Consider the following 55089-nt stretch of genomic DNA (forward strand, 5'->3'; position numbering starts at 1 on the left):
CTCCATGTCCACCTCCGTTCGGCCGGCGGTCCACCGGGTAGGCTTATGAAAAGCGCTTCAATCAATGGGTATTTCCTCTTCTGACCGGGTCGGACCGATTCCGCTCCGCCGCCCTCCGGGCGGCTTTCCAAATATATTAGATATTCATTAGTATACTCCTTCCCCCAAGTGTCAAGGCACGCTTCTCTTAAGCCTCCATCCCCCGCGGAAACGGGTCTATTTCCCGTGCCCTCGTCCCCTCGCACCCAGCTCATAACGCATCGTTCAGGACACCCGGGGCCGGACGGGTCGGTCGCCGCGAGCTCTCCTCACCCAGGCACCATCTCCAGGAGAGACCTCGGGGAGGCGAGCGGGACCGTTACCCTCCGGCCCCCGAGAAGATGCTGCGGAAAAGCGGCCGGTGGGATCTCCGTCCAGCCCGGGGCCGGACGGGTCGGTCGCCGCGAGCTCTCCTCTTCCCCGCATCTTGCATCCGGAGAGGTGCGGGGAGGCGAGCGGGACCGCTACCCTCCGGCCCCTCTCTTTATTAAGGGAGGGAATAAAAAAGGGAGGGGCGGAGCCCCTCCCTTTTGGTCCTCCAGTCTATTACATCATCCCCGGCGGCATGCCGCCCGCACCGGCCTTCTCCTCCTCCGGCTTCTCCGCAACCACCGCCTCGGTGGTCAGCAGGAGCCCGGCGATGGAGGCCGCGTTCTGCAGCGCCGAACGGGTCACCTTGGCGGGGTCGATGATCCCCTCCTTCATCATGTCCACGTACTCGCCGGTCAGGGCGTTGAAGCCGTGGCCCTTGGGGAGGGTCTTCACCTTCTCCACCACCACGGAACCCTCGGCGCCCGCGTTGTTGGCGATCTGCCGCAGGGGCTCCTCCAGGGCGCGCTTGACGATCTCCGCGCCCACCTTCTCGTCGCCCTCCAGCTCATCGGTCTTGATGGCCTCAATGGCGTTGACCAGGATCACGCCGCCGCCGGGAACGATACCCTCCTCCACGGCGGCCTTGGTCGCCGAGAGGGCATCCTCGATGCGGTGCTTCTTCTCCTTGAGCTCCACCTCGGTGGCGGCACCGACCTTGATCACCGCCACGCCGCCGGAGAGCTTGGCCAGGCGCTCCTGCAGCTTCTCGCGGTCGAACTCCGAGTCCGACTTCTCGATCTCCGCCTTGATCTGGTTGATGCGTCCCTTGATGGCCTCAGGGTCGCCTTGGCCCTCGACGATGATGGTGTCCTCCTTGGTCACCTTCACCTGGCGGGCCCTGCCCAGCATGTCCAGGGTGACGTTCTCCAGCTTGATGCCCAGCTCCTCGCTGATGCTCTGGCCGCCGGTGACGATGGCGATGTCCTGCAGCATGGCCTTGCGCCGGTCGCCGAAACCGGGGGCCTTTACGGCCACGGACTGGAAGGTGCCGCGTATCTTGTTCACCACCAGGGTGGCCAGGGCCTCTCCCTCCACGTCCTCGGCGATGACCAGGAGCGGCTTACCGGCCTGCATGACTTTCTCCAGCACCGGCAGCAGGTCGGCTATGGCGCTGATCTTCTGGTTGGCGATGAGGATGTAGGGGTCGTCCAGGACGGCCTCCATGCGCTCCGGGTCGGTGACCATGTAGGGGGAGAGGTATCCCTTGTCGAACTGCATGCCCTCCACGACCTCGAAGCTCATGCCGAAGGTCTGGGACTCCTCCACGGTGATCACGCCGTCCTTGCCCACCTTGTCCATGGCGTCGGCGATGATCTGGCCCACCTCCTCGGAATCGGCGGAGATGGCCGCCACCCGGGAGATCTCGTCCTTGGTCTCCACTTCCTTGGCCATGTCCTTGATGGCGTTAACCACCATGTCCACGGCCTTGTCAATGCCCCTCTTCAGGGCCATGGGGTTGGCGCCGGCGGCCACGTTGCGCAAGCCCTCGCGTACCATGGCCTGGGCCAGCACGGTGGCTGTGGTGGTCCCGTCGCCGGCCACGTCGTTGGTCTTGGTGGCCACTTCCTTGGCCAACTGCACGCCGCAGTTCTCCCAGACGTCCTCGACCTCGATCTCGCGAGCGATGGTCACCCCGTCATTGGTGATCACCGGGGCTCCGAACTTCTTCTCCAGGACCACGTTGCGTCCCTTGGGCCCCAGGGTCACCTTGACCGTGTTGGCCAGCTTGTTGACGCCTTCCTCGAGCAAGCGGCGCGCTTCCTCGTCGTACCTTATTTCCTTGGCCATCTCTATCCACTCCTCCTTTAGGGATTGTCAAGGTTTCCTCGCGGCCTTACTTCTCCACCACGGCGAGGATGTCGCGTTCGCTGAGGATGAGGTATTCCTCACCCTCGATCTTCACCTCCGTCCCCCCGTACTTGGAGTAGATGATGGTGTCGCCCACCTTCACCTCCAGGGGGACGTACTTGCCGTCCTCCCAGCGACCCGGTCCGACGGCGATGACCTCTCCTTCCTGGGGCTTCTCCTTGGCGGTGTCGGGTATCACCAGGCCGGACTTGGTGCGCTCCTCGCTCTCGCCCGGCTTCACCAGCACCCGATCACCCAGCGGCTTCAGCTTCATCTACACATCCCTCCTATCCTCTTTTCTCCAACCCGACCCTGCCTTGCCTTCCGGGACAGGTCGAAACCCTCGCTGGCACTCCCGGGAATAGAGTGTTATCACTCGGAGTCTTGAACTGTTAGCACTCTACTCTCGAGAGTGCTAAAGAGAGGATAATATAAAGGCGAGGCGAAATCAAGGGGTTTGAAATCACATTTTTAACCGATCCCTGCGAGAACGGAGGAAAGGGGCAAGGGTTCCACCCCTTCCACGGGAGGTTGGGGACAGGGAAATCATCCCCGGAATCACGCGCAGGCCGGGTACTTCCCTGAAGGGTCCCGAAAGGGAGGGGCATCCCTTCCGTCTTCCTTCATGCCTCCTGTGTCTCGGGAAGGGGAAGTGAGGCCGCGGCGTCCACGTCAAGGGGTACGACGTCGCCTTCCTCGAGCATCAGCCATCCCAGATAGGCCACCATGGCCGCGTTGTCCGCACACAGGTAGCCCGGCGGATAATAGAGCTCCGCCCCTTTTTCCCCAAGGGCCTCCCCGAGCTTGGAACGCAGGTAACGGTTGGCGGCCACGCCCCCGGCCAGGGCCACCTTCCTGACCCCTGTCTCCTCCACCGCCCGCACGATCTTGTGTACCTGGACCTCCACCACCGCGGCTTGGAAGGAGGCGGCCACGTCCTCCACGCACACCTCCTTCCCCTCCTCCCGCATCCTGCGCACGTAGTTGATGACCGCCGTCTTCAGCCCCGAGAGCGAGAAATTATAAGTACCGTCGTGAAGGAGGGCGCGGGGAAAGGGGACGGCCTGCGGGTTGCCTTTCCCCGAGAGGCGGTCGATCTCCGGGCCCCCCGGATAGCCCAGCCCGAGGAACCTGGCGATCTTGTCGTAGGCCTCTCCGGCCGCGTCGTCCAGTGTCTCCCCCAGTACCCGGTAACGCCGGTGTGCCGGCATGTGCACCAGGAGGGTGTGCCCACCGGAGACGACGAAAGAGAGGAGAGGTGGCTCAAGCTCCGGGAAATGCATGAAGTTGGCGTAGATATGCGCCTCCAGGTGGTTCACAGCCAGGAGGGGCAGGCCAAGGGCGAAGCATATGGCCTTGGCCGCGGTGAGCCCCACCAGGAGGGAACCGATAAGCCCCGGCCCCCGGGTGACCGCCACCCCTTCCAGGTCCCGGTAGCCGATCCCCGCCTGGGAGAGTGCCTCACGGATGACCGGCAGGAGGGCCTCAAGGTGGGCCCTCCCGGCCACCTCCGGTACCACGCCACCGTACTTGCGGTGCAGACGGGCCTGGGAGGAAGTGACAAGGGAAAGCATCCGGCCCCCGCGTTCCACGACCGCCGCCGAGGTCTCGTCGCAGGAGGTCTCTATGCCTAGGATAAACCCCGTGCCCATCCTAGACCGCTCCGTACCTTCTCTCCAGTTCTTCTAGTCTTTTCCTGTACTCAGGAGAGGTTATGTCCTCCGTCCACATGATGAGCGCGTCCTCCAGGTTGTCCAGGTAATACTGCCTCCGCTCCCCCATGACCTGGAAGCCGAACCGGGTGTAGAGCTCTATGGCGGGACGGTTGGACTTGCGCACCTCCAGGGTCAGGAAACGCGCGCCCATCCTCTCCGCCCTGCGGACCAGCTCCAGAAGCAGCCTGGCCCCTATACCCCTGCGGCGAAGGTCCTCGCGGACGGCGAGGGTCATGACGTGCGCTTCATCGAGGATGAGCAGCGCTCCCCCGTAACCCGCCAGCTCCCCGCCGCTGCGGGCCACCAGATAACACCCTTCCCATTTCTCCATCTCCCGCCGGTACATCTCCTCCGTCCAGGGAGCGGAGAAGGCCCTTCTCTCCAATTCCATGACCTCGGGAAGGTCCTCCGGCGACATGCGCCTTATGACCAGCTCGGGAAGGCGCGTATCCTCAGGCATAGCTCACCTTCCCCACTTCCGGCCGCCTGAGGTAAAGTGGCTTGAGGGAGAGGTGATCCTCCAACTCGCCCCGCATATGGAGTTGCCGGCACAGCCACACAAACCCCGCCGGGTCCGGCCCCCGCCTCTCCGCACGGCGCGCTTCCGGGGGCCAGATGTCCGGGTAGGCGTCCACTCCGCTCCCCACCAGGAGGAGTTCCCCGGCGAGCCCGGACGTCCATTCCCGCAGCAGGCGGGCCGTCTCCTCTGGAGCGCATACCAGGGGGCCCTCAAGCCTCTGCGGGAAGCCAAAAACGCCGTTTCCCTCCATCATGAAGAGGGCCACGTAAAGCTCACCCCTCCGGGCATCCAAAGCCACCGCCACCCTCTCCGCCCCTTCCGGCCCCACGGCGACCGCCGCCAGGCTGTCCGGAGCCACAAGGGGTATCCCCAGCACCTCGGCCAGCGCTTTGGCGGCCATCACTCCCATGCGGATCCCGGTGAAGGACCCTGGCCCTTTGCCCACCCCCACAAGACCCAGGTCATGCGGCCCGATCCCCGCCCGGCGCAGCAGCTCGCCGGCGGCGACGAAGAGCCGCTTCGACCGCTCCCCTCCCTCCCAGGAATTGTGGAACAACCCTCCCGGGCCTTCGAGAGCCAACAACCCTTGCGGCCCGGCGAGCTCCACGGCCAGAAGCCAGGATCGCTTATCCTCCATGGGCGTCCTCCCCAAGCGCTCCCAACCTCTCCATCCATGTCCCTCCCCCGGGGAAGAGGCGGATGACTCTCTCGTTGTCTTCTCCTCCGTAGGACAGGTTCACTTCCAGGTATTCGTGCCCGAACAGCTCCCTGGCCCGCTCTCCCCACTCCACGGCCACCACCCCTTCACCCTCCAGGAGCTCCTCCACGCCGAGTTCGCTTAGGTCCCGCGCGCCCCGCAGCCGGTAAGCGTCGAGATGATGGAGTGGGAGGCGGCCCTGGTATTCCCTGTGCAAGGTGAAGGTGGGGCTGATCACCCTCTCCCTCACCCCCAGGCCCTCGGCGAGGCCCTTGACGAAGGTGGTCTTTCCGCTCCCCAGCTCGCCGACAAGGAGGATGACGTCTCCAGGCCGGAGGAGTCGCGCCAGGCGGGAGGCCAGCTCCCGGGTCTCCCCCTCGCCTCGCGTGAGGAAGGTCCACGGTGAGCCCGCGGTTTCCCGATTTTCATACATGACGCCGGTCCGACCCATGCCCCTCTAGAAGAGGCCCATTTGCTCCGGCTGTTCGTCCGAGGCCGCCGGGAGGGTCTCCTCCACGGGCTCCTCACCGGCCGCCCAACGCACCCTCTCCGCGTCCAAGTGTTCCTTCAGCCTCTGGAAATCCTCCACCAGGACGGTCTTGAGGGGAGGCTTGTGCAGGGCGGCGGCGGGATGGAAGAGGGGCACGTAGGCCAGCCCACCCTTGCGGATGAGCCTGCCGTGGAGCTGGGATATGCCCGAAGCGGTGCGCAGGAGAGTCTTCGTGGCGTGGTTGCCCAGCGTGCAGATGATGCGGGGCCTGATTATCTCTATCTGCTTGAAGAGGTAGGGGGTGCAGGCGGAAAGCTCCTCGGGCAGCGGGTCTCGGTTCTCCGGGGGGCGGCACTTCAGGGTATTGGCGATGTATACCTGGGAACGCTGCAGACCTATGGATCGCAGCAGCTGGTCCAGGAACTGGCCCGCTGGGCCCACGAAGGGAATCCCCTGGCGATCCTCGTGGAAACCGGGCGCCTCGCCGACGAACATGATCTCCGCTTCCGGGTTCCCGCTCCCCAGCACCAGGTTGGTGCGCGTCCTCCCCAGGGGACAGGCCATGCAGTCTCTAATGGCCTCGAAGAGCTCCTCCAGGGTCTTCGCCTCTCTCCAGTCCCCCATTTCCACCTCCCGACCGTTGGTCAAGGGTCATAGCGCCTCGTCATGCCCGGCGGGCACGGTGTGCGTCCGTCATCCGGGGCCACATATATTCAATAACCCGCGGCCCTCTTTTTACAACCCCGGCTGGCGCGCATGGCCCCGGAACGGCTAAGGTCCATGGATGCCGAGACTACGGTGCGCCATTCGGAGCCACCGTTTCCGAGAAGGCAACGCCCTTATCACATGACGCAAGTTTCACTCTACAACACCCCTCTTTCTCGAGCCTTTTATGGACACGAGCGGGGGGCCTTGGATGTCCCGATCCAGTAGCACTGCCCGCTTGCCGCAGCCGAAGGAGTGGCGCCACCTTTGGGAAACTTGGGAAATATACATCCGTCCGTGCCGCGCTCCTGCGCTATTTCTCGCTACCCCGGCAGGCCCCATCGGAGGAAGGAGGCACGACGTTGCTCATATATTCTGGTTCCCTCCCCGCCGGAGAGACTGAAAAGACCGCACTCCCGACTGGGGCCCGCAGCCCTACGGCCTACAGGAGGAGCAGCTGGTGGCGGTACAGGAGGAACATCCGGAAGAGGAGGCCGAGGAACGGAAATCGCCGGAAGACGCGGAGCCGCTCTTGAACCCGAAGGAGGAGAAGAGCTTCTTTATTTCCCTGCTCCCGCAGCGGGAACAACACTCGGCCGCATCGGACATGCTGCGGGCGAAATATTCGAAGGTCTCGCCACAATCACCGCACTTGTACTCGTAGAAGGGCATGACCATCACCTTCCTTTCGACTTCATTCTAATCTCCCGGACCTCTCGGGACAATGACCCGTTCCGGGACTCTCTTCCCTTCCGCCAGACGGTGCATGACATCGTTCAGCATGAGAGATCGCGTTCAGCATGAGAGATCGCCTTCTTGCTCTTCCGTCTCTCTTGTTTTGTCAGGACGATAGGGTGGTCTATCGACCTTTTTCTGCCCGAAAACGCATACCGATACGATACATGGTCACCATGACCTTCATCGTCTCCCGGGCCGTATGTCGCCCCGCTTCTTTCAGGTCGAACCTTGGAAAGTCACTCCCCGCGTCCTCCCGACCCGCCTATCGGTCCCGCCAGGGTGAGAGAGCAACCCATCAAATCTTCTCCAAAACCCGAGCTCCTGCCCCATAGAGCAACGCCATCCTGCATCTTTCCCTTGTCTTGCCGGGATGGCATGAGGAAGTTCTGTCCCATCATCCTTTGAGGGGCCCGTGATATGGATGCAGCACCTCTCGGGACTCACCGCCCATTAGCCCACACGTTGCCGGACGGATGCGATATCATCTCCCGGGTTCGGATTGAATACCGGAATTCCACCCATTGACCACGTCGATCCTTCTACCCTTGAACGTACGCGGGGGTTAGTCCTACGGCGCGTAGCCCATACGAACCGAGGTTCTCTTGAAGAAGGCAACGGAGACTTCGGCTCACTTTTGCTCCCCGGAGGAAGGGGCTCTGAGGCCAAAAAGAAAGCCCTGAAGGATGGGGGCATGGGATAACCGAACAACTTGGAAATTCTGTTTGGTCCATAGGTCGTCACGCGAAGCACGGACTGCAACATATAGGGAGGTGGGGATGTGCTGCGAGGACTGCGGCCTTGCGGGGGGCTTAGGAAAGGCAAAAGTCCGGAGGCCCAACGTAACCATCGTCAGCAGGTATGAAAAAGGGCTCAGGGGCATGTTAGTCGACGCCGGCGAGACCGTGTACCTGGTCGAGTCTCTGTCCGAGCGCATGGGTTATGGCATCTCGCGCCTGGTGATGGGGGCAAGCGCAAGCACTCCGCTCACTACACCCGGGGGCTCATACACAGACTGACGGCACTTACTGGTAAAGAGCCCGAGTCCGGTGATTTCCTGCGTCTCATAGCCTCCAATTGCGCCGTGCCGGGGTTGGGGAGGATCATCCGGTTGGACTTCAACCCCGGTGAGGGTGCGGCACCGGAGATGAGAGACGTGTACAACCTTCCCATGGTCCGAGGCCAGGCGGAGGTATTCCTCGGGGCGGCAACCGGTAAGAGCCCGCATCTGGAGGGTTGTCCCAAGGTTGACGGACCCGGCATGGAGGTGCGCCTCTCCGGTGGGGCTTCGACCTTCAAGAAGGGTCTCCATCCTCCCCCCACGGTCCCGGCGCAGACCGCATGAGGCCGGGCGGAAACGACGCAGGCCCGTGCGAGCGCTTGTCCTCGAGGCGGGTGAAGTATATTTTTATGCTCGAACCGTGTTCCGGAGGCAGAGCGGGCTCGCGAACACACAGGGATCCGGGCGCCCCGGCCCTCGCCCTCTGGGAGGAAAGGGTAAGAGGTGCGCGTTCGTTTTCCCTGAACCTTTTTCGAATGCAGGGATTGCCCGCCTCGCGCCGCGGTTCGGTCAAGAACCCTGCGTTTCATGAACGCCCCGAGGAAGGGGATAGGGATATGCCGGGCTGGAGATGGACAAGGGGATAAGGGTCATCGGGGGGAAGGAGGAGAGGAGGGTCTGGCCCTTTCTCCTCCTCGCGGCCACCGCTTTCCTCTTCTTCCGCCATCTCCTCCTCCTGCAGAAGGTCCCCTGGATCTCGGACATCAGGAACTATTACCTGCCCAACTGGGAATACCTCTCCAGGCTCCTGCGCAGCGGCCACTTCACCTTCTGGTGCCCCGGCATCTACTGCGGGTTCCCCCTCTTCGCCGACAGCGAGATGGGCATCTTCTATCCCCCTGGTACGTTGTTCATGCTCCTCCCCACCACGGCCGGATTCAATTATTTCCTGGTCCTCCACTACCTCCTGGGCGGGTGTTTCCTGTACCTCTACTGCCGCCTCCTCCGGCTGGGCCGTCCCGCTTCCTGTTTCGCTGCCGGCCCTTTCATGCTCTCGGGTTTCTTTCTCGCCCACCTTGTGCATCCCAACGTGGTGGCCACCACGGCTTGGGTGCCGCTCTTCCTCTACCTTTTGGAAAAAGCCCTCCGGGAGGACCGGCTATCTTTCCACCTCTTCGCCGGGGGAGTCCTGGGAATCCAGTTCCTGAGCGGGTTCCTCATGATACCCCTGATCGAGATCCTCCTTTCTTTCTTTTACCTCCTTTCCCACCCCGAGGTCTCATCCCGGCACTCCCGCCTGAAGGCCTTGGCTCCCTGGGCCGGTTCCGTCGCCCTGGGCCTCGGACTGGGGATGGCGCAGAACCTCCCCAGCTATCACCTGGTGAACAACTCTTACCGGGCGGGCGGCCTCTCCTCCTCCCTTTCCAACGTGGGCAACCTTCCCGTACTCCAGCTGGCGGGCGCCTTCTTCCCGCGGGCCTTCGGAAGGGGCCTGGCCCAGAGCGGTTATCTCGGGGCCTGGACCTTCGAGGAGACCTATATCTATATAGGGATTCTTCCTCTCCTCTTCGCTCCCGCGGCCCTGATGAGGCCCCGCCGCTGGCCGGCCACCTTCCTCTTTTGGGCGGGGGCGGCCTCGTTGCTTCTGAGCCTCGGCAACCAGGGGTTGCTATGGCCCATCCTGCGCCACCTCCCGGGCTTTCACGTGCTCAAGGGCCCGGGCCGCTTTTTCCTGGTGACCAACCTCTGCCTCCTTATCCTGGGGGCCATGGGCTTCGACCGCTGGAGGGAGGGGGAGCTGGAGTCGCGCCGGCAACGTAGCCTGCGCAAGGGCTGGCTCGTCTTCGCGGTCGTATCCGGGGCCATCCTCGCCGTCCTCGTGACCCTCTACCGCACCGACTTCCTGCATTTCCGCGACTTCGCCGCTGCGGTCAGCGGCCCGCTCCTCTCTGGCGTCAAGATCCCCGCCTCCCAGGTCCTGGAAGGTTTGGCCGTCTATTTCTCCTCCCCCCACACGGAAGTCGCCATCCCTCTCGGCCTCCTGGCGTTCTTCGCCTTTTTGATGGCTTATCCGAGAAGGAGTCAGGTATCCAGGAGGACGGTGACCGCACTGGTGGTCGTCCTGGCCGTGCTGGACGTCTTCTATGTCGCCGGCCTGGTCCTCAAGCCGGTCCCCCGCAACCGCGCCGAGTACAGACCGCTGGTGGTGGAAGTCCTGGAGGAGGAGAGCGCCGGGGGCAGGGCGGCCTTGCTGGGGGAGCCGGGAGTGAAGCGGGGCGAGTTCGCCCTGGCCCCCAACCAGCTCCTCCCCTACGGGGTGGAGGACGCCTTCGGCTTCTCCACCATCCCCCCCGCCAGGTTGGACCGCCTTCTGGGGCTCCTCCAGACGGAACCCCGGGAGGGGGCCCTGGCCCTGACCGGCGTGAAGGTGCTCTTCTCCAACCTGGTGAGGGTGCGGGGAACGGCATACGACCTGGGATTCCCCTTCACCTTCCCCGCCTGGGCGGGAGGGGTAATTTACCAGGTGGATACCACGGTCAAGGGAAGGGAGCTCCGGCTGCTGCTGGACGGGCCCATTGTGGACCTGGAATCCCGGGGTACCGTCTGCCTGAAGATCCAGGCCCGCCGGGGAGGACGACTCCAGGACCTGCCCCTCCTGATACTGGAAAAGGACACCGGGGAGGAGGAGTACTTCCTCTCCGTGATGTACGACCAGGGACCGGTGGGCTTCCAGAGGGTTAGGTTCCGCTCCCCGGGTTACGGGGACGGGCGAGAGGCCCTGGAGATAAGGGTCCCCCTGCGACTGCACCAGACCGACCGCCTCACGGTCTTCGCCCTCTGCTCGGACGGTTTGCGGGGAAGCCGCCTTGCCGCCCTCAGCCTGGTGGACGAGGACGGCAGGGCCGTGCCCCTCTCGCCATGGACCCCACTTTACTCCGACGGGAGGTACGCCGCCTACCGAATGGACGAATACGCCCCTCCCGCCTTCGCCGCCCAAGAGGTGAGGTGGGTGGACGACTGGAAGGCCGCCGTGGACCTGGCCTACGGCGAGGGATACCGCGAGGGGGAGGTTATCCTCTGCAGCCCCGAGGTGGACCCCGAGACCAGGAGGAGGATAGAGGACATCTCCGAGACGGAAGAAGGGACGTTGGTCGAGGTCCTGCGGAGAGACGGTGACGAGCTGCTCCTCCGCACTTCGGGAGCCGGGGATTCGGTTTTGGTGCTCAACCAGGATTACCTGCCCGGCTGGAAGGCAGAAATCGACGGGGAGGAACGCCCCCTCTTCTCCGCCTTCGGGTTCCTGACCGCCCTCTATCTCCCGGCGGGGGAGCATGTCGTCTCCCTGCGCTACCGGGCGCCGGGACTTCTCGCCGGTGGGACGATCAGCCTCCTTTCGCTGGCCGCCCTCATCGTCCTCCTGGCCCTCTCCCTGCGCTCGGAGCGGGCCCGTGAGCGAAGGAAGGAGGGACCTGAAGCCGCTTTCCCGGCGCCGGACATCGGGGGCATAAGCGCCTTCTTCCCCTGTTACAACGATTCCGCCACCATCGGGGAGGTGGTGGAGAAAGCCCTCGTTGTGCTGCGGGAACTGACCGACGACTACGAGGTCATAATCGTGGACGACGGGAGCTCCGACGCATCCGGCGCGGTCATCGATTCCATAGCCGCCGCCCACCAAGAGGTGAGGGTGGTACGGCATGACCGCAACCGCGGCTACGGCGCCGCGCTGCGCAGCGGCATAAAGACTTCTTCCAAAAAATGGATATTCTACACCGACAGCGATGGGCAGTACGACGTGGAGGATCTGAAAAAGCTCCATGCCCTGACGGGAGCGGCCGATGTGGTCAACGGATACAAGGAATCCCGCAGCGATCCCTGGTACCGCGTGGTCCTGGGAAGCATTTACAACCGATTGGTGCACGCCCTCTTCCGGATTCCCATCCGGGACGTGGACTGCGATTTCCGTCTCATGCGCGGGGACCTGGCCCGTGGCCTCGACTTGCGCTCCGAGGGTGGCTCCATCTGCGTGGAACTGGTGAAGGGCCTGCAGGCCGCGGGCGCCGTGTTCGCCGAGGTGCCCGTCCGCCACCTGCCCCGCCGGGAAGGAAAGAGCCAGTTCTTCCGTTTCCGGAATCTGCTTGCCATGGTGAGGGGCGATGTTTCATTATGGATACGGTTGTGGCGGAAGGGAGAAATCTGACATGCGGGACGGGCAAAGGCTGGAGGAGTTTTACCGCGACCGCCGGGTTCTGGTCACCGGGGGCCTGGGGTTCATCGGGAGCAACCTGGTACGCCGCCTGGTGGGCCTGGGCTCACGGGTGACGGTCATCGACGCCTGTTTCCCTGACCAGGGAGCGAACCTCTACAACCTGGAGGGCGTGCTGGAGGAGATCACTTTGGTAATCTCGGACATCGGCGCCACCCGCACGGTAATCGAACATCTCCCCGAACAGGAGGTGGTCTTCAACCTCGCCGCCTGCGTGAGCCACGTGGGCTCCCTTCACCACCCCCTGCGGGATCTCAAAAGGAACTGCGTAAGCCAGCTGCGCTTCCTGTGCGCCCTCGCGGAACTGAACCCCGGGGTCTCGGTCATCTACACCGGATCCCGGAGCCAGTACGGCAGCCCTCTTTATCTCCCCATGGACGAGGACCACCCCCTCCGCCCCGTGGACATCAACGGGGTGCACAAGACCGCGGTGGAGGAATACCACCGCATCCTCCACGAACAGGGGCGCATCCGCTACCTATCCCTGCGCCTCACCAACATCTTCGGGCCCCGCCACCAGATGATGCACGACGGGCAGGGGTTCCTTAACTGGTTCATCCGCCTCGGCCTGCAGGGCAAGGAGATACGCGTCTTCGGGGACGGGACACAGGCCAGGGATTTCCTCTACGTGGAGGACGCCGTGGAGGTCCTGCTCCTGGCCGCCGCCGACGCGGAATGCAGGGGCATGTCCCTCAACCTGGCCTCCGGGAAATCCATCACCGTGGCCGAGGCGGCCCAGGCGGTGAGCGAGGAGGCGGGAACCGAATGGACACTGGTCCCCTATCCACCGGAACGCGCCAGCGTGGAGCCCGGTGACGTGGTGCTGGACATATCTCGCCTGCGGGCCGCCCTGGACTGGGAACCTCGCTGGGATTTCCGCGCCGGGTTGCAGGAGACCATCGCCTTCTACCGCATGCACGGCGAACACTACTTCCGCCCCTCCGAGACAAAGCCGTCACTCATCCGGAAGAGGCCGATTTGAAGCCGACGAGGGTACCCTTCCTGGACCTCACCCGCCAGGACCGGGAGCTCCGGGAGGAGCTCTGCGGAGCCTTCAACTCCTTTCTCCAGCGGGGCCGCCACATACTGGGCCCGGAGGTGGAATCCCTGGAGGCGGAGCTGGCCGCCTTCTGCGGCGTGGAGCACGGCGTGGGCGTGGCCTCGGGCACCGATGCCCTCATCCTCACCCTCCGTGCCCTGGGGATCGGGGAGGGAGACGAGGTCATACTTCCCGCCTTCACCGCCCCTCCCACCGCAGTGGCCGTCACCCTCTCGGGCGCCGTGCCCGTATTCGCCGACGTGGACCCGCATACACTCACACTGGACCCCGCCAGCGTTGCGGAGCGTATAACCCACCGCACCCGTTGCCTCCTGCCGGTTCATCTTTACGGGCGGCCGGCGGACATGGCGGCGCTGGGCAGGCTGGCACGGCAACACGGCCTGCACCTCGTGGAGGACTGCGCACAATCGCACGGGGCAGCCCTCGACGGAAGGATTACCGGCTCCTTCGGGACGGCGGGGTGTTTCAGTTTCTACCCCACCAAGAACCTCGGAGCCTACGGGGACGGCGGTATGGTGGTCACCTCGAGCGGAGAACTTGCACAGGAGCTGCGCTGCCTCCGCGATTACGGCCGCGTGGACAGGGACCTCCTGGGCAAGGTGGGCACCAACAGCCGCCTGGACGAGCTGCAGGCCGCGCTGCTGCGCATAAAGCTGAGGCGCCTCCCGGAGTGGAACCGGCGCCGCCGGGAACTGGCCCGGATATACCTCGATGCTCTCTCCGACCTCCCCCTGGGACTGCCGGAATGCCGGGAGGGGGAGGAACACGTCTACCACATCTTCGCCGTGACCAGCGAGCGGCGGGACGAGCTGCGCCGGCACCTGGAGCTCGAAGGAGTGGAGACGGTCGTCCACTATCCCCTTCCCGTGCACCTGCAGCCTCCCTTCCGGAGCCGTCCCGGCCCTCCCTGTCCGGTGGCCGAGGAGGCTTCCCGACGCGTCCTCTCCCTCCCCCTCTATCCCCACCTGACCACGGAGGAGCAGGAGACGGTGATCGAGGCCGTGCGCTCCTTCTTCGGTGCCTCCTGAGCGTGTATCACGCCTCCATCATGTCCTTCCGACACTATATCAATAAATGGTAACATATGGTAATATACCATTATTTACCTTTTGAGAACGGGGGTACTAATTCGCCGAGCGAGGTCGTGGACATAGACTTCCGGAATCGCGTGCGCCGCCTTGCCTCGCGGCGCGGCGGCCGGTCCGCCTACAGGTAAGTGGTCAGGCGCTCCGGAGGCATCTTGCGCGGCTGGGAGCCCGGGCGTGCGGGATACCCTACCGGGATAAGGGCCAGGGGCCGCAGGCGCTCCGGAAGCCCCAGCAGGCTGGCGACCTCTTCCTCCCGGAAAGCCCCCACCCAGCAGGCGCCCAGTCCCAATGCGGTGGCGGCGAGGAGCATGTTCTCCACCGCGGCCGCCGTGTCCTGGATGGAATAGAGTTCCACGCCCCGCCGTCCGTAACTGGCGGCGTGGGACTCCAGGTCGGCGCAGACCACGATGACCACCGGGGCCCGGGCCACGAAACCCTGCCCCAGCGCCGCCGCCGCCAACCCCTCCTTGATCCTCCCGTCGCGCACCACCACGAACCGCCAGGGCTGCACGTTCCCGGCGGTGGGCGCCAGACAGGCGCAGCGCAGAAGCCTGGCCACCAGTTCATCCGGGACACCCCTCGCGGCATCGAAGGAGCGCACGCTGTGCCTCTTCTCCATGGCCTCGAAGACGTCCATCCCCGTTCACCCCCGGATAATGTCCCGTGCGGCGGGAACCCCGGCCACCGACTCGGCATGCCTGACAGCATTTCGTACCGCCTCCGCCAGGAGGGAGGCGCCAACGGCTCCCACCAGGTCCGCGGAGGCCTCCACCTCCCCGGTGGCAGCGGCGAAGACCAGGTCCCCGTCCAGTTTGGTATGACTGGGGGAGATGGCCCTGGCCAGGCCGTGATGTCCCCTCTGGGCCACCCAGTTGACGTCGGTCTTGGAAAGACGAGCGTTGCTCACCACCACTGCCAGGGTGGTGTTGGTTCCGGCCACCGGGAAGGGCTTTTCTCCCGCCGCCTCCCGCATCACGCGCTCCGTGGAGAGGAACCCGCCCCCCGCGTCCCTGACCCCGGCCAGGATGCGGCCGTCCTCGTCCACCACGTCCCCGAAGGCGTTGACCACCGCGAGAGCGAAGACCTTGAGGTCCTTCCCCTCGAAGAAGGCCGTACCCAGGCCTCCCTTGGTGCAGAACTGGTAACCCAGGATCTTGCCCACCGTGGCCCCCATGCCCGCTCCCACGTTTCCCTGGCGCGCCAGCTCCTCCGAGGCCTGGCGGCAGGCGCGGTAACCCATCTCCTCGTCCGGACGGGCGGACGGGTCTCCTATGCCCAGGTCGTAGATCACCCCGGCGGGGACGATGGGTATACGGGCCAGCCCGGTGTCGAAGCCCACGCCCGACTCCTCGAGGAATCGCATCACTCCCGTGGAGGCGGCCAGCCCGAACGCGCTGCCTCCGGCAAGGACGAAGGCGTGGACCTCCTCCACAAGGTTCACCGGATCCAGGAGGTCCGTCTCCCTGGTCCCGGGAGCGCCGCCTCTCACCTCCACACCTCCCCTCGTCCCGGGAGGCAGGAGGACCACCGTGCATCCGGTGATACCCTTGACATCCTCGGCGTGTCCCACCCTTACCCCTTCAATCCTCACCGCCTCCCCCCCTTTCCGTCTCCTCATTCCCGCCCACTGGTTCCCTCGCTCCCTCATCCTCCGCCGAGGAACCGGCGGCGGCCTCCGGGAGGCGTGCCTCGATCAGCTTCTCCGCCAGCTTCAGGGCTTCATCCCGCCGGCGTATCCTTCCCCCCATCTGGGCCTCGCGCACCCTTCTCAGGACCTCCCCCACCGCCGGGCCCTCCTTCATCCCCAGCTCCAGTATAAGATCCCGGCCCCTGAGGAGAGGGGGCGTTTCCTCTTCTCGCACCTGCTCGTCCAGGAGCTCCCGGCAGACCCGGACGTACCTCTCCAGCCCCTCGGGTGTGGTGAGAGGTCCCCGAGTGGCGAAGCGGTCGGCCGTGGACAGGAGCACCACGTCCACCAGGTTCTCGCCCAAGCGATTCACCAGCCTCCGCCGAGCCCGGGGGGTCAACCCCTGTTTCAGCGCCAGCCCGATATCCATGTGGTGGCCGATCACCGAGGCCAGGTACTCACGGGCGCGGCGCGAGAAACGCAATCTCCCGGCCAGCTCGAGGACCGCCTCCCGGCTGAACCTCTGGTGGGAGTGAAAGTGTATGCGCCCGTCCTCCCCCCGGGAGAAGGTGAGCGGCTTTCCGGCGTCGTGGTAGAGGGCCGCTAGGCGGAGGAAGGCACGTCGTGGATAGCAATCCTGGAGCGGTTCTCCCATCCTCAGGGCCGTCATCCCCGCGTGTTCGGGATACATCCTTCCAGGGTCTTCCAGGAGCTTGTCCAGTTCCTCGAGGGTCATCAGGGTATGCTCCCACACGTCGAGGTGATGATAAGCGTTCTGCTCCAGGCCCACCGTTTCCGCCAGTTCGGGGAACAGATGCTCCAGCAGCCCGAAGGCCTCCACGTCCCTGAAGACCTCCCGGCAACCTCCCCCGGACAGGGTCTCCAGTAATTCCACGGCCAGGCGTTCCCCCGCGACGCGGGAGACCAGAGGCGCGTATTTCTTGAGGTGGTTCAGGGTACGCTCCTCGAACTCCAGACCCAGGAGATGTCGGAAGCGCAGGGCCCTGACCAGGCGTACCGGATCGGCAAGGAAGGACTCCTTATGGCATTCGCGCAGGATACCCGCGGAAAGGTCCTTCCATCCGTAGTGCTTGTCTATCAGGTCGCGGGGCAGGACCAGTGAACCCTGGCCGACGAGCTTTCCCAGGTCCACGGCCATGGCGTTGATGGTGAAGTCCCGCATGGAGAGGTCCGTTTCCATGCCGAAACCCCGCAGGGGGGAGATGTCCACCGTGCGGCGGCGCCCGCCGTCCCTCACCACCAGGCGGTAGATCCGCTCCTCCCTGTCGAGCAGGAAATGTCGCGCCCCGAAGCGCACCGCGGCCCGCGAGGCGGGTATGGAGGGGTCTCCCGTGGTCACCAGGTCCACGTCTTCCGACACCTTGCCCAGGAGGTAATCCCGGAGATAGCCGCCCACCAGGAAGACGGGTTCCACGCCTTCCGAGAGGAAGGAGACCAAGTCCCCCACGAAGGGGTCGTCGAGGGCGAGGTCTCGGAGGGAAAGCGTCCTCCTGAGCTCCCTCGAGGACCGCTCCTTCAGATACACGGTTCATGCCTCCCCGGCCCGGACAGAATGACTTCCGACCCAGCCGCGCGCCACGTGAAAGCCATGCATTATTACCATTATCTTCCATGAATACCGTATGCGGCGCAAGGTGATTATACAACATATGGGTGCGACGGACTCTCCCGGAACCGGGAGCCGATGCGCTGTAAGAGAATATGCCCCCCTTCCGCCGGCTGAACGCTCGCGGGTTTCACGCCAGGCCGTCCCGCCTTTCCCGATACGGAGAAAGAGCGCTACGGCCCCACCTTTTTTCCGGCCTCACCGCCGGGCCTCAATCATCCCGCGTCCAATAGACGCGCGCGAAGTCCGCCCCGTGTTGCCACTGGATGTCCAGCCGGCCGGAATATGCCCTCTCGAATTCCTTGCCCAGGCGTTCGGCCAGGGCACGGTCGGTGGTCTGTATGACGATCTCGTCGTCCTTCTCCTCGATATGAGCGATGCGAGCGGCGATGTTCTTGCGCAGTTTCCTCTCCGCCACGCTGCGTATGAGATTCTTGGCCTCCTCGCGATGCGCGCGCAGGAAGTCCCCCCTCAGATAGACTACGCCGTCGACCTTCCCTCTGGCCACCTTCTCGCAACCGGGGCAGAGATGTTTCTCCCATCCATTGCCCTTCATGATCCTCTGGCGCGCCTTCTCGTCGAAACACCATCTCTGGTCCACATAGACGGCATAGCAGGAAGGACAGATCTTCACCATCGGATTCCTCCTTCAGTTCGTCCGGGGACTTCGCCTGTGGCCCAGGATACCGAGCAGGTCCTCCTCCACCACCTCCTTCATCCGCTCGCGGTTCCGCCTGTCGATGCAGTAGACGGAGACATCCCCACGCTGCAGTAGGGATGAGACGAAGGACTGATCGCTCTTTGGGATAGTGGCCAGGAGGGGAGTGGGCAGATCCATGAGTTCCATCACTCGCTTCAGGAAGGCAGCGGACAGGGCCTCCATCTTCCCTATCTCGTCAACGATCACCAGGTCCGCTCTCCCATGCACCTCGTCCAGGGCCCGGAGGGCCGTTCGCTCCAGGGTTTCGACATCGACCGTATACTTGCCCACCCGGGGTCCGGCGCGCAAACCAACGTGGGCCATGACGGCCTCTCCCCCGCGGAGGTCCCGGATGCGGAAGCCGAGCCTCGTCTTCCCCTCCCTGATTTCCTCGGTCACGAAGCCGGCCACCTTGAACCCCAGCCCAGTGAGGTCTTCCGCCACCTTCACCGCCAGGGTGGTCTTTCCGCTGCCCGGACTGCCCCTCACCAGCAAGTTGTTCGCCATCCGCTCCCTCGACCGGGGAAGGGCGGGAGGCCGTTCACGCTCCCCAAACGGCCGCGCCTTCTCGGGTTCCCTTGAAGGCCCCCTCAATAATCATCATACCCCGGGCCGGGAAGGTTAAACGGCGCCGCGCGTCGCTGGCCCCCGTGCGTTCAACGGCCCAGGTATATCCGAGGCACCCGCTTACCGATGGCACAGACCACCTCGTAATTGATGGTCTCCAGGAGCTCCGCCATCCTCTCCACACCTACCTTTTCCTCTCCCCACCCCCCGACGACGGTGACCTCCTCGCCCGGAAACCGGCGGTCATCTCCCAGGTCCACCACGCAGAGGTCCATACAGACCGTGCCCACCAGGGGATAAGGTTTTCCCCCGATCAGGACCTCCCACCGGTTGGAGAGGGCCCGCGACAACCCGTCGGCGTAGCCCACCGGGAGGACCGCCAACCAGGTGTCCCTCGGGCAGCGGTAGGTGAGGCCGTAACTCACCCCCTCCCCTTCGCCGGCCCGGAAGACGTGAGATATGCGGGTGCGCAGCGAGAGCGCCGGCCTGAGATCCACCTTCCCCGCGTAGGCGGGTCCCGGCAGGAGCCCGTACATGGCGATGCCCAGGCGTATCATGTCCATCCGCGAGCGTGGGAGGGAGAGGGCGGCGCCCGAGGCCGCTGCGTGGACCAGGGGCACCTGCAGCCCCCCCTGCCGCAATCTCCTGACCACCGAACCCAGCCTCTCCACCTGCTCCGCGGCGAAGGGGTCTCCGGGCTCGGATGCCGTGGCCAGGTGGGTGTAGACTCCTTCCAGCTCCAACCCGGGCAGCCCGCATACCTCCTCCGCCAGCTTCGGCGCCCCCTCCGGGGAAACGCCCACGCGGTGCATCCCGGTGTCCACCTTTATGTGTACGGGAACCCTCTTGCCCCGGGAGACGGCGGAGCGGGAGAGCTCCCTGGCGTAAAGCGGGGTATATACCGTGGGGATCAGTCCCAGCTCCACGACGCGCTCAGCGGCCTCAGGCGGCGGCTCGAAGAGGAGGTGCAGGGGGGCCTCCACCCCGGCTTCCCTGAGCTCTTCGGCTTCCTCCACGAGGGCCACCCCCAGTCGCGAAGCTCCCGCCTCGAGGGCCGCCCGCGAGACCTCCACCGCACCGTGGCCGTAAGCGTCGGCCTTCACCACGGCCATCACCTTGCAGGAAGGACCTACCAGATCCACGAAAGCACGGACGTTGTGGCGGATGCTGTCGAGGTTTATCTCCGCACGGGTGGGCCGGTAGGGAAAACCACCCCCGGGCGAGCCTCCCGTCCTATCCACCGTCAAGTCCCTACCCTCCTCCCGACCTCGCCCGGAATCAGCCCTCGGCGATGGTCCGCAGGATGTCCCCTCTGGTGATGACCCCCACCAGGTTACCTTCCTCCAAGACCAGGACGTATTCCAGGTCCCGCTCCAGCATGAGGGTGGCCACCTCCTCCACGCTAGCCAGGGGGCTCACGGAGGCGTAGTCCTCCTCCATCAGATCCCGCGCCCTGGAGCCGACGGCCTGGCGCAGCTCCTTTTCGAAACGCCTTAGCGAGGATGGGAGGAAGAGGTAGCTTTCCAGAAAATGGATAAAGGTCGGGAAATGGACCCGGGCGTCCTGGTGCACCAGGTCCTCCTCGTCCACCACCCCGAGCAGCCTCCCTTCCTCGTCCACCACCGGGAGGCAGCGGATGCGGTTCTCCACCATCATCCCGGCCATCTCCCGCACCGTGGCCTCGGGGCCCACGGTAATGGGGTCGGGGTTCATGATCTCCCGAGCCGACTTCACCTGTACCTTCCTCCTTCCCTTTTCCTCCTCAGACCGTTCAAGGCCAGGGGGAGGTGGGACACGACGTCCCCGGCGACCATTCCCACCCCTCCCACCACGCTGGAAGCCAGCTGCGCCGCCTTCCCGTGCACCAACACAGCGCAAAGCGCCGCCTCCAGGGGCGGGAGCCCCTGGGCCAGCAGGGCCGCCAGGCATCCGGTGAGCACGTCCCCGCTCCCCGCAGTGGCCAGCTCGGGCAAAGCCAGGGGATGGAAGAAGGCCCGGCCTCCGGGTTCAGCGATCACCGTGTTCGCCCCCTTGAGGACCACAGGACATCCGAAACGGCGGGAGGCCTCCAGAGCGTTACCCAAGCGGTCCCGCTGCACCTCCGCCGCCCCGCGCCCCAGGAGCCTCCCCAGCTCCCCGGGATGCGGGGTTATCACCGCCGGGCCCTGCCTCCCCTCCAGCACCGAGGGTTCCCCGGCCACCCCGTTGAGCCCGTCGGCGTCCAGCACCAGGGGCAACGAGGCCTCGCGTACCAGCCTCCGGACCGCGGACACCGTGCCCGGCGAGGTCCCCAGTCCGGGCCCCAGGGCCAGGACATCGAAGGATGGCAGGGCCTCGAGGACCACGCCGGAGGCCTCTTCCGCCAGGCGGCCCCCGCCGTCGTCCGGGAGGGGAAGGGTCATGACCTCGGTCAGTTTGACCTCCATGATGGGATTGAGGGAGGAGGGTATGCCCAGGGTGACCACCCCGGCCCCGCAACGCATGGCCGACCTGGCGCACAGAGCCGCCGCTCCCGTGAGGCCGGTGGAACCCGCCACCACCAGGACCCTTCCACACTGGCCTTTGTGGGCGTGGGGCCTCCTTGCGGGAAGCATGCCCGCGGCGTCCTCCTCCTCCAGGGCATGCAGCTCGCTCCTCACCAGTGCTTCAAGCAGGTGGACCGGAATGCCTATATCCGCCACCACCAGTTCCCCCACCTTCTCCGCCGCGGGGTAGAGGTAGAGACCCACCTTCGGCCAGGCCAGGGTGACCGTCCTGTCCGCCTCCACCGCCGGCCCCTCCACGGCCCCCGTGGAGGCGTCCACTCCCGAAGGGAGGTCCACGGAGAGCACGGGTACCCCGCAGCGGTTGAGGGCTTCGATGGCTTCGGCAAAAGGGCCATCGGCCCGTCCCCGGAAGCCGAAGCCGAAGATGGCGTCGACGGCCAGGTCCGCCTCCCGGAGCATCTCGTCCAGGAGGGCGGGCTCGCCCGCCGTCACCCGTCCCCCCTGCTCCAGGTAACGGCGGTAATTGAGGGCCGCGTCGGGGGAGAGTTCCTCCGGACGGGCCAGGAGGAAGACCTCCACCCGAGCTCCCCAGGATGCCAGGTAGCGTGCCGCCACCAGCCCGTCTCCGCCGTTGTTCCCCTTAGCCGCCGCCACCACCACCCTACGGCCGGCGCAAAGCCCCCCGAGCATATCCCGGGCCTGCTCCGCAACCGCCCGGCCGGCTCTCTCCATGAGCTCGCTCGTGGGTACCCCCTCCTCGCCGGCGGCGCGGTCCAGCTCCGCCATCTCCTCCGGAAAGAGGACCCTGATCATCCCTCCTCGCCCCCCAGTGCTTGAGCCACGGCCAGGGCCGCATCCCTGGTGTGGGTCACGCTTACCAGTATCTCCCGGATGCCCAAGCGGGCGGCGACCTCCCGCGCCCTTCCCGAGAGCTGCAGGACGGGGCGACCCCTCTCGTCGGTCAGTAGCTCGAGCTCCCGCCAGGAAAAACCCCTTACCCCCGTCCCCATGGCCTTGGATGCGGCTTCCTTGGCCGCGAAGCAGGCGGCGAAGCGCCGGGCGGGGCGGGGGCAGTCCATGCACCTTTCCCGTTCCCGGGCGGAAAAAAGGCGCGACGCGAACTTCTCGTGCCGCGCCAGCGCTCTCTCGATCCTCTCGATCTCCACCATGTCCACGCCTATTCCCAGGACCTGCATGGACCTCCTCTCCACCACAACCGCCGGGAAGCTCATTCCACGGTCACCGTCTTGGCCAGGTTCCGCGGCTGGTCTACGTTGCAGCCCCGCATCTTGGCCACATGATAGGCGAAGAGCTGCAGGGCCGGGGCCATGACCACCGGGTAGTACTGCGGCTTGACCTCCGGCACGTAGATGACCTCCTCACAGCAGCTCCTTATCTCCGCATCGCCCTGCGTGGCCACAGCGATCACCGGAGCCTGTCGCGCCCGGACCTCCTCCACATTGCCCTTCATCTTCTCGTAGACCGAATCCCGGGGGATCAGGGCCACCACCGGAAAGCCGGGGTGCAGGAGGGCGATGGGGCCGTGCTTCATCTCTCCCGCCGGGTATCCCTCGGCGTGGATATAGGAAATCTCCTTGAGCTTCAGGGCCGCCTCCATGGCCAGGGGATAGTTGATGTTGCGCCCCAGGAAGAGAAAGTCCTCGCAGCGGCAGTACTTGTCGGCGCAGCGCTCCACGGTGTCCGTGTCCCCCAGGACCTCCTCTATGCGCCCCGTGAGGTCCTCCAGCTCCCGGAGGGTGTGCCTGACGAACTCGGGCTCCAGAAGCCCCCGCTCCTGCCCCAGGTAGAGGCCCAGCAGATATACCGCCGCCACCTGGGCCAGGAAGGTCTTGGTGGCCGCCACCCCTATCTCCGGCCCGGCATGGGTGTAGAGCACGCCGTCCGACTCCCGGGCCATCATGCTCCCCACCACGTTGACCACGGCCAGGGTGGGCGCGCCGCAGCGCTTGGCCCAGCGCACCGCGCTCATGGTGTCCGCCGTCTCCCCGGACTGGCTGACCGCCACCACCAGGCAGCGCGGGTCGAGCTTGGGGGCACGGTAATAGAACTCCGAAGAGATGTCCACCTCAACGGGGATGTCCATCCACCCCTCCATGACGTAGCGCCCCAAGAGGGAGGCATGGTAGGAGGTCCCGCAAGAGACGAAGATGATGCGGTTGATCTCCCGGAGGTCGAAGCGGTCCTCCTCCAGCTCCTCGATGCGCAGCCTATTTCCGGGACTCATCCTGCCCCGCAGGGTGTCCATCCAGGCCTGGGGCTGCTCATGTATCTCCTTGAGCATGAAGTCCGCGTAACCTCCCTTCTGCACCGCCGTGGCGTCAAAGGGGACCTCGAAGACCTTCCTCTCCACGCTCCCGCCGTTGATATCCAGTATTACCCAGTCATCATTGGTAACCCTTACCAGGTCACCGTTCTCCAGGGAGACCGCCCGACGGGTGAAGTCCAGAAAGGCCAGGGTTGCGGAGGCCAGGAAGTTCTCGCCCTCTCCCAGCCCGAGCAGGAGAGGACTGTCTTTACGGGCGCCCACAAGGACTCCCGGTTCATCGGCGCTCAGAAAGACGGCGGCGTAGGTCCCCCGGATCTTCGGCATCGCGGCTCGAACCGCCTCCAGGAGGTCCCCGCGGTAGTTCTCCTCCACCAAATGCACGAGCACCTCGGTATCCGTCCGGGAGCGAAAGCGATGCCCACGGGAGGTGAGCCCTCTTTCCAATTCCTGGTAGTTCTCGATGATGCCGTTGTGCACCACGGCTATGCGCCCCCGGCAGTCCAGGTGCGGGTGGGCGTTCTCCGTGGAGGGTACGCCGTGAGTGGCCCACCGGGTATGGGCTATCCCTGTCCCCCCCTCGCCGGGAAGGTACCCGAGGAGCGGCTCCAGGTGATCCAGGTTGCCCCTCCGCTTGATCACCCTGATCCCGCCGTCCTCCTGTATCCCCAGCCCCGCGGAGTCATAGCCACGGTATTCCAGGCGGCGCAGGCCGTGGAAGAGGGTGGCGGCGACCGGTCTGGGTCCCGTGTAGCCCACGATGCCGCACAACTCAGCCCATCTCCCTCTCCACCAGGGCGGCCAGCTCCCGGGCCGCCCTCTCCGCCAGCTCGCCGTCCACGGCCTCCACCATCACCCTCAGGACCGGCTCCGTGCCCGAGGGACGCAGGAGCACCCTTCCTCGGTCCCCGAGACGCTCCTCCCAGGCGCGCAGGGCGGAGAGCAGCGTCTTCCTCTCGCTCCAGCTCTCCTTGTCCCTGACCCTCACGTTGACCAGCAGCTGCGGGACCTTAACCACCAACTTGGAGAGGGAGGAGAGCTTTTCCCCCGATTCCCGCACCGCCTCCAGGAGCTTGATGGCGGTCACCAGCCCGTCCCCGGTGGTGGAATGGTCTAAGAAGATTATGTGGCCCGACTGCTCCCCTCCCAGGTTGAAGCCCCCTTCGAGCATCTTTTCCAGCACGTAACGGTCGCCAACCGCCGTCTGGTGGACCCGTATCCCTTCCCGCCGCATGGCCAGGTGGAACCCCAGGTTGGACATGACCGTGGCCACCACCGAGTTCTCCCTGAGGGTGCCCTCCTCCTTCATGCGCACGGCGCAGATGGCCATGATGTGGTCCCCGTCCGCCAGCTTCCCTTCCTCGTCCACGGCGATCAGCCGGTCGGCGTCCCCGTCGAAGGCCAGCCCCAAAAGGGCACCTTCCTCCACCACCTTTCTCTGCAGTGCCTTGCAGTGGGTGGAGCCGCATTCCCGGTTGATGTTCAACCCGTCGGGCTCCACGTGCAGGGAGATCACCCGGGCTCCCAAGCGCCGTAAGAGCTCCGGGGCCACCCGGTAGGAAGCTCCGTGGGCGCAGTCCACCACCACCTTGATCCCGGAGAGGTCGGGCTGGGCCACGGAGAGGAGGTGCTCCAGGTATTCCTCCTCCGCCCCCACCGCAGGCCGGCAACACCCCACCTGATCCCCCCGCGGCTTGGCCTGAGTTTCGACCCCGGCCACCAGGCGCTCCATCTCCCTCTCCAGGGCGTCGGGGAGCTTATAGCCGTCGCGGTGGAAGAATTTTATGCCGTTGTCTCGTGCCGGGTTATGGGAGGCGGAGATGACCACGCCCGCGTCGACCTTCCTGGTACGGGTGAGGTGGGCCACCGCCGGTGTAGGGATGACCCCCAGGAGTTCCACATCGCCTCCCGCGGAGCATATGCCCGCCACCAAGGCCCCTTCCAGCATGTCCCCGGAGAGCCTGGTGTCCTTGCCCAGCAGAAGCCGGGGCCGGGGGTTCTCCCCGGCCAGGACCATCACCGCCGCCCATCCCAGTCGCATGGCCAGCTCGGGCGTGAGCTCCACATTGGCTTCTCCCCTCACCCCGTCGGTCCCGAAGAGACGGGGCCAACCGCCCTTTTCACTTCCCATGCTCACTTCCTTCGCTTCCCCGTCCAGGTCTGCAAAAGACCACTCCCGCCTACCGCGGCGTTCAGAACGTCCTCTGTTCCCTTCCTCCCGCGCCCCTAATGGACTATAGCACCCCGCCTTTCCGGGCTTCAAGGCGAACCGACCCCCGTGCTCGCGCTTCCTTCTCCACATCCTCCCCATGTGCGGAGGCGGCATCTCAGCCGGTCGACCTACCCGCCTCCGTCCCCTGGCAACTCCCGGCCCCGGTAAGAGGGGGCGCGGCGCGGAGGTCGCCCGGTGGTGCCCCCCCGCGTAAATATTTTCCCTCTCCTTTCCCGGCACCTCCTCCCCGAACCCACCCTGTCCTCCCAGTGTCCCACCATTCCGGGTATGGGAAAGCGTATTGCCCGGACCTCCTCCACGAACCCGCGCTGCTCTTTCCGGCAACGGGAACCCCCTGTGCGGAAGGGACCGTACCGGCACTCAGCGGGGAGAAAGGCATGTAAAAAGGCAAGTACATGCCGTTCCGCGAAAGAGGGGGCGTATTCGGTCCTGAGGTTCAGCGCTTGGAGAACTGGGGTCGCTTGCGCGCCTTCTTGAGGCCGTACTTCTTGCGTTCCTTCATGCGGGGGTCGCGCCGCAAAAGTCCGGCTTTCTTCAACTCGGAACGGAGGGTCTCGTCGCAGTCCACGAGGGCACGGGCAATTCCATGGCGGAGGGCACCGGCCTGTCCGGAGATGCCCCCGCCCCGTATGGTGGCCACAACCTTGTAGCGCCCCACACTACCCGCGGCCTCCAGGGCCTGCATGATCTGATCCCGCAGGGTCTGGCGCGGGAAGTACTCCTCCAGGCTCCTTCCGTTGATCACGAACTCGCCCTCGCCGGGATAAAGCCAGACCCTGGCCACGGCTTCCTTTCTCCTGCCCGTCCCGTAACCCAGATGCTGCGGCAAAGGTCACACCTGCCTTTCCGTCCTCATGCGCCCAGGGAGATCTTCTCCGGCTTCTGGGCCTGGTGGGGATGGTCCGGGCCGGCATAGACGTGCAGCTTGCGGATCATGGCCCGGCCCAGGCGGTTCTTGGGGAGCATCCCCCGCACCGCCTTCTCCACCACCATCTCCGGCTTCTCCCGCAGGAGGGTCCTGTAGGTGAACTCTCGCAGGCCTCCCGGATAGCCGGAATGCCGGTAGTATTTTTTCTTATCCAGTTTATCGCCGGTCAGTACCACCTTCTCGGCGTTGACCACCACTACGTGGTCGCCCACGTCCATATGGGGTACATAGATGGGTTTGTTCTTTCCCTTGAGGATCTTGGCCACCTCGGAGGCCAGTCTCCCCAGGACCATGCCCTGGGCGTCCACCAGGTACCACCGGCGCTCTATGTCCGCCTTCTTGGTGCTGTAGGTCTTCATCATTCCGCGTCGCCTCGTATCTCTCTCACAGCACGACAAACACTAATGATAGAGGCCGTCCCCCCTAGTGTCAAGGAAAGAAGAGGGAAGGTTGCTTGATGCAAAAAAAACGGCTACGCAATCCAGGCATCAAAAGGATACGACCTTCTCGGGCCGACCTCTCGCATCCCACTATCACAGTCCGGCGTGCGATGCGTAATTCTCCGCGTATGTGGGGGCGTAAGGCTCCAGCAGCCAGAAACGATGCGGCTTTTCGCCCACTTCGACCCCTTCGCCCTTTTTCTTCACGGTGATGAACTTCTTGTCTTCAGGCCCGGAATACGGATAATCCAAGCGGTAGAACCCCAACGCCCCGATGCTGGCTTTCCTCGCCAGGCAGGCGTGCATGATGACCTCTCCGACCGTGATCAACGTGAAGGCCTCGTTGCATCGCGCGAGTTCGTGGGGATTCCTGGCGTAGAGTTCCTGTGCCTCGACTTCCTTTATCTGCTTGAGCCGCCACAGGCCCAGTTATAACGTGTTCTCGTGCTTTTCCGTGCCACAGAACTCCTGCATGACATGAGCAACACCCGCGTGGACCTCTTTCCATCCCATCCCATCGTCTCTTTCGACGGGACCGTACACTTTAGCCTTCTCCCTCTCTACCTGGTCACGATGGATCGATGGAGCAGGTGCTTCTCGCAATGCATAGTCCGCCGCTCTCCTGCCGGCGTACCGGCCGGTCGCCGCCGCTTGGCTGTGATCGATACCGCAAAAGCCGTTCATCCCCGCCACATACAACCCTTCGAGGTTGGTTTTGAGGTCCCAGTCGTACATGAGCCCACCGCCCAACATCGCCGGGCCGCGGTAACGTTCCGGCGGTTTGTAAAAAAGCCAGGCCGGCGTCTTGTGCCGATCGGTGGGATGGATGGGCACCGGGAGAAGGTCTTTGTGGGGGTCAAACCCCCACTGAGAATAGTTCTCGTAAATCGGCACGCGTGTCCTTCCCTCGTGGCCGACCATGAGCCCGAAGATCGCCCTCCTCTCGTCTTCGGGCATGCCCGGCAGATCGGCGTAGAGGGGCAAGGTGAGCTCGGCGCCCGCGTTCCAAGCCACAGAAAACCCCTCGCCCGTGCAGTCGGGGTCGATGACATGCATACCCGCTCCCATGCTCTCGGTAGAGAAGATCCACGGACTTGAAGCTATGGACATGCAGAGCCGGTGGATTTTGCCTTGAAGATGTAGAACTCCCCCGTGCGGACGTTCAGGCCCGTTGCCCCAACGACCCTGGCGCCCTCTTTCCCTCCTTCCGTCAATAGGCTGGTGGCCATGACCCGTTCATACAACGGCACGCCCAGCCTTCTGAGCTCCCGGTGATAATATTCCTTGATTCTCGCTCCGCCGCGCACTCGTACGATATGTCGATTGTCATGGTTATACGCAAACAGGATCCCGGTTTCTTCGTCTCTGAAGCCGGACCCCTTGGGCTCACCGTCGACATCGCGAGGCGGCAGGCCCCATCTCTCCGCGTCCAGAAGGCAATCCCAGCTTTCCCGGCACTGTATGTACAGGCCGATGCCGCAGAACCATCCATCGGTGACAAAATCGACGAAATCAACGAGTTCTTCGGGCGTGATCTTGCTGAAGGGAGTCGTCAGGGGATAGTTCCAGTGGTCGCATCCCGCTCCGCCTGAAACGCCGGTCTTTATGGGTCCCTTGTCCACGACGACCACTCGAGCCCCCTGGTTCGCCGCCGAGATGGCGGCAAAACATCCCGCAACCCCGCCTCCAAGAACCAGGACGTCGCATTCCACCCCGTTCTCGATGCCGTATTCCACCTCGTAAGGCCATGGTCCCAGATTCCCCTGCATGACTCTCCCCCTCGGCTCAACGTAGGAGTTCATCAACCGACAGGCGGTTTGTCGTTAGGTGGCGTCGTATTCTTCATCCCGATGCGGAAGTGCTCCCCGGTCTCCTTACGTTTCCAATACCATTTGAGCGGCAATGGGTGATTGATTCTGGAAGCCGGGCGCTGGGCAATAGATGACGCAACATCCGCAGAACCAGCATTCGTCGGGATAAAGGATAAGCGGCGGCTTTCCTTTTTCCGGGTTGGGAAAAAGGACGTCCTTCCTGCGCACATCCACGCAGGCATTGCATCCGGTGCAAAGCTCGGGATCGAACAATACAGGCCTGCACGGCATGAGCGGGTTTTGTTACATGGTTTTTGAATATATTGCAATTATTTATCTGGTACTCTGGAGCCGGCATGTGTTGGCGGATGCTGTTCTCTTTACCTTCCTCGCTTTCATCTACGGGCAGGCGGCGGTCTCGCGGATCCTCTCTACGAGACTGCCCTTTCCCGGAGACGAGGGAGGGAATCCCTCCGTGATTCGTGGACTAGATTGCCTAAGGCGTGTGGTTGACGCTTGCCCAGAACAAGTCGCTCAGAACACGGCCGGTTTATATTCCCGATATATTCCATCAAGAAGTGGGTGCAGCATGCTCACGTTAAAAACACGGGACATACACGGCTTTAGGACGGCCGCCATGCGGCGGTAAGAGGCTTCCCTCACGGCGAAGCCTCGTATTCCAGCCAGGACCGGATGATGTCCCTGAGGGCGGGAACGGCCGAGGATGCCGTCCGCAGCACCTCCTCATGGGAGACGGGGTGGGGCCTGCGCAGGTCCCAGATATTGGTTATCACGCTCACGCCGTTCACCCTCATCCCCAGGTGGCGGGCGTAAAGGGCCTCGGGGACCAGGCTCATGGAGACCGCGTCCCCGCCGATGAGGCGCAGGAAGCGCAGTTCGGCCCCCGTCTCATAGGAGGGTCCGGAAACAGCCACCAGCACTCCTTCCACCAGCGGCCAGCCCTCGGCCTGCGCCTTCCCGAGGAGGAAGTCGCCGCATCCGGCATCGTAGAGGTCGGAGAGGTCCACGAAGGCCGGGGTGCCGTCGGCATCCCGCACGCCGCGTAGGGGGTTGACCCCCATGAGGTTGATGTGATCCCTAACCAGCATCAGGAAACCAGGCTCATAGGCCGGGTTCAGGGCCCCCGCCGCGTTGCACAGCAACAACCTGCGCACCCCGAGGGAGGCCAGGACGCGCACCGGAAAGGCCACCTCCTCCATGGTCAGCCCCTCGTAGTAATGGAGCCTTCCCCTCTGGAAGAGGACGCACTTGCGGCCGTAATCCGCCACCAGCACGGTACCCGCGTGTCCCGGGACCTCGGCACGCGGCCATCCCGGGATCTCCTCGAAGGAGACCTCCACCTCTCGCTCCGCCCCGGGTACCGCCTCCCCCTGGCCGCTGCCGAGCACGACCGCCTCACCGGGGAGCGGAAGCCCCTCCCCTTCCAGGAGGGAGGCCAGAAAACGCGCCGCCGACCCCGGGGAACCGCTGTCCTCGACCCTCGTCTCCGCTCCCATTCCTCGCCTCCTTCCCTTCCGTTTCGCTCCGCAAAAAGGCAGTACGCATGGTCCCCGGCGTCAGCCCTCCCGGGCCATACGCTCCTTGAGCAGGGCGATGCTCTCCACCGGCGTCGGATCCACCCCGTTCAAGAGGGCCAGGTAGACGCTCACGAAGTCGCCAAGGTAGATGGCGCCCAGGAGTTTCTCGGTTCGGGTGCGCCCCCCCACCCGGATCACGGTCACCCCGCCCACCTTCTCGCGCAGGATGTCCGCGGTTATCTCCACCCGTTTGGCGATGCGGGGATGGGCATCCTCCTCCAGGAGAAAGACCACTTCCACCCGGCGGCTGAACTCGTCCGCCCTGTGCCACCCCACGATCTCGTTGTGGTTCATCTCCGGGAGGACGTGGTGGAAGGCGGGGACCTTGGAGTTCTCGTTGAACTGGCATTTCCAGCGGTAGGCGGCCACCCCCAGCAACCCCTCCGTGCCGTAGACGACCGGCACCTTGCCCGCCAGGCGCAGGGCCATCTGCTTGGCGAAGTTGCGCGCCGTGGAGGAGATGCGACCCCATTCCGTCGCCTTTTCCTCCAGGTACTCCACGGCCTCGTAGGACACCCGGACGAAACCCTGCATGAGCCCCAGGCGCTCGATGACCGCCGCGGCGGGGAGGAAGAGGTATCCCAGCGCCGCCCGCGGCTGTAACCCGGCCGGGATCACCACACAGGAATGCCGGTAGCCGCGGGCTCTCTCCAGCAACTGACCTCCCGATGTGAGCACCAGAAGGCGGCATCCGAGGTATATGGCATCGTCGTAGGCGGAGAGTGTCTCCTCGGTGTTCCCGGAATAACTGGCCGCCACGGCCAAGGTGTCCGGGCCCAGGAGGGCAGGAAGGCGATAGGAGCGATGCACGCTTATGGGCAGGCCGGTGGCCTCCTCGAGCAGGGCGCGCAGGATGTCCCCGCCGATGGCCGAACCTCCCATACCCAGGTAGGCTATGCGGCTTATGCCCTCTCCTGGGGGTAGGTCCGCAAGCTCCCGGCCCATCCGCAGGGCCTCCCTGCACTGCCGGGGAAAAGATTCCACCGCGGCGAGCATGTTGCCGGGATCCCGCTGCTCGAGCTCCATCACGTCGTCCAGGTTCACCCTATCCTCCATGGCCGCTCCTTTCTTCACTCGCACCCTTTCGAGCCCCCGCTCTTGCCGGACGGCGGATATAACACGGGACGGAACGGGCAAGCCGAACCGCCGCCTCGCTCCCCGTTCCCCGGGGCGTGCCGGATCTCCCCTCACGCTTGCCGGACGGCGGGCATCACGGCTGTAAGCGGGAACCGGGCATGCTAAAATCTTAACATGTTCGGAAAAGCGTGAAACGGCGCCGGAATGCGGTTCGAATCCGACAGGTTCCCCTTAGGGATGGTTCAAGGAGTCAGCCATGAAAGCTGTTGATCCCACCATATTCAAGGCTTACGACATTCGTGGCATCTACCCTCAGCAGATCGACGAGGACATATCCTACCGATTGGGGAGGGCCTTCATCGTCTTCCTGGGCGAGGAGCGCATCCTGGTGGGGAGGGATATGCGGCTCTCTTCCCCGTCACTCTCACGCGCCTTCATCGAGGGGGCCAGAGACCAGGGGGCGGACGTGGTGGACATCGGGCTGTGCTCCACGGACATGCTCTACTTCGCTTCCGGGGACCTGGACCTGCCCGGGGCCATGTTCACCGCCTCCCACAACCCCAAGGAGTACAACGGCTTAAAGCTGTGCCGGCGCAAGGCGGGACCTATAAGCGAGGACACCGGGATCGGCGAGATCCGCGACCTGGTCCTCAAGGGAGACCTCCCCTCCGCCCCCCGGCGCGGAAGCCTAGAGGAGAAAGACATGCTCCCACGTTACATCGACCATGTGCTGGGCTTCATCGACCTCTCCGTGCTCCGCCCCCTCAAGGTGGTGGCGGACGCCGGAAACGGCATGGCGGGCCTCATCCTCCCCGCCTTATTCGAGCGCCTCCCGTGCCGCCTGGTGCCCCATTGCTTCGAGCTGGACGGCTCCTTCCCCCACCACCAGCCCAGCCCCATAGAGCCGGAGAACATAGCCCTCCTCCAGAACTGGGTCCTGGAAGCGCAGGGGGACCTGGGGATGGCCTTCGACGGGGACGCCGACCGCGTCTTCCTGGTGGACGACAAGGGGGAGCCGGTCAGCGGCTCCCTGACCACCGCCCTGGTGGCCAGGCGCATCCTCCAGGAGCACCCGGGGGAGAAGATCATCTACAACTGTATCAACAGCTGGATCGTGCCGGAGACCATACGCGCTTACGGGGGTGTCCCCATCCGGGAAAGGGTGGGCCACTCCTTCATCAAACAGACCATGGCCGAGACGGGGGCCATCTTCGCCGGTGAGCATTCCGGCCACTATTACTTCCGGGACAACTACCGCGCCGACTCCGGCCTCATCGCCGCCGTCTATGTGCTGGAGATCGTGAGCCGGGAGAACAGGCCGCTCTCCGAGATCCTCAAACCCTTCAAGAAATACTACGCCTCCGGTGAGATCAACAGCCGGGTGGAGGACATACCCGCCAAGCTGGAGGAGATCGCCCGCCTGCACTCCGGGGCCAAGAAGATCGACCGGCTGGACGGCATCACCGTAGAATACGACGACTGGTGGTTCAACGTGCGCCCCTCCAACACCGAGCCCCTGCTGCGCCTCAACCTGGAGGCCAAGACGCGAGAGCTCATGGAGGAGAAGCGTGACCAGCTCCTGGAATTGATCCGCTCCTGAACCATGGCCCGCGCCCCCTTGCCCATCAAGGCCTCCCAGGAAGCGGCCCTCGCGCCTGCCCGGGATGCGGGGAGGCGAATCGAGACGACCCGACCGGGCGGATACATCGAGCGGAGCCCTGCAGAGGTCCCCGCTCGCCCGGTCAACGGGAAGCCTCCCCGCTCGACGGCGGGAAAAAGGTGGCGACACCGTAAGTTCCTCTCCCTCTCACTCCTCCTCCTGGCGCTCATCCCGGTGTGCGCCGGTGGTTGCGGGAGCCGCCCCTCGGCGGTGGAAGAAACTCTCGACGCGGAGGTGAGGTCCGCGCTTACGGAACTCTCCGCCTCGAACTCCTTTTCCTTCCGCCTGCGCATGGAGATCTGGGTGGGAGTGTCCGGATACACGGTTTACGGGGAAGAGCGCGGGGAGGGTTCCCTGGAGGGCGATGACCTCACTCTGGAAATCCTCAGGATCTCCCCGGAAGGTGAGGACCGCTTCACGATCTCCCGCCGGGAAGGCGATTATTTCCTGCTCCGGGACGGACTGGAGAGGCCGGCCGATGGTTCGGAGGTCCCCGGACCCCTCTTCCGCCCACGGGAATTCCTGGCCCTGTTCTCCAGGTTCCGCGACGTCCGGGAAGAGGGCGAAGAGGAACGTGAGGGTGAGATATGCCGGGTATTCCGTCTGGACTACGACCCCTCCCTCGCCCTGGAAGCCCTTCCCCCTCAGGCTAAGGAATATTTTACCAATCTCGATTACGAGCTTAGCGGCCGTCTGTGGCTGGGCGAGCGCTCCCCCTACCCCGTGGCCATTTCCCTTGAACTCACCGGCCTGGACCCTGCGGAGAGGCTGCAGCGCCTGCGCATGGTCTTCACCTTCCAGCCCCTGGCGGCGGAACGGCCGTGAGCCTTCCTCAGGCGGAAGCGCGGGAAGGCGGCGGGTCGAAGGGGTAATATACCTTCTCCAGGAAGAGGCCGTGCGGTGGGAGGGCGGGCACGGAACGCGGTCCGCCCTTCCCGTCGAGAAGGCCCCGGAGATCCTCTGAGGACCAGCGTCCCTTGCCCACCTCCAGGAGCGCCCCGCAGAGCATGCGCATCATCATCCAGGCGAAGGCGTTGGCCCTGACCCTCACCTGGAGCAGCTCCCCACGCCGGAAAATACGGGCCTCGAGGACCTCCCGCACGGTGGACCTCCCTTTCTCGCTGCGGCAGAAGGGTGCGAAATCGTGTACGCCCAGGATGGCGGACAGGGCCTTCTCCATACCCTCCAAGTCCAGTTCTCTTCCCACGTGCAGCGCGAAACGCCTGAGGAAAGGGGATGGTCGCGGGGCGAGGTGAAAGTAATAGGCATATTCCCGGGCCAGGGCGCTGCGCCGGGCATGGAAACCCTCGTCCGCCTCCCGACATTCCAGGACGGCTATGTCCGGAGGGAGGAGGGCGTTGAGGGAGCGCGGCAGCCTTTCCGGGTCCACTCGGAGGGTGCCGTGGAAGTTCACCACCTGCCCCTTGGCGTGCACCCCGGCATCGGTCCTTCCCGCGGCGTAGAGGGGCGATTCCCGTACCGCCAGCCGCTCCAGGGCCCTCTCGAGCTCCCCCTGCACGGTGGGCAGGCCGGGCTGCCTCTGAAAGCCCTTGTACTCCGTCCCCTCGTAAGCCACGGTCAGCATGTAATTGCCCATGGCTCACCCCAGAGGTCGCAAGACCCGCGCCCGCCGAAGCGATAACATCACCGGCACGGCGGGCATATAAAACCCGCCCATTGGGGGCGGGAGGCTCCGGGCACCATCGATGGGGTTCAGACCAGCTCGACCACCGCCATGGGCGCCGCGTCCCCCTGGCGGTGCCCTATCTTCACCACCCTGGTGTAACCGCCCTCGCGGTCCTCATAACGCGGCCCGATCTCGGCGAAAAGCTTGTGTATCACGTCCCGGTCGGGGATGATGGCCAGGGCCTGGCGCCTGGCGTGGAGGTCACCCCGCTTGGCCAGCCCCACCAGCTTGTCCATCAGGGGCTGGACCTCCTTGGCCTTGGCCTCCGTGGTCTTGATCCTCTCATGTTCTATGAGGGCGCGCGCCAGATTGGCCATCATGGCCTTCTGGTGGGCTGCGCTCCCTCCCAGTCTCCTTCCCTTCTTCGGCTGCGGCATGACTGCACCTCTCGCGATCAAATCTTTCTGTCCCCGGGATCTCACTTGGCCTTCAGGCTGAGACCCCTCTTCCTCAACTGCTCCTTGACATCCTCGATGGAGCGGGCTCCGAAGCTGCGCAGGGCCAGCAGGTCCTCCTCCGTCTTCTCGATGAGCTGGCCCACGGTGTTGATCCCCCCGCGGTGCAAGCAATTCAACACCCTAACCGGCAGCTCCAAGTCCTCGATGGGGATCTGCATCTCCCTGCCCCCCGCCGCCTGGGCCTCCCGCCCGAAGATGGTCTGCTCCATGCCCTCCTCGCCTTCGGCCAGGGCAAAGAAGATCTCCGCGTGGCCAACCAGCACCTGGGCCGCCCTGAGGAGCGCCTCTTGGGGACCAATGCTCCCGTCCGTGGTGACCTCTATGATCAGCTTGTCGTAGTCCGCCCTCTGCCCAACACGGGTGTCCTCGACGTGATAGGCCACCTTCACCACCGGCGAGAACATGGCATCCAGGGGGATGGTCCCGGCCACCTCGTAGAGGCCGGCCATGCGCTCCGCGGACACGTAGCCCCGGCCCTTGCGGGCGGTCATCTCCATCTTCAGTTTGCCCTTTTCGTTCAGGGTGCATATCTTGTGGTCGGGGTTGATTATCTCCACTTCCGCCGGGGCCTGTATGTCCCCGGCGGTCACCGTCTTGGGCCCCGTGACGTCCAGGAACAGGGTGTGCTGCCCCTCATCGAGGATGCGGAGGATGACTCCCTTGAGGTTGAGGATGATGTCCATGGTGTCCTCTTTGACCCCTTCGATGGTGCTGAACTCGTGCACCACACCCTCGATGCGCAGCGAGGTTATGGCCGCGCCGGGGATGGAGGAGAGCAGGATGCGGCGCATGGAATTGCCCAGGGTGTGCCCGAGCCCCCTCTCCAGGGGTTCGATGATGAACCTGCCGTAGGAATCCTCCACTTTATCCACCACTATGTGTGGCTTCTGCATTTCAAGCACCAATGCCCGTTCCCTCCTGTCCCTATGATTACTTGGAGTAAAGCTCCACTATCAGGTGTTCCTTGACCGGGATGTCGATGTCCTCGCGCCTCGGCCTGGCCACCACTTCGATGCGCCTCTTGTCCAGGTCCACCCGGAGCCAGGGGACCACGGGACGTCCCTCCGCTAGGCGCACCGCCTGGAGCACCCGCACCATATCCCGACTTTTCTCCTTGAGCTCGATGACGTCCCCCACCTTCACCTCGTAGGAGGGGATGTCCACCTTGCGCCCGTTGACCGTCACGTGCCCGTGGCGCACCAGTTGCCGGGCGTCCTGCCGGGAGGAGGCCAGGCCTCCCCGGTAGACCACGTTGTCCAGTCTGGACTCGAGCAAGGCGAGCAGATTCTCGCCGGTGATCCCCTTCTGCCGGCTGGCACGGCCGTAATAGTTGCGGAACTGCCTTTCCAGGACCCCGTAGATGCGCTTGGCCTTCTGCTTCTCCCTCAACTGGAGGAGGTATTCGGTCTCCTTCACCCGACCGCGCCCGTGTTCCCCGGGCGGGTAAGCCCGGCGCTCCATGGCGCACTTGTCGCTCTCGCACCTGGCCCCCTTGAGGAAGAGCTTCACTCCCTCGCGGCGGCACTGCTTGCAGGACGGCTCAAGATTGCGTGCCATGACCCATCACCCCTATACCCTTCTTCTCTTCTTGGGTCGGCACCCGTTATGGGGCTGGGGGGTCACGTCGGTGATGCTCACCACTTCCAGGCCGTTGGCCTGCAGGGTGCGGATGGCCGTCTCGCGCCCCGACCCCGGCCCCTTGACGAAAACGTCCACTTTCTTCATCCCGAACTCCTGGGCTTTCTTGGCCGCGTTCTCGGCCGCCAGCTGGGCCGCGAAGGGGGTACTCTTGCGGGAACCCTTGAAACCCACCGTCCCGCTGCTGCTCCAGGTGAGGGTGTCGCCGTTCTTGTCGGTTATGGTGATGATGGTATTGTTGAAGGTGGACTTGATGTGCGCCTCACCGTGCAATACCGTCTTCTTCTCCTTCTTTCTCCCTCTTCCCCTTCCTCGCGTCGGTCTCGCCAACTGGCAACCTCCTGTGTCTCAGCCGTTCTCCTGCTTTGGATACCGGACCGCTCCGCCGTGTTCCCACGGGGGCTACTTCTTCTTGCGCTTCACGCCCACCGTCTTGCGGGGCCCCTTGCGGGTGCGGGCGTTGGTATGGGTGCGCTGCCCTCTCACGGGCAGGCCCATGCGGTGGCGGAGACCCTGATAACATCCGATCTCCATCTTGCGCTTGATGTTCTGGGCCACCTCCCGGCGCAGGTCGCCCTCCACCTTGAGGTTCTGGTCGATGTAGTTGCGCAGCCTCACCACCTCATCGTCGGTGAGGTCACGGACCTTGGTGTTGGGGTCGACCTGGCAGCTCCGCAGCACCTTGAGGGAGGTGGACCTCCCTATCCCGTAGATGTAGGTCAGGGCTATCTCCACCCGCTTGTCCCTCGGAAGGTCTACTCCAGCTATGCGCGCCAAGACACTACCTCCCCTTCCTCAACCCTGCCGCTGCTTGTGGCGTGGATTCTGGCAGATGACCAGAACCTTGCCGTGACGGCGGATTATCTTGCACTTGTCGCACATCTTCTTCACCGAGGGTCTAACCTTCATTTCCAGTCTCTGCCTCTCTCTCCGTACCGCCGTTCCGCCCGGCTTTCCTCCGTTCACTTATAACGATACACGATGCGCCCCCGGGTGAGGTCGTAGGGAGAGATCTCCACCACCACCCGGTCCCCGGGCAGTATCCGGATGTAATGCATGCGCATCTTCCCGGAGATATGGGCCAGAATCTTGTGCCCGTTGTCCAGTTCCACCCGGAACATGGCGTTGGGCAAGGGTTCCAGTACGGTTCCTTCGACCTCTACGGAGCCTTCCTTCTTGGCCACTCCTCACTCTCCCCACGCCACCCTCGCGTTGGGCGTGCTCTTCTTTTCGCACCAGAATTTAAATATTAACAAACTAAATACCGATAGTCCAGAAATATACCCCTCCTTTTCCCCTCCCTCACGGGAGGGTGAGCACCTCCGGCTCTCCCTCGGTCACGGCCACGGTGTGCTCGAAATGGGCCGAGAGGCGGCCGTCCACGGTGCGCACCGTCCAGCCGTCATCCTCCACCCTCACCTCATAGGTCCCCTCGTTGACCATGGGCTCCAGGGCGAAGGTCATACCCGGCAGCAGCAGTGGCCCTCTCCCCGGGGGTCCGAAGTTGGGTATCTGGGGCTCCTCGTGCATCTCCTTCCCTATGCCGTGCCCCACGAACTGCACCACCACCGAGAAGCCCCCGCTCTCCACGACACGCTGGATGCTGTTGGAAACGTCTCCCAGGCGATTGCCGGCCCGGCAGGCGGCGATGCCCGCATCCAGCGAGGCCCGGGTGACCTCCATGAGCCTCCGCGCCGTCTCGCTGACCTCCCCCACCGCGTAGGTGCGGGCGGCATCGGCCTGGTACCCGTCCAGGATCACCCCCACGTCAATGCCGATGATGTCCCCCTCCTTGAGCCTCTCTTTTCCCGGGATGCCATGAACCACCACATCGTTCACCGAGGTGCATATGGAGGCCGGAAAACCCCGGTATCCCAAGAAGGAGGGGATGCCGCCCCGGGACCGGATATAGTCGTCGGCCAGCCGGTTTAGGGTCTCCGTTCTGGTCCCCGGCCGCACGTGCTTCTCCAACATGTCCAAGACGCCGGCCACGATGCGGCCCGCTTCCCTCATCCTGGCTATCTCTTCCCGCGATTTCCTTATGATCATGGATTCCAGCCACTCTTCCGCTGAGCGCTCCTGCAGGGCCTCGCCCGCCGGGTAGCGGCGGCCGCGCCTCCCGCTTTCCGCCCCCCTGCTGCGGGGCGTCATTCCAGCACCTTCCGGATGGAGGAGAGAACCTCCTCCATGGAAGCGCCCCCCTCGATGTCCCTGAGGAGGCCCTCGGCGCGGTAATATTCGATGAGGGGCTGGGTCTTGGCGCGGTATTCCTCAAGACGCGTCCGAACCGTCTCCTCCCGGTCGTCGTCCCGCACGTAGAGCTCCCCGCCGCAGGCATCGCACTTCCCCTCCTCCCGGGGCGGGTTGAACCTGAGGTGGTAGACCGCCCCGCAGGAACGGCAGGTCCGGCGTGCGGTGAGTCTCTCCACCACCGTCTCGTCAGGCACCTGGATGTTCAGCACGTGGTGGATGGGCTTCCCCATCTCGGCGAGCATGCCCTTCAGGGCGTCGGCCTGAGCTACGGTCCTGGGAAATCCATCCAGGACGAAACCCTTCTCGCAATCCGGCTCCGCAAGCCGGGAGCGCACGATGCCTATGACCACCTCGTCGGGGACCAGCTCTCCCCGGTCCATGTACTCCTTGGCCTTGAGGCCCAGTTCCGTGCCCCGCTTGAGGTTGTCCCGGAATATGTCCCCGGTGGAGATGTGGGGTATTCCGTAGATCTCGCTTATCCTCTCCGCCTGGGTGCCCTTCCCTGCACCCGGCGGCCCCAGAAGGATGAGGTTGTGCATCATCGGCCTCCTTCCTCGCCCCGGCGCGTCAGCGCAGGAATCCCTCATAATGCCGCATCTGCAGCTGGGCCTCGATCTGTTTCATGGTCTCCAGGGCCACACCCACGATGATCATGATGGCCGCCCCGCCGAAGGGGATCTCGCGCGTCCCGAAGAAGTAGAACATCACGGCGGGCAGGAGGGCGATGGCCGCCAGGCTTATGGACCCGGGGAGGGTTATGCGGTTGATGACCTTCCCAAAGTACACCGCCGTGGGAGTCCCCGGGCGGATGCCGGGCACGAAGGCGCCGTACTTCTTGAGGTGCTCCGCCTGGGTGAAGGGATCGAAGACTATATAGGTGTAGAAGTAGGCGAAGAAGATTATCAGCAGGGTATAGACTACGAAATAGAGCCAGCCCTGGGAGAGGCGCGTGGCCACTCCGGTGAGGGCGGGTATGAACTGGGCCAGCATGGTAGGGAAGTAGATGACCGAGGAGGCGAATATGATGGGGATGACCCCCGAGGTGTTTATCTTCAGGGGCAGGTAGGTGGTGCCCCCCATGGTCATGCGCCTTCCCCTTATCTGCTTGGCGTACTGCACCGGGATGCGCCTCTCCCCCTGGTCCAGATAGATGACGGCCAGGATCACCGCCAAGGACATGACCGCGGAGATGACGATCCCGTAAGCTATGTTCCCGTAGCGGAGCTCGGTGTTGGTGATGAGGTTCTTGAACTCCACGGGCACCCGGGCGATGATGGAGACGAAGATGAGGATGGACATCCCGTTCCCGATCCCCCGCTCGGTTATCAGTTCCCCGAACCACATGAGCAGGGCCATGCCCGCAGTGAGGGTCAGGATGACCACGATCCCCTTCATCCAGGTGAACTCGATGATGCGGATGCTCTCCCCGCCGATGCTCTGCCAGCGGGAGAACTGCCACACCAGCCCGATGGACTGCATTAGGGCCAGGCCCAGGGTCAGGTAGCGCGTGACCTGGGTTATCTTGCGTCGCCCGGATTCCCCCTCCTCCTGCCACTCCTTGAGCTTGGGGATCACCGCCACCAGCATCTCCATGATGATGGCCGCGGTGATGTAGGGCATGATGCCCAGGCCGAAGATGGCCAGGTGGGAGAGGGCCCCGCCGGAGAAGAAGTTTAGGAAGCCCAGCACCCCGCCCCCCTCCTGGATGAGCTTCTGCAGGGCCTGGGTGTTAACGCCCGGCGAGGGGATGGCCGAGCCCACGCGGTAGAGGAGGATTATCAGTAGGGTGAAGAGGAGTTTTCGGCGCAGGTCCTCGACCTTGAAGATGTTGCGGAAGGTGCGGAGCAAATCAGATCACCTCGGCCCTTCCGCCCGCGGCCTCAATCTTGGCCACCGCTCCCCTGGTGAAGGCGTTCGCCCGCACCGTGAGCCTCCGCTCCAGCTCGCCGCGGCCCAGGATCTTCACCTCGTGCCGCAGCTTCTTCAGTATCCCCTTCTCCACCAGCGCCTCCGGGGTCACCGTCTCTCCCTCGGAGAAGAGGTTCAGCTTCTCCACGTTGACCAGGTGGTACTCCTTCTTGTCCCGCGGCCGGAAGCCCCTCAACTTGGGTATCCTCCTCTGGAGGGGCATCTGCCCGCCCTCGAAACCGATGCGCGTCTTGTCGCGGGCCTTCTGCCCCTTCTGGCCCCGCCCGCTGGTCTTTCCGTGACCCGACGAACGTCCCCTCCCCACCCGCTTGGGGGCATGGGTGGAGCCCGGCGCCGGCTTGAGGTCGTTTATCTTCAGAACCATCTCCCGTCTCCCGTCCTCTACTCCGCTCGTTCCTCCTCCGCCGTAAAGGCCGCCTACCGATCTCGGGCCGTCTCTCGCGCGGTCAGATCATTCCCACTCCGCCCGTCGCGGCATCCCGCGGGCGCGCCGACGGTGCGCGTCACTCCTCCAGGGGTTCCACCCTCACCAGGTGGGTGACCCGCTTGACCATCCCCCTGATCTCCGGGGTATCCCTGTGGACCACGGAATGATTGATCCGCTTCAGCCCCAGGGCCCTTATGGTGCGCCTCTGCTTCTCGGGACGGCCGATGAGGCTGCGCACCAGGGTGATGCGAAGCATCTTCTCCTCCGCGCTCATCCCTTGACCGCCTCCTTCTCCCGGGACTTGCGCAACTGCGCCCTCCTTATCTCCGCCACCTCCCGGGCCCGGCTTATGGCTTTGAGTCCCTCGAAGGTGGCCTTGACCACGTTGACCGGGTTGCGCGAGCCGTAGGTCTTGGTGAGCACGTCTTGGATACCACTGAGCTCGATCACCGCGCGCACCGGGCCGCCGGCGATGACCCCGGTTCCCTCGCTGGCCGGTTTGAGCAGTACCCGCGAGGACTCGAACTTGCCCACCACCTGGTGGGGGATGGTTGTCCCGCGGGTGGGCACCTTGAAGAGGTTGCGCTTGGCCTTCTCCACGCCCTTCTGGATGGCCAGGGGGACCTCGCGGGCCTTCCCGTAACCGTAGCCCACCACTCCCGCCCTGTCCCCAACCACAACCAGGGCGGTGAAGCTGAAGCGGCGCCCTCCCTTCACCACCTTGGCCACGCGGTTGATGTGGACGACCTTCTCCTCCAGCTCCAGAACGGTCGGGTCTATCTTGGGCATGAACTACCTCCAGCTCTCTCCGTCCGGGAAGGCATCAGAACTCCAGTCCTCCCTCTCGCGCTCCCTCCGCCAGGGCCTTGACCCTCCCGTGATAGAGGTTGCCGCCCCGGTCGAACACAACCTTCACGATACCCTTCTCGCGGGCCCTGGCCGCCAGCAGCCGCCCTACCTCCATGGCCACCTCGGTCTTCTTCTTCCCCTCCAGGTCCAAGCCTTTCTCCATGGAGGAGGCGCTGGCCAGGGTATGCCCCACGGTGTCGTCGATGATCTGTGCGTAGATATGACGGTTGCTGCGGAAGACCGAGAGCCTCGGCCTCTCCGGCACGCCGTATATCTTCTTGCGCACCCGCCTGCGGCGGCGCTCCTTCTTCATCCTCTTTTCCTTGGCCTTGTCCATTCCTTATCGCTCCATTCCCGGAATCGAGGTACACGATCACCAATTCGGGAGGTCGCCCCGAGGGCCAACGCGCTTGCGGAGCTTCTCCCTCCTCATATCCTTCTCCTCGGCCCCGCTCATGCACGCTCTCCCCGCACAGTGCATCGCGGCCCGCAACTTACTTGAGGGCTTTGCCCGCCTTGCGGCGTATCTGCTCCCCGGCGTAGCGGATGCCTTTGCCCTTGTAGGGATCGGGCTTGCGCAGGGCGCGTATCTTGGCCGCTATCTCCCCCACCTTTTGCTTGTCCGCTCCCTTCACCCTTATCCTGGTGGGGGTCACCAGCTCGAACTCGACACCCTCGGGAGCCTTGACCAGGACGGGGTGGGAGAAACCCAGGGAGAGTTCGATGTCCGGTCCCTTGGCCACAGCGCGGTAACCCACTCCATGTATCTCCAGGTTCTTCTCGAACCCCTTGGTGACTCCCTCCACCATGTTGGCCAGAAGGCTCCGCGTCAGGCCGTGCAGCGACTTGTGGAACTTGGAGTCCGAAGGCCTCTTCACCCGGATGGTACCCTCTTCCATCTCGATGATCATGTCCGGGTGGAACTCCTGGGTGAGCTCTCCCTTGGGGCCTTTCACCGTCACCCGGTTACCCTCTATCCTCACCTCCGTCCCCTCCGGGACGGGTATGGGCATCCTGCCTATCCTGGACAACTGTTACCTCCAGCGTTCTTCCCGCTTCGCGTTCCCTTCCTCACCACACGTAGGCGATGACCTCGCCCCCAACGTTCTTCTCCCGAGCCTCCCGGTCCGTCAGGAGGCCCTTGGAGGTGGAGATGATGGCGATCCCCAGCCCTCCCAGGACCCTGGGCATCTGGGCCTTCTTGGCGTATACCCGCAGCCCGGGCTTGCTGATGCGCTTGATCCCGTTGATGAGGGACTCGCGGTTGGGTCCGTAGGCCAGCTTTATCCTCAAGATGTCGTAACTCTTCCCCTTGACCACCTCGAAGTCCGCGATGAAGCCCTCCCTCTTGAGTATCTGGGCTATGGACTGCTTCATGCCGGAGTTGGGCATCTCCACCCACTCGTGGCGGGCGGCGCTGGCGTTGCGTATGCGGGTCAGCATGTCCGCTATGGGATCGGTCATGGTCATCTCCCACGCCTCCTTACCAGCTCGACTTGGTGATCCCGGGGATCTCGCCCTCGTGCGCCAGCTCGCGCAGGCACACGCGGCAGAGCTCGAACTTGCGGAAATACCCCCGCGGCCGGCCGCAACGCTTGCACCGGTTGTAGGCCCGGGTGCGGAACTTGGGAGGTCTCTTCTGCTTGGCAATCAAGGACTTCTTCGCCATGCCGCCTCCTGCTCACTTGCCGCGGAAGGGCATGCCCAGCGCGTCCAGCAGGGCTCGCCCCTCCTCGTCGGTCTTGGCCGTGGTCACGATGGTTATGTCCATCCCTCTCACCCTGTCGATGTCGTCGTAGTCGATCTCCGGAAACACCAGCTGCTCGTCGAGTCCCATGGTGAAATTGCCCCTCCCGTCGAAGGACTTGGGGTTCAGCCCCCGGAAGTCCCTCACCCGCGGGATGGCCAGGGACATCAGGCGGTCCAGGAACTCGTACATGCGGTCGCCCCGTAGGGTGACCTTACAACCCACGGACATCCCGGCCCGCAGCTTGAAGCCGGCCACCGACTTCTTGGCCCGGTTAAGCTTGGGCTTCTGGCCGGTTATCAGGGCCAGGTCCTTCATGGCCCCGTCTATGGCCTTGGGGTCGTGGGCTCCCTCGCCCACCCCCATGTTGACCACTATCTTCTCCAGACGCGGGACTTCCATGTCGTTGCGGTACCCGAACCTCTGCTTGAGGGCCGGCACCACTTCCTTCAGATATTTCTCCTTCAGCCTCGGAGCCATGTTCCCTTCCTCGTTCCAGATCCCAGCGTTCAGTCGATGTCCGCGCCGCACTTGCGGCAGAAGCGCCGCTTGTTCCCCTCGGAGTCGAACCGGTAGGCGACGCGGATGGGGCGGTTGCAGGACCCGCACACCAGGGCCACGTTGGACACGTGGATGGGTGCCTCCTTGGTCACGATCCCCCCCTGGGGGTTCTCCTGGCTGGGCCGCGCGTGCCTCTTCACCAGGTTCACGCCCTCCACGACCACCCGCCTCTCGCGGGGAAAGCTGCGCAAGACCTTGCCCTGCTTCCCCCGGTCCTTCCCGGAGATGACCTGCACCCGGTCGCCTTTCCTTATCTTAAGTCCTGCCATTTTCTTCCACTCCTCGCCGTCCCCGGTTCAAAGGACCTCGGGTGCCAGGGAGACGATCTTCATGAACTTCTTCTCCCTCAACTCCCTGGCCACCGGGCCGAAGATGCGCGTGCCACGCGGGTCCTTGGCCTCGTTGATCAGCACCACGGCGTTCTCGTCGAACTTGATGTAGGAGCCGTCCTTGCGCCTCCTCTCCTTCTTGGTGCGCACCACCACCGCCTTCACCACGTCGCCCTTCTTCACCGAGCCGCCGGGGATGGCCGATTTGACCGTGCCCACCACTATGTCCCCCACCCCGGCGTAACGCCTCCCCGAGCCTCCCAGCACTTTGATCACCAGGAGTTCCCGGGCGCCCGTGTTGTCGGCTATCCTCACTCGCGATTCCGCCTGTATCATCTTCTACCTCCGAACCGCGGACCGCCTGCGCCTACTCCGCGCGCTCCACGATCTCCAGAAGCCTCCAGCGCTTGGTGCGGGAGAGCGGCCTGGTCTCCATGATCCTCACCACATCCCCCACCCGGCACTCGTTCTTCTCGTCGTGCGCCTTGTATTTCTTGCTGCGGGTCACGATCTTGCCGTACAGCGGGTGGGGCATGCGCGTCTCCACCTTGACCACGATGGTCTTGTCCATCTTGTCCGAGACCACCGTTCCCATGCGCACCTTACGCCGCGTCGTCCGTTCCGCCATCCTCCGGTTCCCTTCCTTTCCCCGGTTTAACCTTTTTCACCGCTCAACTCGTACTCACGGATGACCGTGCAGATGCGCGCGATGTCCTTCTTGGTCTCCTTGATGCGCGCCGTGTTGTCCAGCTGTCCGGTGGCCGCCTGAAAACGCAGGTTGAAGAGCTCCTCCTTGGCCTCCCGCAGCTTCTGCAGAAGCTCCTCGTACGAATACTGGCGAAGCTCCCTGGCCTTTACCATGCTCACTCACCACCCATGCTGACGCGCTTCACGAAACGGCATTTCATGGGCATCTTATGGGCCGCCCGGCGCATGGCCTCCTGGGCCACGTGCTCGGGCACCCCGGAGAGTTCGAACATCACCCGTCCCGGCTTGACCACCGCCACCCAGTGGTCCGGGTTCCCCTTTCCGCTTCCCATACGCGTCTCGGCGGGTTTCTTGGACACCGGTTTATCGGGAAAGATGTTGATCCACACCTTCCCGCTCCTCTTGACGTGACGGGTGATGGCCACCCTGGCCGCTTCGATCTGACGCGCCGTGACCCAGGCCGGTTCCAAGGCCTGGAGCCCGTAGTCCCCGAAATGGACCTCGGTGCCTCCCTTGGAGCGGCCCTTGAGCCTCCCGCGCTGCACCTTGCGGTGCCTGATCTTACGAGGCATCAGCATCAGCCTCAACCTCCTGATACTCGTATTCCTCGTCCTCCTCCGGATCCGCCACGGGTTCCGGAACCATCTCCTCCTCGGGCTCCGCCTCCACGAGGGTTCCCGCGGCCGCGCTCAGGGGCCGCTTCTCCTCCACGGCCCTCTCGCGGGACTTCCTGTCCGGCTCGCCTATGAGCCCCTTGTAGATCCAAACCTTCACCCCGATGACACCGAAGGTGGTGCGGGCCACGCAGAACCCGTAATCGATGTCCGCGCGCAGGGTCTGCAGGGGCACCCTTCCTTCCCGGTACCACTCGGTGCGGGCCATCTCCGCGCCTCCCAGCCTCCCGGCGCAGGAGATCTTTATCCCCTTGGCGCCGGCACGCATGGCGTTCTGCACCGCCCTCTTCATGGCCCTCCGGAAGGACACCCTCCCCTCCAGCTGCTCGGCCACGTTCTGGGCCACCAGGAAGGCGTCCAGCTCGGGCGTGTCGATCTCCTGGATGTTCACCTGAACATCTTTACCGGTCATCTCGGAGAGGTCCCGCTTGATGCGGTCCACCTCAGCGCCCCGGCGGCCGATGACGATTCCCGGACGGGCGGTGAAGATGTCCACCTTGACCCGCTTGGAGGTGCGCTCGATCTCCACCCTGGATATGGCCGCCCTCTTCATGTATTCCCGGATGTAACGCCTGATAGCCAGGTCCTCCTGGAGCAGGTCGGCGTAATCCCGGGTGGCGAACCAGCGGGATTTCCAGTCGTAGATGACCCCTAGACGGAAACCGTACGGATGAACCTTCTGACCCACGCCTCCTTCATCCTTTCCTTCGCCTTCCGGGGCGGCCGCGGCCGCCGCGTCGCCTGGAGCTTTCCTCGCGTCCCTCCCTCTCGCCCAGGACCACGGTTATGTGGCTGGTGCGCTTGCGGATGCGGGTGGCCCTGCCCAAGGCTCTCGGCCTCCATCTCTTCAGGGTGGGGCCCTCGTCCACGTAGCAGTTGACCACCACCAGGTCTTCGGCCCGCAAGCCGTTGTTGTTCTCCGCGTTGGCCACCGCGGACTCCAATACCTTCCCCACCAGGCGCGCCGCGGCCTTGGGGGAGAAGCGGATTATGTATCGCGCCTCCTCCAGGTCCTTTCCCCGGATCTGGTCCGCCACCTGGCGCGCCTTGTAGGGTGATACCCTCACGTAGCGGGCAACCGCCCGAACCGTCACGCCGCCTTCCTGAACCTCGGCCATCTTCCGTCTCCTGCCTTCCCTTCGGCCATCACTTCAACCGGGTGGGCCTCTCGTGGGCGTGCCCGTGCTTGGTGCGGCGCCGGGTGGGAGCGAACTCCCCCAGCTTGTGCCCCACCATGTTCTCGGTTATGTACACCGGAACGTGCCTCTTCCCATCGTAGACGGCTATGGTGTGCCCCACCATCTCCGGGAAGATGGTCGATCTGCGGGACCAGGTCTTTATGACCCTCTTCTCGTTGCGCCGGTTGAGCTCCTCGATCTTGAAATAGAGCTTCTCGTCCACGTAGGGGCCCTTCTTCAAAGACCTGCCCAAGGTTACCTTACCTCCCTATATCTCAGCTCTTGCGCCTGCGCACGATGTACTTGTTGGAGGGCTTGTTCTTCTTACGCGTCCGGTACCCCAGAGTGGGCTTGCCCCAGGGAGTGACCGGATGCCGTCCCGCAGAGGACTTGCCCTCCCCTCCACCGTGGGGATGGTCCACGGGGTTCATCACCGTACCGCGTACCGTGGGACGGCGGCCCTTCCAGCGGCCCCGTCCCGCCTTGCCCTCGCTCTGCAGCTCGTGCTCCACGTTGCCCAGCTGACCCACCGTGGCTCGGCACTTGAGGCTCACCAGCCGCACTTCGCTGGAGGGCAGCCTTATGTGGGCGAACTCGCCCTCCTTGGCCATGAGCTGGGCGGCACCTCCCGCGGCACGCACCATCTTCCCCCCCGCCCCCGGCTTGAGCTCGATGTTGTGGATGGTGGTACCCACGGGTATGGCCGAGAGGGGCAGGGCGTTCCCCGGTTTGATGTCCGCGTCCGGGCCGCTCATCACCCGGTCCCCGACCTTGAGGTTGAGGGGAGCCAGGATGTAGCGTTTCTCGCCGTCCTCATAATGCAGGAGGGCGATGCGTGCCGTGCGGTTGGGGTCGTACTCTATGGCCACCACCTTGGCCGGGATTCCGTCCTTGTCCCGCTTGAAATCGATTATGCGGTAGCGCCTCTTCACCCGTCCGCCCTTGTGGCGCGTGGTTATGCGGCCCCGGTTGTTGCGGCCCGCCTTGTAGTTCATGGGGGCCAGGAGGCTCTTCTCCGGCTCCTTCTTGGTTATCTCCTGGAAGTCGGAGAGCGTGGTGAACCTCCTTCCCGGAGAGGTCGGCTTATATCTCTTGATACCCATTTCCTACCATCCTCTTAAGACTTAACCCAGCGGTCCCTCGAAGAACTCGATGCTGTAACCCGGGGCCAAGGTGACCACGGCCTTCTTGCGCGCCGCCGTGCGCCCCGAGGTCCATCCCCTGCGGCGCGGCTTGGGAGGGACCTTGATGGTGTTCACCCCGGTGACCTTGACGTTGAATATCTGCTCCACCGCCTGGCGGATCTCCGTCTTCCGCGCCTTGGGGTGCACCTCGAAGGTGTACTTGTTCTGATCCAGCAGGTTGTAGCTCTTCTCCGAGATCACCGGCCGGATGATGACGTCACGCGGATCCTTCATCCTGCACCCCCTCCTGCAGCTTGTCCAGCGAGCTTCGGGTGAAGATGACCCGGTCGTTGGCCAGCACGTCGTAGGTGTTCAGGTCCTCCACCCGGATGACCTCCACGAAGGGGAGGTTGCGCATGGATTTCACCACGTTCTCGTCGTCCTCCGGGAGGACCAGGAGCACGTCGTCCTCCACGCCTAGGGCCCGGAATATCCCCGCCGCCAGTTTGGTCTTGGGCTCGGAGAAGGTGAAGTCCTCGAGTATCATCACCCGGTCCTCGCTGGCCCGCACGCTCAGGGCCGACCGCAGGGCCAGTCGGCGTACCTTGCGGTTGACCTTGAAGCTGTAATCCCTGGGCTGCGGGCCGTGCACCGTGCCTCCTCCCCTCCAGAGGGGCGAACGGATGGAGCCCGCACGGGCCCTTCCCGTCCCCTTCTGGCGCCAGGGCTTGCGGCCGCCCCCGCTCACCGCGCTGCGGTTCTTGGTGGAAGCGGTGCCCCGCCGGGCGGCGGCCAGCTGGCGGCGGACCACAAGGTGCATGACGGGGATGTTTATCTCGCAGCCGAAGTAGTAGTCCTTCAGCTGTACCTCTCCTGTCTTATTCCCCTCCAGGTCGTAGACCGGAACCGACTTCATGACCTGCTCCATCCTCGTCCTTTCAGGTCAGCACGTGGGCTTTCCTGCTCCGCTTGCGACGTCCCTTGACCGACTCTCGGATGATCAGGAGCCCTCCCTTGGGGCCCGGCACGCTGCCTTTCAAAAGCAGGAGGTTGCGCTCCGGCTTCACGTCCACTACCTCCAGGTTGAGGGCAGTCACCCTCTCGCCCCCCATGCGGCCGGGCATGCGCGATCCACGGAACACCCGGGAGGGCGTGGCACAGGCGCCGATGGAACCCGGAGCGCGGTGGAAATGGGCTCCATGGGAACCTGGCCCTCCACCGAAGCCATGCCGCTTCACCACCCCGGCAAAGCCCTTGCCTTTGGACTTGCCGGTGACGTCCACCCTCTCCCCTTTGGCGAATGACTCCACGGTGACCTTCTGGCCCACCTGGTAAGCGGAGGTGTCGTCCACACGGATCTCCGCCAGGTGCCGGTGGGGTTCAAGGCCCTTGCTCTCGAAGTGGCCGCGCAGCGGCTTGTTCAGCTTCCTCTCGGACACCGCACCGAAGCCCAGCTGCACCGCGTTGTAGCCCTCCTTCTCCACCGTCTTCACCTGGGTGACCGTGCACGGGCCGGCCTCCACGACGGTGACCGGGACGACCCTGCCGTCCTCGGTGAAGATCTGCGTCATGGCTATCTTTCGTCCGATGATTCCCTTCAATTCTCCCACCTCTCCACGGCGCGAAGGCGGCTCCCGCTCCCTCCGGCACCGACCGCTCCGAGGCTCACAGCTTGATCTCGATATCCACTCCCGCCGGCAGGTCCATGCGCATCAGCGAATCCACCGTCTTTGGAGTGGGGTCCAGTATATCTATGAGCCTCTTGTGGACCCGCATCTCGAAGTGTTCCCGCGAATCCTTGTTCACGTGCGGCGAGCGGATGACGCAGTACACGTGCTTCTCGGTGGGCAGGGGAACCGGCCCCGAGATGGAAGCGCCCGTCCGCTTCGCCGTCTCCACGATCTGCTTCGCGGAGCGGTCGATTATCTCATGGTCGTACGCCTTGAGCCTTATCCTTATCTTCTGTCTTGGCTTGGCCATAACTTTAAACCTCGTGGTCCTCCGCTCAGCGGATGATCTCCACCACCCTTCCGGCCCCCACCGTGCGGCCGCCCTCGCGGATGGCGAAGCGCAGGCCCTCCTCCATGGCGATGGGGGAGATGAGCTCCACGTTCATCTCCGTGTTGTCCCCGGGCATGACCATCTCCACCCCCTCGGGGAGGGTGATGGTCCCGGTGACGTCGGTGGTGCGGAAGTAGAACTGGGGGCGGTAGCCGGAGAAGAAGGGGGTGTGCCTGCCGCCCTCCTCCTTGGAGAGGACGTAGACCTGGGCCCGGAAGGCCACGTGGGGGGTGATGGAGCCGGGGGCGGCCACCACCTGGCCGCGCTCCACGTCCTTTCTGCCGATGCCCCGCAGGAGCAGGCCCACGTTGTCCCCCGCCTGGCCCTCGTCGAGGATCTTCCGGAACATCTCCACCCCGGTGACCACCGTCTTCTGGGTGGGGCGGATGCCCACGATCTCCACCTCTTCCCCGGTCCGGATCCTCCCCCGCTCGATCCTCCCGGTGACCACCGTGCCCCTCCCGGTGATGGAGAAGACGTCCTCGATGGCCAAAAGGAAGGGCTTGTCCACGTCCCGCTGCGGGGTGGGGATGTAGTCGTCCACGGCGTCCAGGAGCTCCATGACCGAGGAGCAGTTGGGGCAGTCGCGGTTGCCGCAGCCGCACTCCATGGCCTTGAGGGCCGAGCCGGCCACCACGGGGACCTCGTCCCCGGGGAACTCGTACTCGTTCAAAAGCTCCCGCACCTCCATCTCCACGAGCTCCAAAAGCTCGGGGTCGTCCACCATGTCCGCCTTGTTCAGGTAGACCACCATGGCCGGGACCCCCACCTGGCGGGCGAGGAGGATGTGCTCCCTCGTCTGGGGCATGGGGCCGTCGGCGGCGGAGACGACGAGGATGGCCCCGTCCATCTGGGCGGCGCCGGTGATCATGTTCTTGATGTAGTCGGCGTGCCCGGGGCAGTCCACGTGGGCGTAGTGGCGCTTCTCCGTCTGGTACTCCACGTGGGCGATGGCTATGGTGATGCCCCGCTCCTTCTCCTCGGGGGCGTTGTCTATGGAATCGAAGGACCTCTCCTCCACGTCCAGCCCCTGGTTGTGCAGGCACCGGGTGATGGCCGAGGTCAGGGTGGTCTTCCCGTGGTCCACGTGCCCGATGGTGCCCACGTTGACGTGCGGCTTGGTCCGCTCGAACTTCTTCTTGGCCATTTTGACCCTCCTCCTGAATCACTCAGCGGTGTCTCTTTCTGGACACAACTCCCCTATTTTAGTCATCCCGCATGGCCCGCACAAGACTGATTTTCGGGGCCCGCGGAAAATATTCCAATACTTTCCATCTTCTGTCCATCTCTCTCAGCGCCTCATTCGCCCCTGATACGCCTGATTATCTCCGCGGCCAGGTTGTGGGGGACCTCCCCGTAATGGGAGAACTGCATGTGGTGGGTGGCCCTGCCCTGGCTCAGGGAACGCAGGTCGGTGGCGTAACCGAAGGTCTCCGCCAGCGGCACGTAGGCCACGATGTTCTGGTGCCTGCCCCGCGTTTCCATCCCCTCCACCTTGCCGCGGCGGGCGTTGATGTCGGCGATGACGTCCCCCAGGTACTCCTCCCCCACGTTGATGTGCACCTTCATTATGGGCTCCAGGAGTATGGGTTCCGCCCTGCGCAGGGCTTCCTGGAAGGCCGCGGCCCCCGCCGCCTTGAAGGCCAGGTCCGAGGAATCGACCTCGTGGTAGGAGCCCCCGCGCAGGGTGACCTTGACGTCCACCACCGGGAAACCGGCCAGGACGCCGAACTCCAGGGCTCCCCGTATGCCCTCCTCCACGGAGGGGATGAACTCCTTGGGGACGGCGTTGCCGGTGACCTTGTTCTCGAAGAGGAAGCCCTCCCCGCGGGGGAGGGGCTCCAAGTCGATGATCACGTGCCCGTACTGGCCGCGGCCTCCCGTCTGGCGGATGAACTTTCCCTCCACCCCCCGGGCTTGCCCGGCCACCGTCTCCCGGTAGGAGACCTGCGGCCTCCCCACGTTGGCCCCCACGCCGAACTCGCGCAACAGGCGGTCCACGATGATCTCCAGGTGCAGCTCCCCCATGCCGGAGATGATGGTCTGCCCGGTCTCGGGATCCAGTTTCACCCGGAATGTGGGGTCCTCCTCGGATATCCTCTCCAGCGCCTCACTCAGGCGGTCCTGGTCGGCCTTGGTCTTGGGCTCTATGGCCACCGAGATGACCGGCTCGGGAAACACCATGGCCTCCAGGAGAATGGGGCGGTGGGCGGAACAGAGTGTGTCCCCGGTATAGGTCTCCTTGAGCCCTACGGCGGCCACTATATCTCCCGTGTGAATGGACTCGCGCTCCTCGCGGTGATTGGCGTGCATCTGGAGGAGGCGCCCGATACGCTCCTTCTTGCGGCGCGTGCTGTTGAACACCGTGGCCCCCACCCGGAGGGTGCCCGAATAGACGCGTATGTAGACCAGCTTCCCCACATAGGGGTCGGACATGACCTTGAAGGCCAGGGCGGAGAAGGGCTCCTCGTCGGAAGGCCGGCGGACCTCCTTCTTCTCCTTTCCCACCTGTACCCCCTCCACGGGGGGCACGTCCAGGGGAGAGGGAAGGTAATCCACCACCCCGTCGAGGAGCGGCTGCACCCCCTTGTTGCGGAAGGAGGCCCCGCAGAAGACGGGGACCAGCTCGCACTTGAGGACCCCCTTGCGCACGGCCCGCCTGATGTCCTCCTCGCCCACCAGGTCCTCGCTCTCCAGGTATTTCTCCAGCATCTCGTCGTCGTAGGGAGCGCAGGCCTCGAGGAGGGCATGGCGGTAGAGCAAAGCGGTTTCCAGGAGTTCTTCCGGGATGTCCACGTACTCGTACTTTGTCCCCAGCTCGTCCTTCCAGACGACGGCCTTCATGCGGATGAGGTCCACGCAGCCGGCGAACTCGCTCTCCCGGCCCAGGGGCACCTGAACGGCCACCGGGCGTAGGTCGAACTTCTCCTCCAGCATCTCCAGGCAGGCGAAGAAGTCCGCCCCCGGTCGGTCCATCTTGTTCACATAGCAGATGCGCGGCACGCGGTAATGGTCCGCCTGCCTCCATACGGTCTCCGTCTGGGGCTCCACCCCGGCCACTCCGTCCAGGATGGCTATGGCGCCGTCCAGGACGCGAAGGGAGCGTTCTACCTCCACTGTGAAGTCCACGTGGCCGGGCGTATCTATGATGTTGATCTTGTGCTCCCGCCAGAAACAGGTCGTGGCGGCGCTGGTGATGGTTATCCCTCTCTCCTGCTCCTGGACCATCCAGTCCATCACCGTGGAGCCCTCGTGCACCTCCCCCATCTTGTAGGTCTTGCCGGTGTAGAAGAGTATCCTCTCCGTGGTCGTGGTCTTCCCGGCGTCGATGTGGGAGATGATCCCTATATTGCGGACCCTTTCCAGGGGGAAGGCCTCGTCCGCCCGCGATGTCCTCTCCACCTTTCCCGTGGTCGTTACCTTCATCCTCACCACCGGTAATGGGCGAAGGCCTTGTTGGCCTCGGCCATCTTGTGCAGGTCCTCCTTGCGCTTTATGGAGGCGCCCACGTGGTTGGCGGCATCCATGAGCTCGCCCGCCAGCCGCTCCATCATGGTCTTCTCCCTGCGCTGCCGCGCGTAGTTGACTATCCAGCGGATGGCCAGGCTGGTGGCCCGCCGGGGGCGGACCTCCACCGGCACCTGGTAGGAAGCGCCTCCCACCCTCCGCGAGCGCACCTCCAGGACGGGCCGCACGTTGTCCGTGGCCTTGCGCAGCACGGTCAGGGGGTCGTTCCCCGTCCTCTCGCGGATGATGTCCAAGGCGCCGTAGACTATCTTCTCCGCCTTGCTCTTCTTCCCGTCCATCATGACCTTGTTTATGTACTGGGCGACCAGTACGCTGTTGTACCTGGTGTCGGGAGCTATCTCCCTCTTCGGTGCCGGTCCCTTCCTGG

At 64.4% G+C, this 55089-nt stretch carries 68 protein-coding genes and 1 pseudogene (1 of these 69 only partly in view); 7 read left to right on the top strand and 62 right to left on the bottom strand.

The features are described 5' to 3' along the window. Positions 1–585: 585 nt before the first annotated feature. The 8 genes from groL to H7007_RS08030 form a co-directional block, all read right to left on the bottom strand. Entirely contained in the window at positions 586–2199 is a 1614-nt protein-coding gene (gene groL / locus H7007_RS07995) for a chaperonin GroEL (RefSeq protein WP_287154551.1), read from the bottom strand. 46 nt (positions 2200–2245) lie between these two features. Further along, entirely contained in the window at positions 2246–2533 is a 288-nt protein-coding gene (gene groES, locus H7007_RS08000; RefSeq protein WP_287154553.1) for a co-chaperone GroES, read from the bottom strand. Between the two features lie 349 nt (positions 2534–2882). After that, on the bottom strand, positions 2883–3911 hold the full coding sequence (gene tsaD, locus H7007_RS08005; RefSeq protein ID WP_287154554.1) for a tRNA (adenosine(37)-N6)-threonylcarbamoyltransferase complex transferase subunit TsaD: 1029 nt from the start codon (positions 3909–3911) through the stop codon (positions 2883–2885). A gap of 1 nt (position 3912) precedes the next feature. Continuing rightward, positions 3913–4434 carry a ribosomal protein S18-alanine N-acetyltransferase gene (rimI, locus tag H7007_RS08010; protein WP_287154555.1) on the bottom strand — a complete coding sequence of 174 codons (522 nt, stop codon included), beginning with the start codon at positions 4432–4434 and terminating at the stop codon, positions 3913–3915. Further along, positions 4427–5131, bottom strand: coding sequence for a tRNA (adenosine(37)-N6)-threonylcarbamoyltransferase complex dimerization subunit type 1 TsaB (tsaB, locus tag H7007_RS08015; protein WP_287154556.1), 705 nt, complete (start codon positions 5129–5131; stop codon positions 4427–4429). Before tsaB ends, rimI begins: the two co-directional genes overlap by 8 nt. Next, the gene (tsaE, locus tag H7007_RS08020) at positions 5121–5642 is read right to left on the bottom strand and encodes a tRNA (adenosine(37)-N6)-threonylcarbamoyltransferase complex ATPase subunit type 1 TsaE (RefSeq protein ID WP_287154557.1); all 522 of its coding nucleotides are present in this window, start codon (positions 5640–5642) and stop codon (positions 5121–5123) included. Before tsaE ends, tsaB begins: the two co-directional genes overlap by 11 nt. Positions 5643–5648: 6 nt before the next feature. Continuing rightward, entirely contained in the window at positions 5649–6329 is a 681-nt protein-coding gene (locus H7007_RS08025) for a uracil-DNA glycosylase (RefSeq protein WP_287154558.1), read from the bottom strand. A gap of 492 nt (positions 6330–6821) precedes the next feature. Next, positions 6822–7058, bottom strand: a complete 237-nt coding sequence (locus H7007_RS08030; RefSeq protein ID WP_287154559.1) for an FmdB family zinc ribbon protein — start codon at positions 7056–7058, stop codon at positions 6822–6824. Positions 7059–7900: 842 nt separating this feature from the next. Between H7007_RS08030 and H7007_RS08035 the strand changes: the two genes are divergently transcribed. The 5 genes from H7007_RS08035 (at position 7901) to H7007_RS08055 (ending at position 14473) form a co-directional block, all read left to right on the top strand. Beyond that, the gene (locus H7007_RS08035) at positions 7901–8140 is read left to right on the top strand and encodes a hypothetical protein (protein WP_287154560.1); all 240 of its coding nucleotides are present in this window, start codon (positions 7901–7903) and stop codon (positions 8138–8140) included. Between the two features lie 92 nt (positions 8141–8232). Continuing rightward, on the top strand, positions 8233–8466 hold the full coding sequence (locus H7007_RS08040; RefSeq protein ID WP_287154561.1) for a hypothetical protein: 234 nt from the start codon (positions 8233–8235) through the stop codon (positions 8464–8466). Between the two features lie 286 nt (positions 8467–8752). Continuing rightward, positions 8753–12319, top strand: coding sequence for a glycosyltransferase (locus H7007_RS08045; protein ID WP_287154562.1), 3567 nt, complete (start codon positions 8753–8755; stop codon positions 12317–12319). 1 nt (position 12320) lies between these two features. Then, positions 12321–13367: an NAD-dependent epimerase/dehydratase family protein gene (locus H7007_RS08050; protein WP_287154563.1), complete on the top strand. Its 1047-nt coding sequence runs from the start codon at positions 12321–12323 to the stop codon at positions 13365–13367. Further along, positions 13364–14473 (top strand): DegT/DnrJ/EryC1/StrS family aminotransferase, encoded by a 1110-nt coding sequence (locus H7007_RS08055; protein WP_287154564.1) that lies wholly within the window; start codon positions 13364–13366, stop codon positions 14471–14473. Before H7007_RS08050 ends, H7007_RS08055 begins: the two co-directional genes overlap by 4 nt. Before the next feature lie 178 nt (positions 14474–14651). Here H7007_RS08055 and H7007_RS08060 read toward each other — a convergent pair whose 3' ends face one another. The 19 genes from H7007_RS08060 to H7007_RS08145 form a co-directional block, all read right to left on the bottom strand. Next, the gene (locus tag H7007_RS08060) at positions 14652–15170 is read right to left on the bottom strand and encodes a nitroreductase family protein (RefSeq protein ID WP_287154565.1); all 519 of its coding nucleotides are present in this window, start codon (positions 15168–15170) and stop codon (positions 14652–14654) included. A gap of 6 nt (positions 15171–15176) precedes the next feature. Beyond that, the gene (locus H7007_RS08065) at positions 15177–16124 is read right to left on the bottom strand and encodes a P1 family peptidase (RefSeq protein ID WP_287154566.1); all 948 of its coding nucleotides are present in this window, start codon (positions 16122–16124) and stop codon (positions 15177–15179) included. Further along, entirely contained in the window at positions 16114–17706 is a 1593-nt protein-coding gene (locus tag H7007_RS08070; RefSeq protein WP_287154575.1) for a tRNA nucleotidyltransferase/poly(A) polymerase-related protein, read from the bottom strand. The genes H7007_RS08065 and H7007_RS08070 overlap by 11 nt, the downstream gene beginning before the upstream one ends. A 292-nt stretch (positions 17707–17998) precedes the next feature. Further along, positions 17999–18424, bottom strand: a complete 426-nt coding sequence (locus tag H7007_RS08075) for a BCAM0308 family protein (RefSeq protein WP_287154577.1) — start codon at positions 18422–18424, stop codon at positions 17999–18001. A 12-nt stretch (positions 18425–18436) separates the two neighbouring features. Beyond that, positions 18437–18994, bottom strand: a complete 558-nt coding sequence (locus H7007_RS08080) for an NTPase (RefSeq protein WP_287154579.1) — start codon at positions 18992–18994, stop codon at positions 18437–18439. Between the two features lie 149 nt (positions 18995–19143). Beyond that, complete coding sequence (gene alr, locus H7007_RS08085; RefSeq protein ID WP_287154716.1) at positions 19144–20295, bottom strand: alanine racemase; 1152 nt, start codon at positions 20293–20295, stop codon at positions 19144–19146. 37 nt (positions 20296–20332) lie between these two features. Further along, positions 20333–20788 (bottom strand): CBS domain-containing protein, encoded by a 456-nt coding sequence (locus H7007_RS08090; protein WP_287154581.1) that lies wholly within the window; start codon positions 20786–20788, stop codon positions 20333–20335. Beyond that, a complete protein-coding gene (locus H7007_RS08095; RefSeq protein WP_287154583.1) occupies positions 20785–22353 on the bottom strand; it encodes an NAD(P)H-hydrate dehydratase in 1569 nt (522 codons plus the stop codon). The genes H7007_RS08090 and H7007_RS08095 overlap by 4 nt, the downstream gene beginning before the upstream one ends. Continuing rightward, complete coding sequence (gene acpS, locus H7007_RS08100) at positions 22350–22772, bottom strand: holo-ACP synthase (protein ID WP_287154584.1); 423 nt, start codon at positions 22770–22772, stop codon at positions 22350–22352. The genes H7007_RS08095 and acpS overlap by 4 nt, the downstream gene beginning before the upstream one ends. Continuing rightward, complete coding sequence (glmS, locus tag H7007_RS08105) at positions 22769–24595, bottom strand: glutamine--fructose-6-phosphate transaminase (isomerizing) (protein WP_287154586.1); 1827 nt, start codon at positions 24593–24595, stop codon at positions 22769–22771. The genes acpS and glmS overlap by 4 nt, the downstream gene beginning before the upstream one ends. Before the next feature lies 1 nt (position 24596). Then, positions 24597–25955: a phosphoglucosamine mutase gene (gene glmM / locus H7007_RS08110; protein ID WP_287154587.1), complete on the bottom strand. Its 1359-nt coding sequence runs from the start codon at positions 25953–25955 to the stop codon at positions 24597–24599. 538 nt (positions 25956–26493) lie between these two features. Further along, positions 26494–26886, bottom strand: coding sequence for a 30S ribosomal protein S9 (gene rpsI / locus H7007_RS08115; RefSeq protein WP_287154589.1), 393 nt, complete (start codon positions 26884–26886; stop codon positions 26494–26496). A 23-nt stretch (positions 26887–26909) separates the two neighbouring features. Further along, on the bottom strand, positions 26910–27344 hold the full coding sequence (gene rplM / locus H7007_RS08120; protein ID WP_287154717.1) for a 50S ribosomal protein L13: 435 nt from the start codon (positions 27342–27344) through the stop codon (positions 26910–26912). 174 nt (positions 27345–27518) lie between these two features. Further along, on the bottom strand, positions 27519–27854 hold the full coding sequence (locus H7007_RS08125; protein ID WP_350340636.1) for a hypothetical protein: 336 nt from the start codon (positions 27852–27854) through the stop codon (positions 27519–27521). Next, positions 27855–28481, bottom strand: a complete 627-nt coding sequence (locus tag H7007_RS08130) for an FAD-binding protein (RefSeq protein ID WP_287154591.1) — start codon at positions 28479–28481, stop codon at positions 27855–27857. Between the two features lie 44 nt (positions 28482–28525). Next, positions 28526–29194, bottom strand: coding sequence for an FAD-dependent oxidoreductase (locus H7007_RS08135; RefSeq protein WP_287154592.1), 669 nt, complete (start codon positions 29192–29194; stop codon positions 28526–28528). 105 nt (positions 29195–29299) lie between these two features. Beyond that, the gene (locus tag H7007_RS13730; RefSeq protein ID WP_350340634.1) at positions 29300–29527 is read right to left on the bottom strand and encodes a 4Fe-4S dicluster domain-containing protein; all 228 of its coding nucleotides are present in this window, start codon (positions 29525–29527) and stop codon (positions 29300–29302) included. 368 nt (positions 29528–29895) lie between these two features. Beyond that, the gene (locus H7007_RS08140) at positions 29896–30753 is read right to left on the bottom strand and encodes a purine-nucleoside phosphorylase (RefSeq protein WP_287154594.1); all 858 of its coding nucleotides are present in this window, start codon (positions 30751–30753) and stop codon (positions 29896–29898) included. A 60-nt stretch (positions 30754–30813) separates the two neighbouring features. Next, positions 30814–31890: a bifunctional phosphoglucose/phosphomannose isomerase gene (locus tag H7007_RS08145; protein WP_287154596.1), complete on the bottom strand. Its 1077-nt coding sequence runs from the start codon at positions 31888–31890 to the stop codon at positions 30814–30816. A gap of 277 nt (positions 31891–32167) precedes the next feature. Between H7007_RS08145 and H7007_RS08150 the strand changes: the two genes are divergently transcribed. Beyond that, on the top strand, positions 32168–33511 hold the full coding sequence (locus tag H7007_RS08150; protein WP_287154598.1) for a phosphohexomutase domain-containing protein: 1344 nt from the start codon (positions 32168–32170) through the stop codon (positions 33509–33511). A gap of 294 nt (positions 33512–33805) precedes the next feature. Further along, positions 33806–34396, top strand: a complete 591-nt coding sequence (locus tag H7007_RS08155) for a hypothetical protein (protein WP_287154600.1) — start codon at positions 33806–33808, stop codon at positions 34394–34396. Between the two features lie 7 nt (positions 34397–34403). Here H7007_RS08155 and truA read toward each other — a convergent pair whose 3' ends face one another. The 35 genes and pseudogenes from truA to rpsG all read right to left on the bottom strand — a co-directional run. Further along, on the bottom strand, positions 34404–35168 hold the full coding sequence (gene truA / locus H7007_RS08160; RefSeq protein ID WP_287154601.1) for a tRNA pseudouridine(38-40) synthase TruA: 765 nt from the start codon (positions 35166–35168) through the stop codon (positions 34404–34406). 119 nt (positions 35169–35287) lie between these two features. After that, positions 35288–35635: pseudogene (rplQ, locus tag H7007_RS08165) on the bottom strand (50S ribosomal protein L17); the annotation flags it as partial. 41 nt (positions 35636–35676) lie between these two features. Further along, the gene (locus H7007_RS08170; protein ID WP_350340637.1) at positions 35677–36618 is read right to left on the bottom strand and encodes a DNA-directed RNA polymerase subunit alpha; all 942 of its coding nucleotides are present in this window, start codon (positions 36616–36618) and stop codon (positions 35677–35679) included. Between the two features lie 28 nt (positions 36619–36646). Further along, positions 36647–37273, bottom strand: a complete 627-nt coding sequence (gene rpsD, locus H7007_RS08175) for a 30S ribosomal protein S4 (protein ID WP_287154606.1) — start codon at positions 37271–37273, stop codon at positions 36647–36649. Between the two features lie 12 nt (positions 37274–37285). Further along, positions 37286–37684, bottom strand: a complete 399-nt coding sequence (gene rpsK, locus H7007_RS08180) for a 30S ribosomal protein S11 (RefSeq protein WP_287154607.1) — start codon at positions 37682–37684, stop codon at positions 37286–37288. Between the two features lie 72 nt (positions 37685–37756). Further along, entirely contained in the window at positions 37757–38131 is a 375-nt protein-coding gene (gene rpsM / locus H7007_RS08185; protein WP_287154608.1) for a 30S ribosomal protein S13, read from the bottom strand. Positions 38132–38149: 18 nt separating this feature from the next. Continuing rightward, entirely contained in the window at positions 38150–38263 is a 114-nt protein-coding gene (rpmJ, locus tag H7007_RS08190) for a 50S ribosomal protein L36 (protein WP_287154610.1), read from the bottom strand. A gap of 53 nt (positions 38264–38316) precedes the next feature. Next, positions 38317–38538, bottom strand: coding sequence for a translation initiation factor IF-1 (gene infA, locus H7007_RS08195; protein WP_287154612.1), 222 nt, complete (start codon positions 38536–38538; stop codon positions 38317–38319). Between the two features lie 118 nt (positions 38539–38656). Beyond that, positions 38657–39403, bottom strand: coding sequence for a type I methionyl aminopeptidase (map, locus tag H7007_RS08200; RefSeq protein WP_350340638.1), 747 nt, complete (start codon positions 39401–39403; stop codon positions 38657–38659). 98 nt (positions 39404–39501) lie between these two features. Further along, complete coding sequence (locus H7007_RS08205; protein WP_287154614.1) at positions 39502–40146, bottom strand: adenylate kinase; 645 nt, start codon at positions 40144–40146, stop codon at positions 39502–39504. 28 nt (positions 40147–40174) lie between these two features. Further along, positions 40175–41455, bottom strand: coding sequence for a preprotein translocase subunit SecY (gene secY / locus H7007_RS08210; RefSeq protein ID WP_287154616.1), 1281 nt, complete (start codon positions 41453–41455; stop codon positions 40175–40177). A gap of 1 nt (position 41456) precedes the next feature. Beyond that, the gene (gene rplO, locus H7007_RS08215) at positions 41457–41894 is read right to left on the bottom strand and encodes a 50S ribosomal protein L15 (RefSeq protein WP_287154719.1); all 438 of its coding nucleotides are present in this window, start codon (positions 41892–41894) and stop codon (positions 41457–41459) included. Between the two features lie 145 nt (positions 41895–42039). Then, entirely contained in the window at positions 42040–42237 is a 198-nt protein-coding gene (gene rpmD / locus H7007_RS08220; protein ID WP_287154618.1) for a 50S ribosomal protein L30, read from the bottom strand. Continuing rightward, positions 42234–42752, bottom strand: a complete 519-nt coding sequence (gene rpsE, locus H7007_RS08225) for a 30S ribosomal protein S5 (RefSeq protein ID WP_287154620.1) — start codon at positions 42750–42752, stop codon at positions 42234–42236. Before rpsE ends, rpmD begins: the two co-directional genes overlap by 4 nt. Positions 42753–42786: 34 nt before the next feature. Continuing rightward, the gene (rplR, locus tag H7007_RS08230) at positions 42787–43149 is read right to left on the bottom strand and encodes a 50S ribosomal protein L18 (protein WP_287154622.1); all 363 of its coding nucleotides are present in this window, start codon (positions 43147–43149) and stop codon (positions 42787–42789) included. A 157-nt stretch (positions 43150–43306) separates the two neighbouring features. Further along, complete coding sequence (rplF, locus tag H7007_RS08235) at positions 43307–43843, bottom strand: 50S ribosomal protein L6 (RefSeq protein ID WP_287154624.1); 537 nt, start codon at positions 43841–43843, stop codon at positions 43307–43309. 40 nt (positions 43844–43883) lie between these two features. Next, the gene (gene rpsH, locus H7007_RS08240) at positions 43884–44282 is read right to left on the bottom strand and encodes a 30S ribosomal protein S8 (RefSeq protein ID WP_287154625.1); all 399 of its coding nucleotides are present in this window, start codon (positions 44280–44282) and stop codon (positions 43884–43886) included. A 13-nt stretch (positions 44283–44295) separates the two neighbouring features. After that, positions 44296–44481, bottom strand: coding sequence for a type Z 30S ribosomal protein S14 (locus H7007_RS08245; RefSeq protein WP_287154627.1), 186 nt, complete (start codon positions 44479–44481; stop codon positions 44296–44298). A gap of 12 nt (positions 44482–44493) precedes the next feature. Beyond that, positions 44494–45039, bottom strand: a complete 546-nt coding sequence (rplE, locus tag H7007_RS08250; RefSeq protein WP_287154629.1) for a 50S ribosomal protein L5 — start codon at positions 45037–45039, stop codon at positions 44494–44496. 29 nt (positions 45040–45068) lie between these two features. After that, positions 45069–45389, bottom strand: coding sequence for a 50S ribosomal protein L24 (gene rplX, locus H7007_RS08255; RefSeq protein WP_287154631.1), 321 nt, complete (start codon positions 45387–45389; stop codon positions 45069–45071). Positions 45390–45416: 27 nt separating this feature from the next. Continuing rightward, positions 45417–45785 carry a 50S ribosomal protein L14 gene (rplN, locus tag H7007_RS08260; protein ID WP_287154633.1) on the bottom strand — a complete coding sequence of 123 codons (369 nt, stop codon included), beginning with the start codon at positions 45783–45785 and terminating at the stop codon, positions 45417–45419. 31 nt (positions 45786–45816) lie between these two features. After that, positions 45817–46077 (bottom strand): 30S ribosomal protein S17, encoded by a 261-nt coding sequence (gene rpsQ / locus H7007_RS08265; RefSeq protein ID WP_287154634.1) that lies wholly within the window; start codon positions 46075–46077, stop codon positions 45817–45819. A gap of 26 nt (positions 46078–46103) precedes the next feature. Continuing rightward, positions 46104–46310, bottom strand: coding sequence for a 50S ribosomal protein L29 (gene rpmC / locus H7007_RS08270; protein ID WP_303646154.1), 207 nt, complete (start codon positions 46308–46310; stop codon positions 46104–46106). 2 nt (positions 46311–46312) lie between these two features. Next, positions 46313–46735, bottom strand: coding sequence for a 50S ribosomal protein L16 (gene rplP / locus H7007_RS08275; protein ID WP_287154637.1), 423 nt, complete (start codon positions 46733–46735; stop codon positions 46313–46315). Next, positions 46719–47519: a 30S ribosomal protein S3 gene (rpsC, locus tag H7007_RS08280; RefSeq protein ID WP_287154638.1), complete on the bottom strand. Its 801-nt coding sequence runs from the start codon at positions 47517–47519 to the stop codon at positions 46719–46721. The genes rplP and rpsC overlap by 17 nt, the downstream gene beginning before the upstream one ends. Positions 47520–47526: 7 nt before the next feature. Beyond that, the gene (gene rplV / locus H7007_RS08285; RefSeq protein WP_303646155.1) at positions 47527–47949 is read right to left on the bottom strand and encodes a 50S ribosomal protein L22; all 423 of its coding nucleotides are present in this window, start codon (positions 47947–47949) and stop codon (positions 47527–47529) included. A gap of 28 nt (positions 47950–47977) precedes the next feature. Beyond that, complete coding sequence (gene rpsS / locus H7007_RS08290) at positions 47978–48262, bottom strand: 30S ribosomal protein S19 (RefSeq protein WP_287154640.1); 285 nt, start codon at positions 48260–48262, stop codon at positions 47978–47980. A gap of 22 nt (positions 48263–48284) precedes the next feature. Beyond that, positions 48285–49112 carry a 50S ribosomal protein L2 gene (gene rplB, locus H7007_RS08295; RefSeq protein WP_287154642.1) on the bottom strand — a complete coding sequence of 276 codons (828 nt, stop codon included), beginning with the start codon at positions 49110–49112 and terminating at the stop codon, positions 48285–48287. 21 nt (positions 49113–49133) lie between these two features. Next, positions 49134–49427, bottom strand: a complete 294-nt coding sequence (gene rplW, locus H7007_RS08300) for a 50S ribosomal protein L23 (RefSeq protein ID WP_287154644.1) — start codon at positions 49425–49427, stop codon at positions 49134–49136. After that, positions 49411–50049 (bottom strand): 50S ribosomal protein L4, encoded by a 639-nt coding sequence (rplD, locus tag H7007_RS08305; protein ID WP_287154646.1) that lies wholly within the window; start codon positions 50047–50049, stop codon positions 49411–49413. Before rplD ends, rplW begins: the two co-directional genes overlap by 17 nt. A 22-nt stretch (positions 50050–50071) precedes the next feature. Then, entirely contained in the window at positions 50072–50734 is a 663-nt protein-coding gene (gene rplC, locus H7007_RS08310) for a 50S ribosomal protein L3 (protein ID WP_287154647.1), read from the bottom strand. A gap of 64 nt (positions 50735–50798) precedes the next feature. Continuing rightward, complete coding sequence (gene rpsJ, locus H7007_RS08315; protein ID WP_287154648.1) at positions 50799–51113, bottom strand: 30S ribosomal protein S10; 315 nt, start codon at positions 51111–51113, stop codon at positions 50799–50801. Between the two features lie 25 nt (positions 51114–51138). Beyond that, positions 51139–52341 carry an elongation factor Tu gene (gene tuf / locus H7007_RS08320; RefSeq protein ID WP_287154650.1) on the bottom strand — a complete coding sequence of 401 codons (1203 nt, stop codon included), beginning with the start codon at positions 52339–52341 and terminating at the stop codon, positions 51139–51141. A gap of 152 nt (positions 52342–52493) precedes the next feature. Next, on the bottom strand, positions 52494–54620 hold the full coding sequence (gene fusA / locus H7007_RS08325) for an elongation factor G (RefSeq protein ID WP_287154652.1): 2127 nt from the start codon (positions 54618–54620) through the stop codon (positions 52494–52496). A 2-nt stretch (positions 54621–54622) separates the two neighbouring features. Continuing rightward, positions 54623–55089, bottom strand: the 3' portion of a protein-coding gene (rpsG, locus tag H7007_RS08330; RefSeq protein ID WP_287154654.1) for a 30S ribosomal protein S7. The gene runs 4 nt beyond the window's last position; 467 of the gene's 471 nt are visible here — the last part of the coding sequence; its start codon lies off the right edge, out of view — the gene reads right to left on this strand; its stop codon occupies positions 54623–54625.

It is taken from the genome of Candidatus Solincola tengchongensis (genome assembly GCF_015711935.1).
Taxonomy (GTDB): Bacteria; Actinomycetota; Geothermincolia; order Geothermincolales; family RBG-13-55-18; genus Solincola_A; species Solincola_A tengchongensis.

Bases quoted from the DNA above. Each gene is read 5' to 3' on its own strand.
- groL (WP_287154551.1), bottom strand. From the start codon at position 2,199: ATGGCCAAGGAAATAAGGTACGACGAGGAAGCGCGCCGCTTGCTCGAG.
- groES (WP_287154553.1), bottom strand. From the start codon at position 2,533: ATGAAGCTGAAGCCGCTGGGTGATCGGGTGCTGGTGAAGCCGGGCGAG.
- tsaD (WP_287154554.1), bottom strand. From the start codon at position 3,911: ATGGGCACGGGGTTTATCCTAGGCATAGAGACCTCCTGCGACGAGACC.
- rimI (WP_287154555.1), bottom strand. From the start codon at position 4,434: ATGCCTGAGGATACGCGCCTTCCCGAGCTGGTCATAAGGCGCATGTCG.
- tsaB (WP_287154556.1), bottom strand. From the start codon at position 5,131: ATGGAGGATAAGCGATCCTGGCTTCTGGCCGTGGAGCTCGCCGGGCCG.
- tsaE (WP_287154557.1), bottom strand. From the start codon at position 5,642: ATGGGTCGGACCGGCGTCATGTATGAAAATCGGGAAACCGCGGGCTCA.
- H7007_RS08030 (WP_287154559.1), bottom strand. From the start codon at position 7,058: ATGCCCTTCTACGAGTACAAGTGCGGTGATTGTGGCGAGACCTTCGAA.
- H7007_RS08035 (WP_287154560.1), top strand. From the start codon at position 7,901: ATGTGCTGCGAGGACTGCGGCCTTGCGGGGGGCTTAGGAAAGGCAAAA.
- H7007_RS08045 (WP_287154562.1), top strand. From the start codon at position 8,753: ATGGACAAGGGGATAAGGGTCATCGGGGGGAAGGAGGAGAGGAGGGTC.
- H7007_RS08050 (WP_287154563.1), top strand. From the start codon at position 12,321: ATGCGGGACGGGCAAAGGCTGGAGGAGTTTTACCGCGACCGCCGGGTT.
- H7007_RS08060 (WP_287154565.1), bottom strand. From the start codon at position 15,170: ATGGACGTCTTCGAGGCCATGGAGAAGAGGCACAGCGTGCGCTCCTTC.
- H7007_RS08075 (WP_287154577.1), bottom strand. From the start codon at position 18,424: ATGGTGAAGATCTGTCCTTCCTGCTATGCCGTCTATGTGGACCAGAGA.
- H7007_RS08080 (WP_287154579.1), bottom strand. From the start codon at position 18,994: ATGGCGAACAACTTGCTGGTGAGGGGCAGTCCGGGCAGCGGAAAGACC.
- H7007_RS08095 (WP_287154583.1), bottom strand. From the start codon at position 22,353: ATGATCAGGGTCCTCTTTCCGGAGGAGATGGCGGAGCTGGACCGCGCC.
- acpS (WP_287154584.1), bottom strand. From the start codon at position 22,772: ATGAGCTTCCCGGCGGTTGTGGTGGAGAGGAGGTCCATGCAGGTCCTG.
- glmM (WP_287154587.1), bottom strand. From the start codon at position 25,955: ATGGGAAGTGAAAAGGGCGGTTGGCCCCGTCTCTTCGGGACCGACGGG.
- rplM (WP_287154717.1), bottom strand. From the start codon at position 27,344: ATGAAGACCTACAGCACCAAGAAGGCGGACATAGAGCGCCGGTGGTAC.
- H7007_RS08130 (WP_287154591.1), bottom strand. From the start codon at position 28,481: ATGCATGTCATCGACCCCGACTGCACGGGCGAGGGGTTTTCTGTGGCT.
- H7007_RS08135 (WP_287154592.1), bottom strand. From the start codon at position 29,194: ATGCAGGGGAATCTGGGACCATGGCCTTACGAGGTGGAATACGGCATC.
- H7007_RS13730 (WP_350340634.1), bottom strand. From the start codon at position 29,527: ATGCCGTGCAGGCCTGTATTGTTCGATCCCGAGCTTTGCACCGGATGC.
- H7007_RS08140 (WP_287154594.1), bottom strand. From the start codon at position 30,753: ATGGGAGCGGAGACGAGGGTCGAGGACAGCGGTTCCCCGGGGTCGGCG.
- H7007_RS08145 (WP_287154596.1), bottom strand. From the start codon at position 31,890: ATGGAGGATAGGGTGAACCTGGACGACGTGATGGAGCTCGAGCAGCGG.
- H7007_RS08150 (WP_287154598.1), top strand. From the start codon at position 32,168: ATGAAAGCTGTTGATCCCACCATATTCAAGGCTTACGACATTCGTGGC.
- truA (WP_287154601.1), bottom strand. From the start codon at position 35,168: ATGGGCAATTACATGCTGACCGTGGCTTACGAGGGGACGGAGTACAAG.
- rpsD (WP_287154606.1), bottom strand. From the start codon at position 37,273: ATGGCACGCAATCTTGAGCCGTCCTGCAAGCAGTGCCGCCGCGAGGGA.
- rpmJ (WP_287154610.1), bottom strand. From the start codon at position 38,263: ATGAAGGTTAGACCCTCGGTGAAGAAGATGTGCGACAAGTGCAAGATA.
- map (WP_350340638.1), bottom strand. From the start codon at position 39,403: ATGATCATAAGGAAATCGCGGGAAGAGATAGCCAGGATGAGGGAAGCG.
- H7007_RS08205 (WP_287154614.1), bottom strand. From the start codon at position 40,146: ATGCACAACCTCATCCTTCTGGGGCCGCCGGGTGCAGGGAAGGGCACC.
- rpmD (WP_287154618.1), bottom strand. From the start codon at position 42,237: ATGAGCGCGGAGGAGAAGATGCTTCGCATCACCCTGGTGCGCAGCCTC.
- rpsE (WP_287154620.1), bottom strand. From the start codon at position 42,752: ATGCCCAAGATAGACCCGACCGTTCTGGAGCTGGAGGAGAAGGTCGTC.
- rplR (WP_287154622.1), bottom strand. From the start codon at position 43,149: ATGGACAAGGCCAAGGAAAAGAGGATGAAGAAGGAGCGCCGCCGCAGG.
- rpsH (WP_287154625.1), bottom strand. From the start codon at position 44,282: ATGACCATGACCGATCCCATAGCGGACATGCTGACCCGCATACGCAAC.
- H7007_RS08245 (WP_287154627.1), bottom strand. From the start codon at position 44,481: ATGGCGAAGAAGTCCTTGATTGCCAAGCAGAAGAGACCTCCCAAGTTC.
- rplE (WP_287154629.1), bottom strand. From the start codon at position 45,039: ATGGCTCCGAGGCTGAAGGAGAAATATCTGAAGGAAGTGGTGCCGGCC.
- rplX (WP_287154631.1), bottom strand. From the start codon at position 45,389: ATGGCAGGACTTAAGATAAGGAAAGGCGACCGGGTGCAGGTCATCTCC.
- rplN (WP_287154633.1), bottom strand. From the start codon at position 45,785: ATGATACAGGCGGAATCGCGAGTGAGGATAGCCGACAACACGGGCGCC.
- rpsQ (WP_287154634.1), bottom strand. From the start codon at position 46,077: ATGGCGGAACGGACGACGCGGCGTAAGGTGCGCATGGGAACGGTGGTC.
- rpmC (WP_303646154.1), bottom strand. From the start codon at position 46,310: ATGGTAAAGGCCAGGGAGCTTCGCCAGTATTCGTACGAGGAGCTTCTG.
- rplP (WP_287154637.1), bottom strand. From the start codon at position 46,735: ATGCTGATGCCTCGTAAGATCAGGCACCGCAAGGTGCAGCGCGGGAGG.
- rplV (WP_303646155.1), bottom strand. From the start codon at position 47,949: ATGGCCGAGGTTCAGGAAGGCGGCGTGACGGTTCGGGCGGTTGCCCGC.
- rplB (WP_287154642.1), bottom strand. From the start codon at position 49,112: ATGGGTATCAAGAGATATAAGCCGACCTCTCCGGGAAGGAGGTTCACC.
- rplW (WP_287154644.1), bottom strand. From the start codon at position 49,427: ATGAAGGATCCGCGTGACGTCATCATCCGGCCGGTGATCTCGGAGAAG.
- rplD (WP_287154646.1), bottom strand. From the start codon at position 50,049: ATGAAGTCGGTTCCGGTCTACGACCTGGAGGGGAATAAGACAGGAGAG.
- rpsJ (WP_287154648.1), bottom strand. From the start codon at position 51,113: ATGGCCAAGCCAAGACAGAAGATAAGGATAAGGCTCAAGGCGTACGAC.
- tuf (WP_287154650.1), bottom strand. From the start codon at position 52,341: ATGGCCAAGAAGAAGTTCGAGCGGACCAAGCCGCACGTCAACGTGGGC.
- fusA (WP_287154652.1), bottom strand. From the start codon at position 54,620: ATGAAGGTAACGACCACGGGAAAGGTGGAGAGGACATCGCGGGCGGAC.